Source organism: Salinimicrobium soli, from assembly GCF_048323655.1.
Taxonomy (GTDB): domain Bacteria; phylum Bacteroidota; class Bacteroidia; order Flavobacteriales; family Flavobacteriaceae; genus Salinimicrobium; species Salinimicrobium soli.
The window spans coordinates 171285-227718 of the sequence record NZ_JBLUWW010000001.1 but is presented as its reverse complement, the minus strand read 5'-3'; the positions used below and the strand labels follow the sequence as shown (position 1 = coordinate 227718).

Sequence of the window (56434 nt, the reverse complement as noted above, 5' to 3'; positions counted from 1 at the left end):
ATGAGGAACTGGAAAAGGACGTGGAAGGTTTTTCTGATGAGGTGGTAGCAGCTTTCAAAAAATACAATTGGCCGGGAAATCTTCGGGAATTGAAAAATGTGGTTAAGAGAGCCGTATTACTTTCCGAAGGAGACACTATAACCACTTCAGTATTGCCCCGCGAAATTACAGAGGCCGGCAAAAAAGAAGAACCGGAACAAAATTACAGCCTTTTTAAGAACAAGAATGAGCAGGAATTGATCCTCGAGGCGCTGGAAAAAACCCACGGGAATAAAAGCAAGGCAGCTCGTCTACTATCTATTGACCGCAAAACGCTCTACAATAAACTCAAACAGTATGGGATCAATCTTTGATCTCAAGCCGCAGTTCCGTTACCAGCCTGTTTGCTTTTTTATTAAAATCCTTCAGATCAATAGATCGTATTTCTTCGGTCGTGCCTCTTTCCAGGGTTTCCAAGGGGGGAACGAGATAATTGGCTTTTAACTGCCTTATCATTGGCAGCATTTTATGAGCTATGTTGGAAACCTTCTCGTAATTCCCACGCAGGTATTCAAGGTCCAGCGCCTGTAGATTTTCGGTGGTACTGCTAATAAAAGCCGTAAGAATAGAATTCATAGCTTGCTGGTCTTCTCCTGCAAAGGTCTTTACTTCGGAAAGTGAATAGATCCCATTGCGCTCATCTTCCTTTATGGTACTGTTTTGTTTCTTCTGAATTTCAATTTTCAGTACGTCCTCTATAATTTGTAGCAGCCTTTGAGAAGAATAGGGTTTCAAAAGACTGCCTTTAAATCCCATTTTTAGATAGTCTACAGAACTGACGTTTGCCTGCCCTGAAAGAGCAATTACAGGAGTATCCTGAATTTCAGGATCTTTTTGAATGGCTTTAAGGAGGCCGACGCCGTCCATTTCGGGCATTTGAATATCTGTCAGGACCAAATCGAAATGTCCCTTTTTGAGTTTTTCAAGCGCTTCCTGTCCATTTCGCGCTGTGGAACAAGTCATTCCGGAAGCTTTTACCAGCTCCCGAAGCAATCCCAGTTGTGCAGGTTCATCGTCTACCAATAATACAGAAAGTTCTTTTTGTTCAGCGGAAAGCTGTACCTCAGGAATAGCTTTTTCGAAGGTGCGCGAGGTTAGTTTTACCGGGATCTGCACCAAAAATGTACTGCCTTTACCCGTTTCACTTTCCAGGCTTATCTCACCCTTAAGCAAATGCGTGAGTTTTTTACTGATAGCCAGCCCCAGGCCTGAGCCGCCGTACTTCTTTTCAATGCTACTGTCTTCCTGAGAAAACTCTTCAAACACTTTCTCTTTTTGTTCGGGCGAGATCCCAATTCCCGTGTCCTTTACCTGAATGTTCAACCAATGTCTCCTGTCGTGATATTCCAGCCAGCCCTTCACCTCAACGCTGCCTTTTTCGGTAAATTTGCAGGCATTGCTAACCAGGTTTGTCAATATTTGTTTTATCCTGAAGGGATCGGTGAGCACCCGTTGATCCAGCCTTGGAGAGACATCTGTGGATACCGTTACTTCTTTTGGTTTTTCAGGCGGAACGGCATTTTCTACGGTTTCTTCGATCAGGTTCTTCGGATTAAAAGCTAACTCCTCAATAGACATTTTTCCGGCTTCCAGGCGTGAAAGATCTAAAAGGTCGTTTACGAGATGTAACAGGTAATCTGAAGACTTTTTGAGCTGTTTCAGATATCGGTTTTGGGACCGGTCCAGATCTGTTTTTTCCATAAGTCCGGTGTAGCCAATAACCGCGTTCAGGGGCGATCGAAGGTCGTGTGTTACGGTATTCATGAACTGCTCCCTACTGCGCAGGAGAGATTCGGCGTAGGCTTTTGCCTTTTCCAGTTCCTTTCGGTATTGCTGACTTCGGGAAACATCTTTTAACACAAGGAAAACAAAGAACAGGATTACCAAGAGGCTGACAGCTCCTAAAAAGGCTATTATCTTGGAAGTATTTTCAACCGTGTCTTGCCAGTCTGCAACCTGTTGAAGGGAACTGTTACGTTCTTCAGCTTCAATGGCAGAAAGCAGTAGTCGTAATCTATTGTTAAGTTTGATCTCATTGTTCAGCAACTCGTTTTCTTGATTCCGAAGCTGGGTTTGATACTGCTGCTCCTGTCGCTCCAGGGAACTCAGCACTGATTTTACGGAACGCACTAAAGAATCTGCAGTGATCTCTGAAGGCTCGGGATTTTCCACCTGCGCGTATTCCAGCAGGCGAATCAGCAGACGGCGTTGGTGAGGTTCAAGATCTTTAAACCTCTGCTCATAGTTAGGATCCTGAAAAGATTCATCAACTTTCTGAAGTTCGGTAAGCACTCTGGAATAATAGCTGTCTGTTCCACCTTTAGCTCTCAGGTCCAACAGTGTTTCCAGGTTTTTAGTCTTTTCATTGAGCAAGGTTCCAATACTGTCGATCTCACGATCCAGGGAGCTATCAGCCTGAAAGGACTGCAGCCTTGAAAGCGTGTTTTTAATAGAATCTATTTTGGAGGTGTATTGTGGCAGGCTTTTAAGATCGCCGGTCTGGATCAACTGCCGGCTCAGACTTTCAGCCTCATACAGTTTTGTAGCAGCCTCGCCTACCAGGAGAAGTTTTCTATTCCCTATACTGTTCCTTTCTGACATTTGGCCATATCTAACCACCTGGTCATAGGTAAACCAGATCGCAAGACCGGCCAGAGCAGCCAACAGGAAATATCCCGCCAGAACCTTAAAGGGTATTGAAGATCTTTTTCGCGCCATAGGAGCCTGAAAAGTGTAAAATTAACGGCTTTTTGAATGAAACCCTTAAAAAATTGGTTAAATCCAAAAAAACCTTTTTACATTTGCCGCGTCTCAAAGGGGTGCCTAATCCCGGAATTGTTCCGGGAGAAAGCTGAGATCATACCCAACGAACCTGGGCAGGTAATGCTGCCAAGGGATCGGCGTTAAAAACGCTAAAGTATAGCACTCCTGAAAACCTTCAGTATGAATGGTTCTCAGGATTTTTTTTAACCATTATTGAACAGGAATAATTGCCCCTTTTATTCGTAGTAAATCTTTACGAATGAAAAATCTATTCTTACTGGTCAGTTTTTTTCTGATCTCCCTCAACAGTTTTGCTCAGGAATTCACCGTTTCCGGAAAAGTGACTGAAGGTGATATTCCTCTTTCTGCGGCCATAGTGCGGGTTGAAGGTGCTTCAAAAGGCACAGAAACCAACAGCGAGGGTAATTATTCTCTCACGCTCAATGCAGGTAAATATACACTTGTCTTTTCCCACGGAAATAAAAAAAGCATCGATATCAGCCTGACTGCTGATATGGTTTTGAATGTGGATTTGAGTGATGCCAAGGAGGAACTGGAAGAAGTATTTCTTTCTGCTGTCAGGGTTTCAGCCGAATCACCAATTACACACAGTAATTTAACTAACGAGGAGATCGCAGACCGCAATCTGGGGCAGGATATTCCAACGCTTATGCAGTATATGCCTGCTGTGGTGACTACCAGTGATGCCGGAGCCGGTATCGGGTACTCGGGCATCCGCGTTCGCGGAAGTGACGCTACCCGCGTTAACGTAACCATTAACGGAGTGCCGTACAATGACTCCGAGAGCCACGGTACTTTCTGGGTGAACCTGGGAGATTTTGCTTCTTCAGTGGAGAATTTGCAGCTTCAGCGGGGAGTAGGTACCTCTACGAACGGGGCCGGAGCTTTTGGTGCCAGTCTTAATATTCTGACCGATCGTTTTAATGTGAAACCTTCCGCAGAGATCTCCAACAGCTTCGGTTCTTACAATACCAGAAAACATACGGCAAAATTCAGTACCGGTCTTTTTGATGACCACTGGGAATTTGCAGGTAGGGCTTCGATCATAAAAAGTGACGGGTATATTGACCGTGCCTTTAGTGATCTTAAATCTTATTTTCTCCAGGGGACTTATGTCAACGGAGGTACCACCATTAAAGGGCTCACCTTTGGTGGGAGTGAGGTGACTTACCAGGCCTGGGACGGAATTGATGCTGAAACTCTTAAGACCGATCGTAAGTTCAACTATGCAGGGGCTTATGAGGACGAGCAGGGAAATCTGACGTTTTATGACAATCATGTGGATGACTATAAGCAGGATCATTACCAGTTACTCTGGAACCAGCGCTACGGCAATGGTTGGTCGTCAAATATGGCTCTCCACTACACCTACGGAAGAGGTTTTTACGAATCTTACCGTGCGGGAGAAGATCTTTCAGAATATGGGCTTGAGCCATTTACGGCTAATGGAGAACTTATCACCGAGTCAGACCTTGTGACCCGAAAGTGGCTGGATAATGATTTCTATGGCACTACTTTCAATGTTCAGTACGAAGAGGATCACCTCAATTTGATCGTTGGTGGCGCCTGGAACAATTATTTAGGAGATCATTTTGGAGAGATCGTATATACGAAATTTGCCCCAAGCAATGCTCCAATGGAGAGATATTATTACAATAACTCTCAAAAAAGTGATTTCAGCGTCTTTAGTAAGGCAACAGTTGCAGTTAGCGATGCTATTTCACTCTATGGAGATCTGCAATTAAGAAGGATCCATTATGAAGTAGACGGAGTGGAAGAGGAGGAAGTTCCTTTTATTGTAGATGACACCCACACCTTTTTTAATCCGAAAGTCGGGGTGACCTATGAATTGTCAAAAACCAACCAATTGTATTTTAGCTACGCCCGAGCGAATCGGGAACCCAATCGTACTGATTATGAAAACGGAAATCCAGAACCGGAGACACTAAATGATTATGAGCTTGGATGGCGCCATAGGACAAAAAATGTTGAGGTAAATACGAACCTCTACTACATGGGCTATGAAAATCAGCTGGTATTGACAGGAGAGTTGAATGATGTTGGTTCCCCTATCAGAAAGAACAGTGGTAACAGTTATAGGTTAGGACTGGAAGTGGATGCTATGCTGGCCCTTACCGACAAATTGAGATGGAGACCAAATATAGCCATCAGCAGGAACAAGAATGATGAGTGGTTTGCACCTTGGAATGGAGAACTTACAAGCTTTGGGAAGACCGACATTTCCTATTCCCCTGAAATTGTTGCCGGTAATATCATTGAGTACAGACCGGTTGAGAACCTGGAGTTAAAATTACTCACCAAATACGTGAGTGAGCAGTACATGAGTAATCTGGAATTGGAAAGTTCACTTTTGGAGAGCTACTTTGTGAATGACTTTAATGTGCAGTATACCTGGAATAACGCACCGCTTTTTAAACAAGTGGTATTCACCGGGCTGATAAATAACATTTTTGATGAGGAATATGTGTCTAACGGGTATTTCTACACCTATGAATATGAAGGGGTCACTTATGACGGAGCCGGTTATTATCCGCAGGCTACCCGTAACTTCCTGGTAGGAATGACACTACGATTCTAAGTTGAATAAGCTGTTTGTTTTTAAAGGCCTTCCTGTAAAGGAGGGTTTTTAGTTGGATACTTCCAGAACATTTCCGTTTCGCACCACCCGGTAAGGCTTCAGGGAATAGCTTCCCTGTCCTGCAATTGGTTGTCCCGTAATGATTGTGTAGACATTCCCGTCATCGCAGTTACAGGAGGCCTGAGTGCCATTTATGCTGAGGTAGGAACAGGTCTCCGGAATGTGATTGGGATCGGTCAGTTCAAAAGCCATATACTGGTCGTTGTTGAGGTTGTAGATCACAATGCCGTTGAGGCCGTAATTACGGGTCACGTATTGATTTCCCGGGAAATTTAGCTTATTATATTCGGGCAGGTTAAGATCGAGCCTAACGCTAAAGTTGAGGTCTGGCAGGTAAGGATTCCTTCTTATCTCCTCATCTCCCGAACAGGCTGTTAACAAAAAAAACAGGGAAACCAGATACAATAATCTTCTCATAAAACGTTTTTCCAAAGCTACAGGTTAAAATTGTACTGGATGTTTTAATTTAGTATATTTGTTTGAAATCCCGTCACCGAATGGGATTTTTTCTATTTATATAAACGACGAAGTTATGAGCAAAGTATCATACTATACCGCAGAAGGACTGAAGAAATTAAAGGATGAACTTAACCAGTTGAAGGATGTTGAGCGTCCCCGTGCTTCACAGGCTATTGCTGAAGCAAGGGACAAGGGAGACCTTAGTGAGAACGCTGAATATGATGCGGCCAAAGAAGCCCAGGGTTTACTTGAGATGAAGATCGCCAAATTGGAGGAGATCTATGCTAATGCCCGCCTAATTGATGAATCACAGTTGGATACTTCCAAGGCTTTGGTGCATTCTACAGTGAAAATAAAGAACCTTGGCAACGGTGCCGAAATGAAATACAAACTGGTGGCGCAGAGCGAAGCTGATCTTAAATCGGGAAAGATCTCTGTAGACAGCCCTATCGGAAAAGGCCTTTTAGGAAAGAAGGTGGGAGATAAAGCCGAAGTGCAGGTGCCTAACGGAAAGATCGAATTTGAGATCCTGGAGATCAGCAGGGACTAATCCTGTTTCTTCTGAAAAAAGCAAAATCCTTTCTTGATTGGTTTGAGAAAGGATTTTTTATTTCCCTTAGATTTGAGCTTTGGTCTGAAAATCCTAAATTGTACAGATAGACCAACCACAAAAAAATAAAGCTATGCCAACAATATTCACAAAGATCATCAATGGAGAGATTCCGGCCTATAAAGTAGCCGAAAATGACAAATTTCTGGCCTTTCTTGATATCAGGCCCAATGCAAAAGGCCACACTCTTTGCATCCCTAAAGAAGAGGTGAACAAACTATTTGACCTGGATGAGGATACTTATATGGAACTTATGGCTTTTTCCAGAAAGGTGGCTAAAGGCCTAGAAAAAGCGGTGGATTGCAAGCGAGTTGGAGTAGCCGTAGTAGGTCTCGAGGTGCCACACGTTCATGTTCACCTTATCCCACTGAACTCAATGGGAGATATGGATTTCTCACGAAATCTTTCATTTTCTGAAGAAGAATTTCAACAGATCGCTGACGATATCAAAAGCAAGATCTAATGGACCTGAATAATTTCAAACTATCGCTGGAGCTGCGCATTGACTTCAGTGACCTCGACATGTACAAACATGTCAATAATTTAACTTTTATCAGGTTCTTGCAATCGGGACGGGTGAATTTCTGGGAGGCCACCGGTTTGGCGACCCTTTTTTCAGAAACCAATAAAGGTGCAATCCTGGTTTCCACCCACTGCGATTTCAGAAAATCTCTTTTCTATCCTGGGAAGGCCATAGTAAAGACCAAACTGGCGTATATCAAGAACAGCAGTTTTGGTTTAGATCAGGTAATTCTAAACGAAAAAGGGGAGATTTGTGCTGAAGGGCGCGACATTGCTGTGTTTTTTGATTTCAGCAAGGATGAAGCCTTGCCTATTCCAAAAGACCTTAGGGAGACTATGCAGCAGTATTAACTTTGTGCAGTACTATCTCAAAGGTGGTGCCTTTGTTGATCTCGCTGCGCAAGACCCGGATCCTGCCCTGGTGATATTTTTCGATAATCCGTTTTGCCAGGGATAATCCTAGTCCCCAGCCTCTTTTTTTGGTAGTATAACCCGGCTCGAAAATTTGTTTGAATTTACTTTTTGAGATCCCTTTTCCGGTGTCCCTGATCAGGATATGAACATTTTTGGAGTCCTGCTTCAAACTTATTTCCAGTTCTCCCTTTCCTTTCATGGCATCTATGGAATTGCGCACCAGGTTCTCAATTGTCCAGCTGTAGAGCTGTGGATTAAGGTTTACCAGGATCTTTTCCTTCGGAAGCTCCAGTTTAAAATCAATGAGTTTAGAACTCCGGGCCTTTAGATAATCGAATGAATCTTTTGTCTTATCCACAATATCCACCGGCTGAAGGGTAGGTGCAGAACCTATTTTTGAAAAGCGTTCAGTAATGGTTTGTAACCTGTCCACATCTTTTTCGATCTCCTTAATGTAAACCGGATTAGTATTTTCCTCTTTCAGAATTTCTGTCCATCCAATAAGGGAAGAAAGCGGCGTTCCAATCTGGTGGGCGGTCTCCTTAGCCATTCCTGCCCAAAGTTTATTCTGTTCGCTGGTCTTTGTCGTGGTATAAAAGAAATAGATCACTCCCACAAAAAGGACAATGATAAGCAGCAGGGCTAACGGATAATATTTCAGCTTATTCAACAAGGGGGAATTCCCATAGTAAACCTGGTTGATGCGCCCCTCTCCCAGATCCATGGCAATAGGCTCGTTCTCTCCTTTGAGTTCCCGCAGGTAATCTTGCAGCTCTTCCTCGTTCGAAGTGATCTCTTCAGGAACATTTATCGCATCCACAATTTTACCATTCTCGTCGACCAGAATTGTAGGAATGCTGGAGTTGCTATTAATAATAGCGAGGTAAAGGTCAAGCCCGGTATCTGTATCCACCTGGTCTAAATACACCTGTGCCGAGGCCCAGATGTTCATCTTTGTCCTTTCCTCATCTTTGATGCGCTGGAAAAAAGCAATGGCATTCCAGACAATAAGGGTGACAATAATTAACGAGGTGAGGATTGTAAACCAGCGGCGAAAGTTTCGTTTGTCTGAAAACCTCATGAAGGCAAAGAGTTTGTGGCGTTTAAATATAATCGTTTTAAGGAAAATAATATTGTGGAAAGGCATTTTTCATTCCTAAGGCGGTTTCGTTACCTTTGTCAAAATTTCAAAGAATGCTCACTTTAGACCCAAAAGAATTACCTGTCGGAAAAATGCACCAGTACCTGCTGGGAGCTGTGGGGCCACGTCCCATCGCTTTTGCCAGTACCGTTGATGAGCAGGGAAGGCCCAACCTTTCTCCCTTTAGCTTTTTCAACGTTTTTAGTGCAAATCCGCCGGTACTCATATTTTCTCCTGCCAGAAGGGGTCGTGATAATACGGTGAAGCATACCTACACGAATGCCAAAACTACCATGGAAGTGGTGATCAATGTGGTGAACTACGACATTGTGCAGCAGGTTTCCCTTTCCAGTACCGAATACGCCGAAGGTGTCAATGAATTTGAAAAAGCAGGTTTTACCATGCTTCCTTCCGAAGTTGTAAAACCCTTTAGAGTGGCGGAATCACCGGTGCAATTTGAATGCAGGATCAATGAGATAGTAGAATTAGGTAATGAGGGAGGCGCCGGAAATCTTGTTATTTGTGAGGTGCTAAAAATGCATATTAAGGAGGAAATTTTGGATGAAAAGGGCTATATTGACCAGCACAAAATTGACCTGGTGGCCCGTATGGGAGGGAACTGGTATACCCGTGCTCTCTCCGGAATGTTTGAAGTGCCAAAACCATTGCAGACTTTAGGAATAGGAGTGGATTCTATTTCAGAAGAGATCAGAAATAGTAAGGTTTTGACCGGAAATGATCTTGGGAAACTAGGAAATGTTGAGAAATTACCCACTTCCGAAGAAGTAAAGGAATTTTTGAATCAAGACGGAAACCTGGCCGGGCTGCTGAAATCGAACGATGAAGAGGAGATCCATAAAAAGGCCAAAGAATATTTAGAGAACAATGAGCCGGCAGTAGCCTGGAAAATATTATTAGCAAAAAAAATGTGATATGGAAGTACAAGGAAAGATTAAAATGTTAGGGGAAACCAAAACCTTTGGAAATAACGGGTTTAGAAAAAGAGAAGTGGTGATCACTACAGAGGAGCAATATCCTCAGCACATCCTTATTGAATTTGTACAGGACAAATGTGACCTGTTGAACAACTATGCCGTTGGACAACCGGTGAAGGTAGGTGTGAATCTTCGCGGACGTGAGTGGGTAAACCCTCAGGGCGAAACAAAATATTTCAACTCTGTTCAGGGTTGGAGAATTGAGAACCTGGCTGCTCAAAGTCAGGGGGGCGCTCCTGTGCCTCCGGCAGATCAGTTTGAGCCTGCAAATGATCTGAATGATGAGGATTATGATGATCTTCCATTTTAAGGAATTGATAAATTAGGAAAGCCCGCGAACGAAAGTTCAGCGGGCTTTTTTTATTTCTGCCAATTAAGTATTTTTCAAAAAAAGAAGCTGCTTGAAATATTTAGCCCCAGATGAAGATTTTCCACCGGTAGAATCGGCCAATTCGCTGGGACTTCTGGCATTTGGGGGTGACCTGTCCCCACAGCGACTTATTACCGCTTATAAAAGAGGGATCTTTCCCTGGTATGACAGCTCTCAGCCTATCTTGTGGTGGAGCCCCAACCCGCGCATGGTCCTTTTTCCCGAGCACCTTAAGATCTCAAAGAGTATGAAACAGCTGCTCAAAAAAGACATTTTTGAGGTCACTTATAATCAGGATTTTGAAAGCGTGATCAATGCATGTGCGACAGTGGAACGTGGGGAGCAGGAAGGAACCTGGATCACTCCTAAAATGAAGAAAGCGTACCTGGAGCTGCATGAAATGGGTCTGGCGAGTTCCGTCGAGGTTTGGGAAGAGGGGAAGTTGGTGGGCGGACTTTATGGCATTTACATGAAAGACAAAAAGATCTTTTGCGGTGAAAGCATGTTCACCAAAGTGAGCAATGCCTCGAAATACGGATTCATAAAATTCGTGCAGAAACTTCAACAAGAAGGAATAAAATTGATCGACTGCCAGGTCTATACTGAACATCTGGCGAGTTTGGGTGCTGAAGAAATTCCGAGGGAAGAGTTCCTGAAATATCTTAAGTAAGCTTTTTCACCTCAGGGTGCCGGAAACAATCGACCTCATGGTCATTGACCATTCCGGTGGCCTGCATATGGGCATAGACCACTGTTGGTCCCACAAATTTAAAACCTCTCTTTTTAAGGTCCTTACTAATGGCAATACTGAGATCAGTTTTAGCAGGTGCTTCTTTATAACTTTGTAGATCGTTTTGCAGCGGTTGCCCGTTTACAAAGGACCAGATGTATTCTGAAAAAGAACCAAATTCCTGCTGTACTTCCATGAAAGCAGCGGCATTGGCCACACTCGCCCGTATCTTTTGTTCATTCCTGATAATTCCGCTGTTTTGTAGCAGCTCCTGGATCTTTTCTTCGGAATAATCTGCAATTTTTTTGTAGTCGAATCCGTCAAAGGCTTCCCTGAAATTTTCCCTTTTCCGAAGAATGGTGATCCAGCTCAATCCCGCCTGAAAGGTTTCAAGTATTAAAAATTCAAAAAGAGGCTGGTCTTCAAAAAGGGGAACTCCCCATTCAGTATCGTGGTAGGCTTCATAGAGGGCATCGCCTTCACACCAGCCGCAACGGTTCTTTTTTTCCATTAATCCTGAAAATAAAAAGTTATGGTTCCCGGTTGTCTTTTTCTACCGGAAGCCCTGTTAAATCTTGCACCCAGGGCATATTCTATTGCCTGGTCCACCAGGCATTCATTGCTGGAATTGGAACTCGATTTATTTATTTTTGCCTCCAGCACTTCCCCAAATTCGTTTACTTCAATATTGACAACAATTTTTCCGGAACTGTCACAGGTATAGACCGGATTGGGAATTTCTACAGCCTTTCGGCCCACAAGGGAAAATGAAATAGAACTGTTCCTGATGGTACTGTTCTGGGAGGAAAGCTCTTCAGAAGCATTATTGCCCTGTGAACTCTTCTTGCGTTCCTCCTCTTTGTTTTGAGAAATATTGTATTCTCCACGTGAAGATTCAGAAGCTTCATTTTCAGCTTCCTCCTGCTGTGCCGCATTTTTTTTGAAGATTTCCTCAAGGCGGGATTCGAATTCCTCCTGGGTTTCTTCCTCGTTTTGATTGAAAGCCTGGTGGGTTTCCAGTTTGGGGCGTTCTTCTTCGGGCGGAGTTTCTTTTTCCTCCGGCTGTTGCTGTTCTTTTGGTTCTTCTCTTCTTAGATTGCTCAGTTCGATCAATGTCTCCCTTGCCTTTTTGTTGGAATTGGCAATATTGATATTATACATGGAGAGCAGTAAGATCGAGAAAAGCAGAACCGTAATTATGAGTGCTTTATGTTCCTCGAAAAATCCCATTTTTGACTAATCTTCCGCAGAAAGATACTCATTTACAAAAGAATCTATTGTAAGAGCATCTTCTACAAGGTAATCTCCGATCCGGGTGCGGCGCAGAGCTGAGAGATGAGCGCCGGTTTGCAATTCTTTCCCAAAATCATGGGCAAGGCTGCGAATATAAGTGCCTTTGCTGCATACCACTCTAAAAGCCACTTTCGGAAGGGAAATATCTGTTATTTCAAATTCTGAAATCTGCACTTTTCGTGCCGAAATGCTTACTTCCTCTCCATTTCTGGCGTACTCATAAAGGCGTTTTCCATCCTTTTTTAAGGCTGAAAATACAGGAGGTAACTGCTGAATGTCACCCAGAAAGGCCTCTGTGGCTTTGTATATGTTTTCTTCTGTAAGATGATCAATAGGGAAATTTTGATCAACTTCAGTTTCGAGATCGTAGGAAGGAGTTGTGGCACCGAGAGTAAAGGTTCCGGTGTATTCTTTTTCCTGCCCCTGAAGATCCTCTATTTTTTTAGTGGCTTTGCCCGTACAAATGATTAACAATCCGCTGGCGAGCGGATCAAGCGTTCCCGCGTGGCCCACCTTGATCTTTTTGATCTTAAAATTCTTCCTGATCAGCCAACGAACCTTATTTACCAATTGAAAGGAAGTCCATTCGAGTGGTTTGTCAAATAAAAGTATCTGTCCGGCTTTAAATTCTTCTTCCGTCATAATCTAAGCATAAGCATATTCGTAGGTAATCGCAATAATTCCGACGATAAAACAATAGACGGCGAAATAGGAAAGTTTACTTTTTCGTACCAGGTCTATCATCCAGGTACAGGCGGCGAAACCGGCAATAAATGCAGCAACGAATCCGGCAAAAAGAGGAACGGTAGAGACCGTGGTTTCCATGAGATCCCCGCTCATGACATCTTTGGCGATCTTTCCGAAGATAAGTGGCACAACCATAAGGAAGGAGAAACGAGCTGCCCTGGTCTTATCATTTCCGAGGAGTACAGAGGTGGAAATTGTGGCTCCACTGCGGGAGATTCCCGGTAAAATGGCAATTGCTTGCGAAACTCCGATTACAAAACCGTCGACATAACTAACGGGTTTTCCTGTGCTCTTAGCCTTATCTGCCAGCCATAAGAGTACGGCAGTAATGAGAAGCATAAAACCGACGAAGGTGAGATTACCTCCAAAAAGGGATTCCAGTTCTTCTTCAAAAAAGAGGCCTACCAGAGCGGCAGGCACCATGGATATTATGATCTTAAGTGAAAACTTCGTCTCTTCGTTCCATTTAAAGGCAAAAAGTCCGCGGAAGATTTCAGCAACATCCTTTCTGAAGACAACAATGGTGCTCAGTGCAGTTGCGAAATGCAGGACTACCGTGACCATCAATGATTCTTCAGGAATACTATTGTCACCCAGTATAGCTTTGGCTATTTCCAAATGACCGCTGGAGGAAACCGGTAAAAATTCAGTTAAACCCTGGACGATACCAAGGAATACAGCATCAAAAATGTCCATTACTTACGGGGGTTGAGCAGAATGGCGTAGACTTCAATGGCAAAGCCCAGAAGAACAAGGGCTGGTGCAACGCGAATCCGCCGAATATTATAGATCTCTTCATTGAAGACATTCGGGTCATCACTGCCGCCTCCGGCCATAAGTATGAAGCCGAGGGCAATAACTGCAAGGCCAATTCCCATCACTATATAGTTCTTCTTTTCAAAAACAAAATTTAGATCCTGTTTGTGAAGAGGTTTTTTGTTCTTATTCATTTCTTTAGTTTTCTTAGCCACGGGTTATTTCTTTTAATCACTGTTCTTAGCCACGGATTCACGAATATCTTTTTATTCGTCACAAATTTAATGACTATATATTAATTCCTTTCCGCCTTTCGAATTCTCTCTTCGATTTTAAAGAATTATCCTGTGATGTATTAATTTGTCAGCTTCAAAATTTGCCAGAATAGCCAATTTAAGTTTGGAAATTTTAAGATAATTCAGGCACTGTGCAAAATAAGTCTCATGTAAATGAGAAGCAGATTTCAGTTCCAGAATAATTTTATCGTCAATTACGAAATCAGCAAAGAAATGATGAGGTAAAACAGTGTCCTTGTAATTTACCAGAAACTTCTTTTCTCTTTGATAAGGTATATTCCTCTTCTTAAATTCGTATTCAACAGCATCGGCATAAACTACTTCCAGAAAGCCACCTCCCAATTCATTGTGAACGTCGAAAAGAACACCAATGAGTTCATAAGAAAGTTCTTTATACAGGAGATCTCCCATAAACTATTAGTGCATCTGTGGCTTAAAAATTAATAATACAACTCATCGGTCTTTAGATTCAGGAACCGCTGAGTTGCAAAAAAAGTACTCAACCAGGTTATAATGATCCCCATTAGAAAAACTCCCACAAAAAGAGCGATCAAAAGGCTCGCATCTGTAAACAGCTCCAACTCTGGGAAGCTTTTGTCCATGTAATACAGCACAGCTCCCATTCCTATTAATGCCAATACTGCCCCAATCATTCCCAGTTTTACACTTTTCCAGATAAAAGGTCTCCGGATAAATGTTTTAGTCGCACCTACCATCTGCATGGTCTTTATTATAAATCTCTTGGAATAAACTGAAAGTCGTATCGAGCTGTTGATCAAAAGAACGGCTATAAAAGTAAAGATCCCACTTATTACCAGCACCCAAAAGCTAATACGGGTGACATTTTCATTGAGCAAAGAGATAAGCGGTTTATCATAGACCACCTCATCTACAAAACTTTTTGCTGTCATTTCTTCAGCGATCTGATCCACCTCTCCCGAACTAATATAATCAGCTTTAAAGTAAACATCAATAGAATTCTGAAGCGGGTTGTAACCCAGGAAATCCATGAAATCTTCGCCTATGTCCTTGCTGTGAGCTTCTGCCGCTTCTTCTTTGGAAACAAAGGTGACAGATTTGGTGTATTCGGCCAGGGCAAGGCTTTTATTGAGTTGATCTATTTCTACTTCTTTGGCTGTATCTTTCAAATAAATGGTAAGAGCGATCTGCTCTTTGAAGTGATCAGCTATCTTTTTAGTGTTCAGCACCAAAAGTCCGAGTAACCCAAGTAAAAAAAGAACCAGTGCAATACTGATGACAACAGAAAAATAGGAAGAAATCAAGCGTCTTTTTTGATACTTTTCGAAGGATGAACTCATACGTGCAGGTTGGTAAATTTGTGTAAAAATAAGAAAGTAATCATTCCTATTCTTTAAAACGCCCAAACTTTTCACTTTCGTACATTAAACGTATTTTTGCCCTTTCCGAAGACCTTTTTGGGAATTTTAATCTAGAGATGCTGAATTGACATGCGATACAACTTCAATCAAATAGAAAAGAAGTGGCAGGAGTATTGGGCCAAAAATCAGACTTTTAAAGCTGATAACCATTCTGACAAACCAAAATATTACGTGCTTGACATGTTTCCTTACCCTTCGGGAGCGGGATTACACGTGGGGCACCCGCTGGGATATATTGCCAGCGACATCTATGCCCGTTTCAAAAGGCATAAAGGTTTCAATGTGCTGCACCCTCAGGGTTATGATAGTTTTGGCCTTCCCGCAGAGCAATACGCTATTCAAACCGGGCAGCATCCCGCTCTCACCACTGAGCAGAACATCAAACGCTATCGTGAGCAGCTCGACCAGATAGGGTTTTCCTTCGACTGGAGCCGTGAGGTGCGCACCAGCGATCCTCATTATTACCAGTGGACACAGTGGATCTTTATTCAACTTTTTGACTCTTGGTACGATGTTGATGCCGATAAGGCCAGACCTGTTTCTGAACTGGAGGAGATCTTTGCTGCGGAAGGAAATTCCGGAGTAAATGCGGCCTATGATGAAGATGTAGAGGAATTTACTTCGACAGCATGGAATAAATTTTCTGCGGAAGAAAAACAGGAACAACTACTTAAATACCGACTTACTTACCTTGCTGAAACGGAAGTGAACTGGTGCCCTCAACTGGGAACGGTGCTGGCCAATGATGAAATAGTCAATGGGGTTTCCGAAAGAGGGGGCTACCCGGTGATCAGGAAAAAGATGACCCAGTGGAGTATGAGGATTTCGGCTTATGCTGAAAGGCTGCTGCAGGGACTGGAGAAGATCGACTGGACAGAAAGTTTGAAGGAGAGTCAGCGCAACTGGATTGGAAAATCGGTGGGAGCGACTGTAAAGTTCAAAGTTCAGAATTCAGAGTTAAGTGAAAAGGACAGTTGGATAGATGTGTTCACCACGCGGCCTGACACCATTTTCGGGGTAACTTTTATGACCCTTGCTCCAGAACACGAATTGGTGCAAAAGATCACTACTGCCGAACACAAAGCTGAGGTAGACGCTTATATTGAAGCTACCGCAAAGCGCAGCGAACGGGAACGTATGGCCGATGTGAAGACTATCTCCGGAGTTTTTACCGGGGCATATGCTGAACATCCATTCACTAAAGAACCGGTACCGATCTGGATCGGGGATTATGTGTTGGCAGGCTACGGAACGGGAGCTGTAATGGCTGTACCCTGTGGAGACCAACGCGACTATGATTTCGCAAAGCATTTTGATCTACCCATACGGAACATTTTCTCCAACGTAGATATTTCTGAAGAAGCTTTTTCCGGGAAAGAAGGAACAGTGATCGCGAATTCCGATTTTCTTGACGGGTTGGAATATAAAGAAGCACTTAACCGTGTGATTCTTGAACTGGAAAAGATCGGACAGGGAAAAGGTAAGACCAATTACAGACTGCGTGATGCTGTTTTCAGCAGACAGAGGTATTGGGGAGAGCCGTTCCCGGTTTATTATGTAAACGGAATGCCGCAAATTATCGAAAAAGAGCATTTGCCGTTAAGGCTTCCGGAAGTTGAAAAATACCTGCCTACCGAAACCGGTGAGCCTCCATTAGGAAATGCTACCGAATGGGCGTGGGATACTGAGAAGAATAAAGTAGTGGAAAATTCAGCTATTGATCACAAGACTGTTTTTCCACTGGAACTAAATACTATGCCGGGCTGGGCCGGAAGTTCCTGGTACCTGTTCAGGTATATGGATGCGGGTAATGAAGAAAAATTCGTGTCAGAAGAAGCCCAGCAATATTGGCAGAATGTGGACCTGTATATTGGAGGAAGCGAGCACGCGACCGGACACCTGCTGTATTCCCGCTTCTGGACCAAATTCCTTTATGACCGTGGATTCCTTACTGTCGATGAGCCGTTCAAAAAGCTGATCAACCAGGGGATGATCCTTGGAACCAGTGCCTTTGTTTATCGCCTGGAAGGGGAGAACAAATTTGTCTCCAAGAATTTGATCGGGGATAGATCTGTGCAGCCTATCCACGCAGATGTGGCTTTGGTGAATGCTTCAGATGAACTGGATATTGAAGGCTTTAAAAAATGGCGTCCTGAGTTTGCCGATGCTGAATTCCTTACTGAAGAAGATGGCAGTTACAAAGTAGGCCGGGAAGTTGAGAAGATGTCCAAGTCGAAGTATAACGTGGTGAATCCTGATGACATCTGTGAGAATTTTGGAGCAGACACCCTAAGAATGTATGAAATGTTCCTGGGACCACTGGAGCAGGCGAAACCCTGGAATACAGCCGGAATCACCGGAGTTCACAGCTTCTTGAAAAAACTTTGGAAGTTGTATCAAAACGGAGAAGACTTTGAAGTTTCTGACGAAAAGCCTTCCGCAGATTCTTTGAAGACTCTGCACAAGACCATTAAAAAGGTTACCGAAGATATTGAGAACTTCAGTTTTAATACTTCAGTAAGTACCTTCATGATCTGTGTCAATGAACTGACAGCTCAAAAATGCAATTCCAGAGATATTCTTGAGCCGCTGGCAGTCCTAATCGCGCCGTATGCGCCTCATATTGCAGAAGAGCTTTGGCAGAAACTAGGCCATGACAGCTCGGTGGCTATGGCAGAATATCCGGTATATGAGGAGAAATACCTGGTAGAAAGTACCAAGCAGTACCCTATTTCTTTTAACGGAAAGATGCGGTTCATGCTAGAACTTCCGCTGGATATGAGCAAAGAAGAGATCGAGAAGGCTGTTTTGGAGAATGAAAAGACTCAGCAGCAACTTGATGGCAGGCAGCCAAAGAAAGTCATAGTTGTGCCCGGTAAGATCGTTAATATTGTAGGATAAGAAACAGGGTTCTTTCTTAAGCCGCAGCAGCAGAAGGATGACAGAATTTCCGAAAGTTATACTTCATTAAAATTGGCTGGATTTTTGTTTATAGATTAGCACCTTAAAATCTAAGAAACTATGATGGGATATTATTTAATTGCCATTCTCATTTTTATTGTGAGCCTGTATGTGAGCAATAAACTAAAAAGCAAATTCAAGCACTATTCAAAAGTGCACCTTCAAAATGGGATGAGTGGTCGTGAGATCGCTGAAAAGATGTTACAGGATAACGGGATCTATGACGTGAAGGTCATTTCTACTCCCGGAATGCTGACAGACCATTATAACCCTGCAAAGAAGACTATAAATCTGAGTGAGGCTGTTTATACACAGCGTAACGCGGCAGCAGCTGCTGTTGCAGCACACGAATGCGGACACGCCGTACAGCATGCAAAGGCTTATAGCTGGTTAAAGATGAGAAGTCAACTGGTTCCGGTGGTAAGTGTCGCTTCAAGATTTTCCCAATGGGTGATCTTTGGTGGGCTAATGTTAATGGCTACTACGGCTATGGGAAGCACCGTGCTTTTAATCGGAATTATCATGTTTGCCCTGGGAACTCTGTTCAGTTTTATCACCTTACCGGTAGAATATGACGCCAGTAAAAGAGCATTGGTCTGGCTCGAGTCTTCAAATATGCTGAACTCGCAGGAACATAAGGCTGCAGAAGATTCTCTTAAATGGGCTGCACGTACCTATGTGGTAGCTGCAGTGGGATCTTTGGCAACACTCCTTTATTTCCTCAGCATTTATATGGGAAGGGACTAAGAGAAAATAAGATATTAAAAAAGGCGCTTTTTAGCGCCTTTTTTTGTTTCTATTCTCCGTGTTTAACACGTTCATCGATGAGCTTGAGAGCAATGCCATCGGTACCCATAAGATCGAACATTTCAAGGATCCGGCGAATCTGGTTCTCTTCTTCCATTTGTTCATTAACGAACCATTGAAGGAAGTGTTCAGAAGCGAAATCCTGCACTTTTCGGCACTTAGCTACAATATTGTTGATAGATTTTGTAATGGCTATTTCCTGGTCAAGAGCAGATTCAAAGATCTCCTGCAGGGAATTGAAGTCGTGCAAAACGTTATTTACTTCGGGGGAATAAGCTGTTCCTCCATTTTCATTTATAAAGCGGAAGATCTTCAGCATATGTTCTCTTTCCTCGGTTGATTGCTTATAAAAGAATTCTGCGCTGCCGGTGAGTCCGTTGTGGTCACACCAGGAAGCCATAGCCAGGTAGGCCGCAGAAGAATGTGCTTCTTTGGATATCTGCTCGTTGAGCATATCCATAATGTCTACGTTAATTCCTAATTTTTGACGAACTATATCTTTCATGTCTTTTCGGTTTTCCTCTAAAATTACGGAAAAGAAAGTGTTTTTCACTTGTTTCGGTGAAATTTAGAGGCAATCTAAAGATAGGAAAATCTTAAGGCTGGGTAACCAGGGTATTCAGCTCCAGTACTCCAAAAGTAGCTTTAAGCAGTTGCTTTAGATCAATAATCTGAAGGGTATCAAGGATAAACAAGTGTTCCCGGTTGCAAAGGGTAAGAATTTCGATGCCGTTGTAATTAAGATCCTTGTCGAAATGAGAGCTGAGATCAATAGCTTTTACCTTCTGCCGTATAGATAGCAACTGGCATAAGGTGAGCTTTACCTGCTTGTGACCAAAGTCGATGTAGAAGCATCGGTCCAGGTCACACTGGTAGGAGGCGAAATAATATGATTTGTACAACAGGTTCATTCCAGGGCAAATGTAAACCTTAATTAGAATTGTTCCAAATAAAGAACAGGAGAAGATGTGAAAAAATGACATTTCTCATATCCCCTCCTGATAAAGATCTAATCCTCTTCTTAACTTCCTACTTCCCCGTAAGGGTTGTAACCCATATATTCCTTCTCTTCTTCCCGGAAAACAATTCCATTTTCGGCAAGTTCCTTTAAAATTGGATCATATACTTCCTTAGTAATTGGCAGCTGTACTCCCGGAGTTGTAATTGTACCGTTCAGGATCTTGAGCGCGGCAATAGCCACGGGAAGACCCACTGTTCTTGCCATGGCCGTTTCCTGTTGGTCTTTTCCAATATTCACCATAGTGGCATCTATTTGTTTTTTCTCCCCGTTGATCTCGTAACCAAACTTGTGGTACATCACGATCATATCTTTGTCTTCGGGAGCCAGGTGCCATTTGTCCAATAATATCTTCTGAAGGATCTCTGCCGGCGTCGCATTTTTGAGTCCAACTTTTTTGTCCGGATTAAAAATGTCAAGCTCAAGCAATTTATCCCACATAATATCATCCTGATCGATCTTCAGGTTATGTCTTACCTTAAGTTCTACGGAATCTGTTGTGGAATACGGAAGAAATGAATTCACAAAATCGCGGTAGCTCATCTCTTCGGAATTCTCCATGGTATAACTGTCATCTGTCATCCCTAATTGAACGAACATGTTCCAGGCCCTGCTGAAGCCTACTCTCCTGATGGTTCCCCTGTAAAGGGTTAAAACATCATCCAGTCCATAGATGCTTTTATACTTCAGTGAGTTTCTGTTGGCGTACACCTCAAATTTCCCATAGTCTTTGACCTCAATGAATTCTGTCCTTCTAAAAAGGCGGTTGTATGGGATGTATTTGAATTTTCCTTCCTGAAGGAATTTTGCAACTCCGCCCTGTCCTGCTACTACCACATTTCGAGGATTCCAGGTGAATTTGTAGTTCCAGAGGTTGGTGTCGCTTTCGGGAGCCACAAGTCCACCGGTAAAGGATTCAAAAAGGAGCATTTTCCCGCCTTCTTCCCTGATGCGGTCAATCACCTGCATCGCGCTCATGTGATCTATTCCTGGATCTACCCCAATTTCATTCATGAATACCAGGCCTTTTTCTTTCACTTCATCATCGAGCTGCTCCATTTCTTCGCTGATATAGGAAGCTGTCACCATGTTCTTTCCGAACTGCACGCAGTCTTTTGCCACTTCTACGTGGAACCTTGCAGGGAGCATAGAGATCACAATGTCAGCATCTTTAACCGCTGCCTGTCTTTGCTCTTTATTGAAGATATCAAGAGCTACCGGTTTTGCATTGGGATGACCATTGGCTATTTTAGTGGCATTTTCAAGGACCAGGTCGGCAATTACCAGCTGGAGATTTTCTGAAGTTGATTTTTTGAGTAGATAATCTATTAGAACTGCTGTAGACTTTCCTGCGCCTACAATTAGAATTTTTCGCATAAAGGATAAGTTGTAAGTTTGTTGTTTGTTTGGATAACGAATGTACTTAATTGCAGGCGTCTTAAAAAATTTAGTATGGACAGGAAAGTATTAATTTCAGGGGCTTTGTTTGGTTTGATCGCTATTATTTTGGGGGCATTTGCCACCCATGGATTAAAAAGCCTGCTAACTGCTGATGCAATTCTGACTTTTGAAACCGGGGTTAAATACCAGATGTACAGCGCTTTATTTCTGCTGTTTTTGGGCGGAATTCCTGTGACATCGGAAAAAGTTAAAAAAATCTGTTTCTATTTAACAGTGGTGGGAGTGATCCTTTTTTCCGGATCGATTTATTTTCTGGCGACGAATTCTCTTACATCATTTGATTTCAGGACTATCGGATTTATTACTCCAATAGGCGGAAGTTTGATAATAATCGCATGGATTGTCCTGTTAATCAGCTTTATTAAGTTAAAAAATAAATAAAAGAAATCCTCTCCCGCTGTTTCTTTCTAAGTTTTTCTACTTTTGTTCCCCTAAAGATAAACACACAACTAATTATTTTATGTTGGCTAAAAAACAAATTACGAAAACGATTGCGCTGGAAAAATATGGCATTAGAAACGCTGAGGTTCAATACCAGTTGTCTCCAGAAGAGCTACATGACATCACTATTGAAAAAGGGCAGGGGGTTGAAGCTTCTTCAGGAGCTCTTGCTGTTAACACGGGTGAATTTACCGGACGCTCTCCTAAAGACCGTTTCATTGTAAAGGATAATATCACAAAAGATAAAGTGTGGTGGGGAGATATTAATATTCCTTTTGATCCTGAAAAATTTGATGCTCTTTATGAAAAAGTCGTGGATTACCTATCGGGAAAAGAGGTTTTTGCCAGGGATTCTTATGCCTGTGCCGATGAAAAATACAGATTGAACATCAGGGTCATCAATGAATATCCATGGTCCAATCTTTTCGCATACAATATGTTCCTTCGTCCAAACCAAGAAGAACTAAAAAATTTCAAGGAAGACTGGCTCGTGGTGAACGCCCCGGGATTCAAGGCAGATCCGGAAGTAGACGGAACCCGTCAGGATAATTTCGCAATACTTAACTTCACTAAAAAGATAGCACTTATTGGAGGAACCGGTTATACCGGAGAGATCAAAAAAGGGATCTTCTCTGCGCTTAACTTTATACTACCGGTAGATAAAAATACTTTGCCGATGCACTGTTCGGCAAACGTGGGAGATGACAATGATACTGCCATCTTTTTTGGACTTTCCGGAACAGGAAAAACCACTCTTTCTGCAGATCCTGAAAGAAAATTAATTGGTGATGATGAACATGGCTGGACAAAAGAGAATCGCGTTTTCAATTTTGAAGGTGGATGCTACGCTAAAGTTATTAACCTTACAGAAGAGAACGAACCGGATATTTTTAGAGCTATTAAACCCGGAGCAATTCTTGAGAATGTGATCCTTGACGAGAATGGAGATGTTGATTTCAGCAACACCGACATCACTCAAAATACAAGGGTGAGTTATCCTATTTATCATATTGACAATATTCAGAATCCATCCATAGGAGAAAATCCGAAGAATATATTCTTCCTTACCGCTGATGCTTTTGGGGTTTTGCCTCCAATCAGTAAACTTACTCCCGGCCAGGCTGCTTACCACTTTATAAGTGGGTATACTGCCAAGGTTGCGGGTACTGAAGCCGGAGTAGATGAGCCGGTTCCAAGTTTTTCAGCTTGTTTTGGTGCTCCATTCATGCCGCTTCACCCAACAAAATATGCCGAGATGTTGAGTGCCAAGATGAAAGAAAATAATGTGAATGTTTGGCTGGTCAACACTGGCTGGACCGGTGGTCCTTACGGAGTTGGTTCAAGAATGAAATTGAGGTATACTCGTGAGATGATATCTTCTGCTCTTGAAGGCAAATTGGATAACGTTGAATTCCAGAACCACCCGATCTTTGGATTGGCTATGCCGGTGGAATGTGAAAATGTACCTTCAGAAGTGCTAAATCCACGAAACACCTGGAAAGACAAAGAAGCTTACGATAAGAAGGCTCAAACACTTGCCGATTCCTTCCAGAGGAATTTCGCGAAGTTTGAAAAGCAGGCAAATGACGAGATAATGTCTGGTGCGCCTACTGCTTCATAATTTAGATTAAAGTTGATAGAATGAAAAAGCCGGCAATTGCCGGCTTTTTTACTTTAAAAGGAGAACCTAATTTAATGTGGTTTTTTGTTCTGCTCCTTAATATATTTTTCAAGTGCCATTGTCATGGAAGGAGTTTCGGGCGTTGGAGCCTGAATGTTCACAGTCAGGCCGTGTTCTTTTGCTGCCTTAACCGTGGTATTTCCAAATACAGCGATTTTTGTGTCATTTTGTTTGAAGTCAGGGAAGTTCTCAAACAGAGATTTGATTCCGCTGGGGCTAAAGAAAACCAATACGTCATAAAATACTTCTCTTAGGTGGGATAGATCACTGACCACAGTTTTATAGAAAACTGCCTTTTTCCAGTCCACTCCCAGTTTGTTCAATGTTTTAGGGACATCCGGCTTCAGCATATCTGAAGAAGGAAGTAAGAATTTTTCATTCTTATATTTCTTGATAAGTGGAGAAAGTTCTGCAAAAGTCCTTTTTCCAACATAGATCTTTCTTTTTCGGTACACTACATACTTCTGTAGGTAATAGGCTACTGCTTCACTTTGGCAAAAATACTTCAAAGTGTCAGGCACTTTATATCTCATTTCTTCAGCAATTCTGAAGAAATGGTCTACTGAATTACGACTTGTAAGGATAATAGCAGTGTATTGGGAAAGGTCAACTTTTTGTTGTCTCACATCCTTCGAAGAAACACCTTCGACATGAATAAAAGGAATGAAGTCAATCTTGACTTTTTGTTTTTCTTCAAGATCAAAATAAGGGGAATTTTCAACCTTCGGTTCGGGCTGAGAAACCAAAATTGTTTTCACTTTCATATACTTTTCTTTAATTCGCCTTACAGCTTTGTAATTAGCTTATATAAAATAAAATAAGGTCCAATTTCGAGTGCGCAAAGATACAAAATAAAATAGAACCAATGGTTCAAAATGTATTGCTGATTTTTCTGATAAACGCTTGCGAGCGTTATCATGTTCATTAGTAGAATTATACCAAGAACGACGTACAGGGCCAGTAGGGAAGGTTGCCAGACGTACACAAAAGTAATGCAAACTGGCAAAAGAATCAAAGCCATAAAGTTCCTATAGCTTAATTTATAGAAAAGATAGTAGTTGATCTTGTCATCAACAGCTATTATGTTGGCTATGATCTTCTCCAGGGAAAATTTCAGAAGTATAAAAGCAGCATAGGCTGTAACAATTCGCAGGAATAAGATCTGTGACCTGTCACCCGAAGCTGCGGAAAGTGCATTGAAAAAGATAAAAATGAAAAGTCCGGCAGAGATAACATTGACCGTGAACAGCAGGATATTGAAGGGATGAAAAATGTTCGGGTCCTTACCTTTTAGCAGCAGGTACTTATCTGTGGCAAACAGCATGACAAAATGGGAAAAGCGCTGGGAAAAAGCCATTTTTGCCACCACGATCAACACGAAAGCCAATAGTAGCAGGATGGTGATCCAATCTTGTGAAACCGCACTTCTTTCTATAGCTTCCAAACAATAAATTTTCCACAAAGGTAAAATATATACGATTAAAAGCAGTGGGAAAACTGAATTGTAAACTTTAAAAATAGTTACATTTGTCCAAAAGATTTTTATGCCAGATGGGATTGTTGTAATACCCACCTATAACGAAAAAGAGAACATCGAGAGGATCATACGAAATGTTTTTTCTCTCCAGCGCAATTTCCATATTTTGGTGGTTGATGACAACTCTCCCGATGGGACGGCAGCAATAGTTAAAGATCTGCAGGCCGACTATGAAAATCGGTTACACCTGATAGAGCGAACAGGAAAATCGGGATTGGGAACGGCATATATTGCCGGATTTAAATGGATCCTGGAAAAGGAGTATAAATACATCTTCCAGATGGACGCCGATTTCTCCCATAACCCGAATGATCTAATCAGGTTATATAATGCCTGCAAAAGGGATGGTGCAGATGTCGCAATTGGTTCCCGTTATAAAACGGGGGTTAATGTAGTGAACTGGCCCATGAGCAGAGTTTTACTATCCTGGATGGCTTCTAAATATGTGCGGCTTATAACAGCAATGCCCATTGAAGACACAACAGCGGGATTTGTTTGTTATAGAAGAGCAGTACTGGAGCGTATTCACCTGGACCGAATAAAGTTCGTGGGATATGCCTTCCAGATCGAAATGAAATTTAAAGCCTATTTGGCAAAGTTTAATATAATTGAGGTTCCGGTAATTTTTACTGACAGAACCCGCGGAACTTCTAAAATGAGCGGCTCCATTATCTGGGAAGCAGTTTTTGGAGTAGTGAAAATGAAATTTTACAGTCTGTTTAATAAGATGACAATATAATGAAGAAGGTACTTATAAAGAATGCACGAATTGTCAATGAAGGCTCCATAATTGAGGGCGACGTTTTCATAGAGGACGGAATAATCACGGAGATTGCATCCAGTATCAGTGCCAAATCTGCCAACCTCAGTATCATTGATGCTGAAGGGACTTATCTGTTGCCCGGTTTGATCGATGATCAGGTTCACTTTAGAGAGCCAGGGTTAACGCACAAGGAGACCATAGAATCCGGGTCAAAGGCCGCTGTGGCAGGAGGTATAACTTCGTTCATAGAAATGCCAAACACTCAGCCGCAGACAACCACTATTGAACTACTTGAGGAAAAATTCAAGCTAGCAGAGAAAACTTCTTACGCCAATTACTCCTTCATGTTTGGCGGGACGAATGACAACCTGGAAGAGATAAAAAAAATAGATCCCAAAAATGTAGCTGCACTTAAATTATTTCTTGGGTCCTCAACCGGAAACATGCTGGTTGATGACGAGAAGGTCCTGGAAAAGATCTTTAAAGAATCTCCTGTTTTAATAGCAGCTCATTGCGAAGACGAAAAAACGATCCAGAAGAACCTGAAGGAATGTGTGGAGCGATATGGTGATGATATTCCAATTGAACTTCACCCGAAAATCAGGAGTGAGGAAGCTTGTTACCTTTCTTCTTCAAGGGCAGTGGCACTGGCTAAAAAGACCGGGGCCCGTCTCCATGTATTTCATCTCTCCACAGCTAAGGAGCTGAAACTTTTTGACAACAAGAAGAATTTAAAAGATAAGCAGATCACTGCAGAGGTATGTATCCATCATTTATGGTTCAATGATGAGGACTATGCTAAGAAAGGAACCTTTATTAAATGGAATCCTGCCGTTAAAACGCAAAAGGATCAGGAAGCTCTTTTGAAAGCATTGATTGAGGACAAAATTGATGTTTTGGCCACAGATCATGCACCTCATACCCGGGAAGAAAAAAAGAATGTTTACACAAAAGCCCCGAGTGGAGGACCATTGGTGCAGCATGCTCTGCCTGCTATGCTGCAACTTCATCATCAGGGGAAAATCTCTCTTGAGAAGATAGTTGAGAAGATGTGCCATAACCCGGCCATTCTTTTCCAGATCGAAAAAAGAGGATTCATCAGGGAAGGTTATAAGGCCGACCTGGTGCTGGTTGATCTAAATGCTCCATGGGCTGTGCAACCCGGAAATATTCTGTATAAATGTGGTTGGTCACCTTTTGAAGGAACAACATTCAAATCTCGTGTGACGCACACTTTTGTCAATGGAAATCTTGTGTATCGTAACTTCCAGTTTACCCCGTTCACCAAAGCTGAAAGGCTCAAGTTCGACCGGTAATGAAAAGATTGACTTCCGTTTTACTATTATTGGTGCTTTTGATCTCCTGTCAGGATATCAAAAAATCTCCTAAACCTGAAAATCTTATCTCTGAAGATAAGATGGTCGAGATTTTGACAGATCTCGCACTTCTTCATGGGGCTCGGAGTTATAATAAGAACCTTCTCCAGGAAAAAGGAATTATTCCTTCAGAATACATTCGGGAGAAATACAATATTGACAGTACCCGGTTTCGTATAAGTAATAATTACTATACCGAAAATTACAAGCAGTACCAGAAAATGTATTCCCAGGTGAAAGAAAATCTGGAGCAATTGCGTGTAAAATATGACAGTATTCGGGAACAGGAGGAAGAGAAGCAGGATTCTATCAGAAGAATCATTAGGCGCGATACTATGAGTCCGGAGCTGAAAAGAAAGAAAGATTCTCTGGTGAAGAGTATATCAAAGCTGGAATTAATCCCGGAACCTCTTAAGAATCCAGATTCTTTGGATCAGTAATATCCTTTTTAAAGAATTCCCCTGTCTTTTCTATCACTTCTTTCATTGGTGTGTAGGTGAAATTCAATTCTCTGCTGAGTTTTTCTCCCGAATAGATCGTAGTTTCAAAAAGGGAAGATGCTGATTTTCCGGTAACCTGTTTTTCTTTTCCAAAGAAAAAGGAAGCGATCTCCTGATAGATCCAAAAAATGTAGATCATCCAGGGTTTTAATTTTTTAGACGGTGCCGGTTTCTGAAGACTTTTAGCTACCAGTTCAAAAAGGTGTTTAAAAGAAATGTTTTCCGAAACCACAATGAACTGTTCATTCTTTATTGGAGAGGCCATTAACTTCACGCAGGCTTTTACTACATCATCGACTCCCACAAAACCGGTGGTTTTGGTAAAGTAGTATTTGAGTCCGTTAGCCAATCTCTTAAAGATTAGACCGCTGCCACTGTCCCAAAAGCCGGGGCCGATGATAACTCCCGGATTGACTATCACTACAGGAATTCCTTCCTGGCTCGCCCGCCAGACTTCCATTTCAGCGCCGTATTTCGTGATGGCATACATATTATGATCAAGCTCTTTGTTCCAGTGGGACTCTTCGGTAATTACCTTTTCTCCTGGTTTTTGGTCCAGGGTGGCCACGGAACTTACAAAACATAATTTTTGGACCTTTTCTTTGATGCAGAAGTTTACCACATTGGCAGTGCCCTCGATGTTTGTCTTCCGTAGGGCAGTATCTTTAGCGTCATCAAATGAGATCAAAGCAGCACAGTGATATACCCGATCGACATCCAAAAATGCCTTTTTTAAGGCCGGTACATTTGTAATGTCGGCCTCTATCCATTCTATTGAATTGAATCGGGAGAGGGCTTCCTCCTGTGGAGTATAGTAAGAAAAAACCTTCTTTACGGCTTCGAGGCTCTTCTTGCTGCGGTAAATAGCACGGATATTTTCTCCCGATCCCGAAAGATCGAACAGTAAATGAGAGCCCACTAAACCAGTGCCACCGGTAACTAGAATCATAGGGTAAATATAGGCAAATCCACTTAGGAAAAATGAAGGTTTATGGTATCTTTACGGCTGTTTTTACTTCAAAAGAATAATCATGAGCAAGAATTTTGTAGAAGAATTGACCTGGAGAGGAATGGTGCACGATGTAATGCCCGGCACTGAAGAACATTTACAGGAAAAGATGCGGGCAGCCTATGTGGGGATTGATCCTACGGCCGATTCTCTTCATATTGGCCATATGGTAGGGGTGATGATGCTGAGACACCTGCAGTTGTGCGGCCATAAACCTGTAGCTCTTGTTGGAGGAGCTACGGGAATGATTGGGGATCCTTCAGGGAAATCAAATGAACGGAACCTTCTTGACGAAGCCACTCTTCTTCATAACCAAAATGCGATCAAAGCCCAGCTGGCAAAGTTCCTTGATTTTGAAAGCGATGCTGAAAATGCTGCCGTTCTGGTGAATAACTACGACTGGATGAAAAATTTCAGTTTTCTAGAGTTCATTAGGGATGTGGGAAAACATATCACTGTGAATTATATGATGTCTAAGGACAGTGTGAAAAAAAGGCTTTCTTCAGACGCTTCCGAAGGAATGTCATTCACAGAATTCACTTACCAACTGGTGCAGGGATATGATTTTCTGCATTTGTTCAGAAGCCTTGATTGCACTTTGCAAATGGGCGGAAGTGACCAGTGGGGAAACATCACCACAGGTACAGAACTCATCCGAAGGATAGGTGATGGAAAGGGCTATGCTCTTACCTGCCCATTGATCACTAAAGCTGACGGTACAAAATTCGGAAAGACAGAATCAGGAAATATTTGGCTCGATCCGGCGCGTACTTCTCCTTATAAGTTCTATCAATACTGGCTGAATACCAGCGATGAGGATGCCGAGAGATTTATCAAGATCTTTACCTTTTTGCCAAAGGAGGAAATTGAGAGCCTGGTGGCACAACATAAAGATGCGCCTCACCTGAGACAACTTCAGAAAAAGCTGGCCGAGGAGATCACAGTAATGGTTCATTCCAGAGAAGATTATGACAATGCTGTAAAAGCCTCTGAAGTCCTCTTCGGAAAAAGTACCGCTCAGGATTTGAAAAATCTCAATGAAGCTACATTTTTGGATGTCTTTGAGGGAGTACCTCAGGCAAAAGTAGACCGTGAGGATGTGGAACAGGGATTAGATATGGTCGCAGCACTTTCGGCCAAGACCGATTTTCTCAAATCTAACGGGGAAGCAAGAAGGGCTCTAAAAGAGAATTCAATCTCTGTTAATAAAGAGAAGGTTTCCGAAGATTATACAATTACGACCGATGACTTGTTGAACAACAAATATGTGATTATTAACAAAGGGAAGAGGAATACATATATAATTAGGGTAGAATAAAAAACCCCCTTGTGCCGGGCGGCGCTAAGGGGGCTTCTAACTAACCAACCAATTATGAAAACATAATCTAACCACTTGTTAAGTCGCCTAATTATCAAATCCTTACAAGTGGTTTAAAATTTTTTTGTTAAAAAACCATAAGATTACACCCGCGAATATCGCTGTTGTCGAAACGGCCCAGTATCTCTAGCTTTCCGTCGCCTAATTTTTTTCCGAGATCCTGTGTGGCGATGAAAGAACAGGAAAAAATATTTGCCAGATCAATTACATTTAAGCCTCCAGACTTTCCTTCAGGGAGTAAAGTTTGAGCATCTTCGGGATCCCGCACCAGAACCTGCATCCAGGGAGGACATTCAAAAATGCCATTTCCGAAGGAATATGCCTGCGAAAGCAATTCGGTCATCCCATATTCGCTGTGGATAACGGGGACTCCAAAACCTTTTTTAAGAACCTCATGAAGTTCGGTGCGTATCATTTCTTTGCGGCGGCCCTTCATTCCCCCGGTTTCCATCACGATCGTGTGCTTTAAGCTGAAAGTATATTTTTCTACAAGGTCCAACAGGGCGAAAGAGACGCCGATTAGTAATACTTTTTGTTGTTTGGATTCCAGATAGTCGAGTTTTTCTTTTAAGGAGTCGAGATCATGCAGGTAAAAACCACTGTGCGGATTTCCACTCCGATTGATTATATCTTCTACCATATAAATAAGAGAAGAGCCTTCGCGCTCCAGGTAAGAAGGCAACAGGGCCAGCACGGCATAATCCTCAATATTTCCGTAGAAATTTTCGAACCCTTTTCTAAAACTCTTTTTATAAACCTCAAGGTCGATAACCTCATGTTTACTGGTCTGCATCCCGGTGGTCCCACTACTTGTGAAAATTATTACAGGATCTTTTTCAGAAGATATTATTGAATGGGACTTAAAGAATTCGATTGGGAGAAAAGGGATCTCTTCCAATTCCTTTACTTCGGATGGATCTATATTCAGAAGATCACAAAATTGCCTGTAGACCTTATTGTTGGAATACTGAAATTTAAAAGTCTGAAGAGCCAGTTTCCTGAAATCTTCCGGACTTTGAATTGAAAAAATATCGGAGATCCTGTGTGTCATAGTAATTGATGGCACAAAGGTACAGAAAAGGCTATTTTAAAAGAGTGTTGTATTTAGAAGATGTTTCGAAGGAGTTACCGGACTACCAGTTTGCGGGTAGCAGAACTTTTTCCTTCCTGGATCTTCATGATGTAAACACCTGGATCCAGAGTAGAAATATTCAATTCGTTCCCTACCAGATTAGCAACCAGAACATTCTTCCCGAGAACATTATAGATCTCGATCTTCTTTGGTTTATTATCTTTAGTAGTAACAAAAACCTTCTGCCCCGAAGCAGGGTTAGGGTATATAGAAAGCCCTTCAATGGGGACTTCTTTTGCTGCTGTCTCCACTGAAGATACTTGAGCATTAGCCGGATTTGCGAACAGCAAAAGGCCAATGATAAGTAAGGGGTACAAGTAGAGTTGTTTCATTTTCAGCATTGTATTGGATCAAAATTACAATAAAAAATTCAAAAACCAGACCAGAAATTCCATAGCAAAACGTTAAATATTACCTTTAATACAATAAAATAAAAAAGGCTACCGTTGGGCAGCCTTTTTTATAATCACAATTTTATCTGGCTAATTGGCAGTCTTTTATAAAGATGCGTTGATCCAGGTCCATGCCGTAAGATCGATCTTTGTACCCAGATTGTAGGCCGCATTAACTACTGCTGAAGCACCATCTATCTTAACATTTGTTAGTGCTCCGCCATCCTTCATATCTAAATTTCCCTTAAGTCATAGAACTAACTTTTAAGCTGTAACAGACTACTCCCAAGCCGCTAAATTTTGGTGGTGTGTAACCCACGATTAAAGATTTGATAATTTTTAATTTACATAGAAGGCAAGAGAAAAGCCTTTTTTTGTAAAATTATAGAGGAGGCAGGTTCGGGGAAAAGTTTCCTCATCAGGCGTCTGGAAAGGCGGTTTTGGTTTAATTTCTTTATCCGATATTTGTAATAATATAGAGTGAAATGAAAAAAAAGGACATTTGTATACTGCTGGTAGATGATGAACCGGATATTCTGGAAATAATCAGTTATAATCTCTCTGCGGAAGGTTATAATGTCATAACGGCCGAGAATGGCAGGGAAGGTTTAAAACTTGCCAAAAAAGAAAGGCCCCAGCTAATTATTCTGGACGTAATGATGCCCGGAATGGATGGGATCGAGGCCTGTGAACAAATGCGCAAACAACCGGAATTGAATAACACTGTAATTACTTTTCTCACTGCCAGGGGTGAAGATTATTCTCAAATGGCAGGTTTTGATGCCGGTGCAGATGATTATATTACCAAACCTATAAAACCGAAGATCCTCACCAGCAAAGTAAAAGCCCTGTTGCGAAGATTCCGGGATACCGATTCAGGAAAATCTGATGTTCTCACCGTTGGTGATCTGGTGATCAATCGGGAAGAATACAAGGTCATTAAGAATGACGAGGAGATAATGCTTCCACGGAAGGAATTTGAACTACTTTATTTACTGGCTTCCCAACCCGGCCGTGTTTTTAAGCGGGAAGAGATCATGGAAAAAGTGTGGGGTGATGACGTGGTGGTAGGCGGTCGTACCATAGATGTGCATATCCGAAAGCTTCGAGAGAAGATTGGAGATGAAAGTTTCCAGACCATTAAAGGTGTGGGATACAAATTTGTAAGTTAATGGCAACAAGTTTTCGCAGATCCTACAGGTTTGCCCTCAAGACTTCACTGTACTTGACCCTCTTTCTTACACTTTTTTCTGCAGGGTTTCTGGTGGTTGCCAAAAGCTTTTCACTCGAACTCATTGTGATCTATGCTTTATCCTGTTTTATTTTCTCTTTTTTGATCATTCAGTATCGGGTGGAGTTCTTCATTTACAAGAAGATCAAGAAGATCTATGAAGACGTGAGTCTGCTGAATTCTTCCGGAATTGATCCTGAAGAAATGACTACTACAGACATGGCAACGCTCTCCCGGGAAGTGGCAAAATTTGCCGAAGGTAAAAAACTGGAGATCGAAGCTCTGCAACTTAGGGATACCTACCGGAAGGAATTTATGGGAAACATTTCCCATGAATTAAAAACTCCGCTTTTTACCGTACAGGGATATATTGAAACGCTGCTCGATGGCGCCATGAAAGATAAAAAGGTGCGGAAAAAATATTTGGCGCGCGCCGGAAAAGGAGTGGACCGCCTTATCTATATCGTCAAGGACCTTGATATGATAACCAAACTGGAGACCGGGGAGCTCAGTTTGAACAAAGAGGAATTTGATATTGTAGAATTGATCCAGAATGTGTTCGACCTGCTCGAGATGAAAGCGGCAAAAAAGAACATCACCCTTTCTTTAGATAAACATTATCCGCCTACAATGGTCTTTGCTGACAGAGACCGAATTCAGCAGGTGCTGACAAATCTTATCGTGAACTCCATCAAATATGGTAAGAATGATGGCGCTACAGAGATAAGTATTGAAGACCTTTCAAAGAATAAGATCATTGTCCGTGTGAATGACAATGGCGAAGGGATAGAGAAAAAGCATATTGGCCGACTTTTCGAGCGTTTCTACAGAGTTGACAAAAGTGGTTCCCGAAAAGAAGGAGGCTCAGGTCTAGGGCTGTCTATTGTAAAGCATCTTTTGGAAGCTCATAATGAAAGGATCTATGTAGAAAGTACTTTTGGAGTGGGAAGTGAATTCTCATTTACCCTCAAAAAGGCCAAAAAGACTGCTCCGGTCAAATCCAAAACCGGTGTCCTGCAAAGCTGGGTATTCTTTTAATTTTTCCAGTTTTTGAATAGCGAACTCTTCTTGCTGACAGAAAGGAGCCATTTCCTGCTTTTGTAGACGCTTGGCCAGATATTGCTGTTCAGGTTGTCCCGGAGTGGGAATGAAAAATGCCTTTTTTTGAAGCTTAGCCAGATCCATTAGAGTGGTATAACCCGGACGGGAAATGATCACCTCACTGCTATTGAGTGCTTCTTCCAAATCTGCCCCCAAAAGCAAATTTTTGATGCTGATATTCGGGTTATTGTTTTCAAGTTCCTCTTCGGAAAAAATACCCCTTACAAAAAGCACTTTTTGAGTGGTATTTCTGAAGCTCTTCAGCAAGATATCTTCCAGCAGGCTGCGCTGAGGTTCAGGCCCGGAAAGCAATACCATATAATCAAATACCTTCAGAAAAGGCCTTTTTTGGAACCTGCTCAAAATGCCGATATATTTCAGGTTTCCTCTCCTCTTTTTGAGGTGTCCGAGAGTTCCGCTGAGGTTGATCTTCCCCGGACTGTCGGGGATCCAACATTGATCAAATTTCTGAATGGTCCTTTGATGAATTCTACTGGTTAAAAAAGTGGTCGCTCCCGAAAGTACATGCAGCTGGTGAGTTATGTAGACGCTGGGAACTGCTTCGGAATACACTCCAAAACGATTATCAGAAATTATTCCGCAGAAATCCTGATCCTTTAAAATGGCAGCTGTTGCTTTTTTTTCCCGTTCTATCGTTTTCAGAATGTGTGGCAGCTGTAGAAGGAGTTGCCATTTCAGATTTTTGCCCTTTTTGGAATACCTGATGTTGTAGGCGGGTAATTCTATAGTTTGAAACTGCGGAAATTCCTTTTTTAGAAGCTGCAGAGCCGCTCCATCTGAAGCCAGTACGGGTTCATAACCATTTCTCTCCAGATCCCGAATTATGGGAATGCATCGGGTCGCGTGACCCAGGCCCCAGTTAAGGGGAGCGACGAGAATTCTCTTAGTTCGCATAAACCAAAACTATCATGACCGGCCTGTGGAGGATTTTAGTTATTTTTGGCAAAATATTAAATTTTCAGGTGGGAAGTAAGAATAAACTTAAGCGGTTCAGGGAAAATGAGACTTTTTCTAATGTTATCCAACCAACACGGGAGGAAATAATGGAAGGAAAGTTTCAGTACAGAGGCAGGTGGAATAAAGATTTTTTCAAAAAAGATCAGCCCCTGGTCCTGGAACTTGGTTGCGGAAAGGGAGAATACAGTGTTGGACTGGCAGAAGCCTATCCTGAAAAGAACTTTTTGGGTATTGATATCAAAGGTGCCCGTTTCTGGAGAGGTGCAAAGACTGCCCTGGAAGAAAACCTCGATAATGTTGGATTTTTGAGAAGCCAGATCGAATTGATCGACCTGCTCTTTGGTGAAAATGAGGTCGACGAGATCTGGATCACTTTCCCCGATCCACAGATCAAATACAAACGCACCAAACACAGAATGACCAATTCTGAATTCCTTCAGAAGTACAAAAAGGTCCTTAAGCCTGAAGGAGTCATCAACCTGAAAACCGATAGTGAGTTCATGCATGGTTATACCCTTGGCCTCCTTCACGGTGAAGGCCACGAGGTGCTCCATGCCAATCACAATGTCTACAGGAACGAAGGTGCGCCCAAAGAGGTGACCGGTATTCAGACTTTCTACGAAAAACAGTACCTTGAACAAGGAAAACCTATAACCTACATTAGGTTTAAAGTCAAATAAAGATCTTGGAGGAAACCAAACTTTTCCTGATTACTTTTTTTGTTGCCCTCCTGGCAGTGGTTCCCCCGGGTCCGGTCAATATGAGCGTGGCCAGAAACAGTGTGCTCCGCGGGAAGAAGAACGGTATCTACGTAGCTATTGGTGGAGCGATCATCGTAGCCGTACAGGCAATGATTGCGATCTTCCTTGCGCAATACATTTTTGACAATCCTTTCGTGAAAAACATTCTTCTTAGGGCAGGACTTGTCATTTTTTTGATCATGGCCGTCTATTTCCTGGTCATGGCAAAACGGAAGAAGAAAGATATAGAAGTGAGCCCCACGTCTGGAGTGCAAAGTGTTTTCAAAGGGATCATTATTGGAGCTCTTAATGTTTTCCCTATCCCGTTTTATGTAGCTCTTGGGGCTGCTTTGAATATTGGCGGGCAGGTAGAATACCACCTGCTAAACAATACTATGTTTGTGCTGGGTGCTGCTCTGGGAACTTTCACGACCTTTTATCTGTACGCCCTATTTTTTGCCCGTATCGAATCCAAAAGCGGATATTTCTCTAAATACTCGAACTATTTCATGGCTGCCCTTATGCTGGTTCTGGTCGTGATCACCATTATCAGGATCTTTTATCACGCTAGTTAATGGAAGAGTCTTTTTTTGACAGGGTATATGAAGTGGTAAAGTTGATTCCGCAGGGCAGGGTCACCAGTTATGGAGCTATAGCGGTGTATCTGGGGGCAACCCGTAGTGCCCGAATGGTAGGCTGGGCTATGAATAATGCCTCAAAAATGGAAGATATTCCCGCTCACCGGGTGGTCAATCGCAACGGCCTGCTAACCGGTAAACACCACTTCCCCGGCACCTATGTGATGCAACAACTTTTGGAGGAAGAAGGCATAGTGGTAAAAGAAGACAGGATCGTCGACTTTAAACGGCATTTTTGGGACCCTTCCATAGAACTTTAGCCTCTATATACACATCACTTAAATCAATAGTCAAAAATGGCTAATACTTTCGTTATCTTAGCTTTTCGGCTTATATTTGCGTTTAGAATGAATCTATATAAGCTATTCTAAATCAGTACTACACAGCATGAAACTTGATAAAAAAGAAATAAAAAAAGCTCTGGAAACCATTTCTGTTTCCGGGGAAGGAAAAAATATGGTGGAAAGTGGTGCGCTTCAGAACATTATGACCTTTGGAGATGAGGTGGTAGTGGATCTGCTGCTTACTACACCTGCCCTGCATATTAAAAAAAGAGCCGAAGTCGATGTGATGAAGGCTATTCACGAGCACGTATACGAGAAGGCTAAGGTGAAAGTGAACATAAAAATACAGGCGCCGGAAAAACCCGAAATAAAAGGGAAAGCTATTCCGGGGATCAAAAATATTATTGCAGTAGCTTCCGGAAAGGGAGGAGTAGGGAAATCTACCGTGACTGCGAACCTGGCGGTAAGCCTTTCAAAAATGGGCTTTAATGTCGGGCTTTTGGATGCTGATATCTATGGACCTTCCATGCCTATGATGTTTGACGTGCAGACGGAAAAACCTCTTTCAGTAAATGTTGACGGGAAATCAAAGATGAAACCTGTAGAGAACTATGGAGTAAAAATTCTTTCTATTGGTTTCTTTACCCAGCCAAACCAGGCAGTGATCTGGAGGGGTCCTATGGCTGCCAAGGCATTGAATCAGATGATCTTTGATGCGGCCTGGGGAGAACTCGATTTTCTGTTGATCGACCTGCCTCCGGGAACCGGAGATATCCATCTTTCAATCATGCAATCAATGCCTATCACTGGCGCCGTGGTTGTTAGCACCCCGCAAAATGTGGCTTTGGCTGATGCTAAAAAAGGAGTGGCAATGTTCCAGCAGGAGACCATTAATGTTCCTGTCCTGGGAATTGTAGAAAATATGGCATACTTCACTCCCGAAGAACTTCCGGAGAACAAGTATTATATCTTCGGAAAAGAGGGAGCTAAGATGCTGGCTGAGGACCTGGATGTGCCATTTTTAGGACAACTTCCATTGGTGCAGAGCATCAGGGAAGCAGGAGATATTGGTCATCCGGCAGCTTTGCAGAAAGGCACTCCGCTAGCTGATGCCTTTGAGAAGCTTACCCAAAATGTTGTGCAGGAAACGGTGAGACGAAACCAGAGCCTGCCTCCAACAGAAGCAATAAAAATAACCACTATGGCTGGCTGTAGTGCAGTGAAACAATAGTCATGACAAGCGAAGAAGTAAGGTTAAACGTAGAAAAGGCGCTCGATGAGATTCGCCCGTTTCTCAAAAATGATGGTGGTGACATCTCCCTGTTGGAGATTGAAGATGACCGTCTGGTTAAAGTACAGCTTAAGGGAGCATGTGTAGGCTGTTCTGTAAATCAAATGACCCTTAAATCGGGAGTGGAAATGACCATTAAAAAATATGCTCCCCAAATTGAAAAGGTGCTGAACATCGAAAAATAAGAGTTTCGGCAGCTGTTTAAAATGAACGCAATGATTAAGACAGATATGTTGATTATCGGCGCGGGTCCTACGGGCCTTTTTGCCGTGTTTGAAGCAGGATTACTAAAACTGAAGTGTCACCTCATTGACGCGCTTCCTCAACCCGGAGGTCAGTGTTCAGAGATCTATCCCAAGAAACCCATTTATGACATCCCGGCCTTTCCGGAAATTCTTGCGGGTGACCTGGTGGATAATCTCATGGAACAGATTCGTCCTTTTGAACCCGGATTTACCCTGGGAGAAAGAGCTGAGACCATTGAAAAGCTCGAGGACGGAAGCTTTGTGGTGATCACCAATGAAGGCACAAAACACAATGCCCCGGTGGTAGTTATTGCCGGCGGACTGGGGAGTTTTGAGCCGCGTAAACCGCCAATTTCCAATATTAGCAAATACGAGAACAAGGGAGTGGCCTATATGGTGCGCGAACCTGAGGTGTATCGTGACAAAAGACTGATCATTGCCGGAGGTGGTGATTCTGCCCTGGATTGGGCTATTTATCTTTCGGAAATTGCTTCTGAAGTATCCCTGGTACACCGTCGGAATGAGTTCCGGGGAGCCTTGGATTCTGTTGAGAAAGTTTCCGAATTGGCCAAACTGGGTAAGATCAATCTTATAACCGAAGCCGAGGTGGTAGGACTGAAGGGCGAGGACAAACTGGAATCAGTTGTAATTCGTCATAAGGGTGAAGCTTCCGAAGAAGAGATCAAAGAAACCGATTACTTTATTCCCCTTTTTGGATTGTCTCCGAAACTCGGGCCTATTGCCAACTGGGGACTTGAGATCGAGAAGAATGCCATAAAAGTTGACAACAGCTACGATTATCAAACCAATATTCCCGGAATTTACGCCATTGGTGACGTAAATACCTATCCGGGGAAACTGAAGCTTATTCTTTGTGGTTTCCACGAGGCTGCAATTATGTGCCAGAGTGCCTATCAACGCATCTTCCCGGACAAGAAGTATGTTATGAAGTATACTACCGTCAGCGGAGTGAGTGGTTTCGACGGAAGCCGTAAGGAAGCGAAACGAGAAGTTGTAAAAAGTATCAATTAGTAAGAGATAAGATTTTAAACCTCACAGGTTTTCAAAACCTGTGAGGTTTTTTATGAAGAATATGTCAGATATCAAGATCACCATTATAGACCGTGCAGGCCACGCCCACAAGGTAGAGGCGCCTACAGATATGAATATGAACCTGATGGAGGTGATTCGGTCTCATGAACTGGCTCCTGAAGGCACCATCGGAATCTGTGGCGGAATGGCCATGTGTGCTTCCTGCCAGTGCTATATTCAGAATAAGGAGCACCTTTTGCCCGAGAAGAGCTATGAAGAAGAAGATATGCTGGACCAGGCCTTTTTTGTGGAGGACAACAGCAGACTTAGCTGTCAGATCCATATAGTAAAGGAACTGGATGGGCTCGAAGCGAAGATCGCTCCATATAATGAAGATTAAATTTATTCCGTCTTCAAAACCGTGAAAGAGGAGCGGTTTTTGTAATTATTCCTTTGATCAATGCCGATGAATGTATGCTGTGTACTGTAATTGTTTTTTACTCCAAGAAATCTGAAGAATATCTTCAGTATGACGGAGTGGTTTCAAAGAAAATTGTGCCGCTCAAGACTGAGTGTTGCGAAAAATATAAAAAGGGCAAACGCTGTAAGCGTTGCCCTTGTTTTGATTTAAACCTATAGACCTCACAGATTTTTAAAACCTGTTGTGTTTTGCCATTTTACTGAAAAGCCGGGATCCCTGTAATATCGTTTCCTGTTATTAACAAGTGAATATCGTGCGTACCTTCATAGGTGATCACACTTTCCAGGTTCATCATGTGGCGCATGATGCTATATTCTCCTGTAATACCCATTCCTCCAAGTATCTGTCTCGCTTCGCGTGCAATATTGATCGCCATATTCACATTGTTCCTTTTTGCCATGGAGATCTGTGCTGAGGTAGCACGTCCTTCATTGCGAAGGACTCCGAGCCTCCATGCCAATAGCTGAGCTTTAGTGATCTCGGTGATCATCTCAGCCAGTTTCTTTTGCTGAAGTTGAAAACTCGCAATAGGTTTCCCGAACTGCTCACGCTCCTTGGCATATCGCAGCGCAGTGTCATAGCAGTCCATGGCTGCTCCAATAGCACCCCAGGCGATTCCATATCGAGCGGAGTCAAGGCATCCAAGAGGAGCTCCCAATCCGCTTTTTCCGGGCATCAGGTTTTCCTTCGGAACTTTCACATTATTGAATACCAGTTCTCCTGTCGCACTTGCGCGGAGAGACCATTTATTGTGGGTTTCGGGAGTTGTAAAGCCTTCCATTCCGCGCTCTACTATGAGTCCGTGGATTCGTCCTTCTTCATTTTTGGCCCATACCACGGCAATATCTGCAAAAGGAGCGTTTGAGATCCACATTTTTGCACCATTAAGCAGGTAGTGTTCTCCCTCGTTCTTAAAGTGAGTGGTCATTCCGCCGGGATTAGATCCATGATCCGGTTCGGTAAGTCCGAAACAACCTATCATTTCTCCTGAAGCCAGCTTCGGAAGATATTTTTGCTTTTGCTCTTCGGTACCATATTTAAAAATAGGATACATCACCAAAGATGATTGTACAGAGGCAGTGGAACGCACTCCGCTGTCACCTCTCTCTATCTCTTGCATGATAAGGCCATAGGAGATTTGGTCCAGTCCGGCGCCGCCATACTCTTCCGGAATGTAAGGGCCAAAGGCACCTATTTCGGCAAGACCGTTTATAAGTTGTTTTGGAAATTCTGCTTTTTGCGCCGCATCTTCTATAATGGGGGATACCTCCCTTTTTACCCATTCCCTGGAAGCGTCACGAACCATTTTATGTTCGTCGCTCAACAAGTCATCCAGGTTATAGTAATCGGGAGCTTGAAATTGATCTGCTTTCATTACGTGTTAGTTTCTGTTTGTCTGGATAGTAAAATTAAGCAATCAGAAATTAGGGACAAGCAGGAAATACAGAAGTGTTCGTAAAACAGGGAATTTTTTAAGGAATAAACACTTTAAGGGTTCGGTTATAGATCTAAGAGACCGTATCACTTCCACCGGTGGTGAAGAATTATTTGAGGAATTTAGAATGAAGGTGCGACCCCTTCGGGGTCGTGATATCATAACGAGTTGTGGAATTATAATTATTTGAACCCTTCGGGTTCAGCCTAACCTGAATTTTTTCAGCCCGGGAATATCATTTTTGGAATCCAGAACTTATCAAGAATGGTTTTAGCTATTAGATCATACCAAATAGATGAAATTTTAGTAAAAACATAAGGGTGTAGGTTCGACCCCTTCGGGGTCGTTGTCACATAAGGGAGCGTGGTGTTATAATTATATGAACCCTTCGGGTTCACCATACAAACTATTTTCACCCTTGAACCATTCTTCGAATGCATCATTAGAAACAAAGATTAAGCTGAAAAATCATCCCGAAGTGTTGACACACATAAGAACTCAGAATACACGTAGGTGCGAACCCTTCCGGGTCGGTAGATTCTACAGTGTTTTGGAATTATAATTATATGAACCCTTTGGGTTCAGTCTAAAAAGTGTTTTTACAACCCTTGAAGAACCATTCTTCAAATGCAGAATTAGAAACAAAGATTAAGCTGAAAAATCATTCCGAAGTGTTGACACACATAAGAACTCAGAATACACGTAGGTGCGAACCCCTTCGGGGTCGTTGGATTCTATAGTGTCTTGGAATTATAATTATATGAACCCTTCGGGTTCAGTCTAAAAAGTGTTTTTACAACCCTTTAAGAACCATTCTTCAAATGCAGAATTAGAAACAAAGATTAAGCTGAAAGATCATCCCGAAGGGATGAAATATTTGTAAATCAAGGAGCCCGATTGACTACGACCCTGAAGGTGTCGCATTCTTTGGGACCTCACATTTTCAAATAAAAATCTTTCACCAAATTGACGTATTCCGGGGTGTAATTGTGACGAGTGTCTTCAATGATCAATTCTTTTGGGGTGTAATCCTTTTCAGAAAACCCCAGTTCCAGTAAGCTTCGTTTTACTTCGGAATTTTTATCGCCCTTTACCCTTGTGATTCGGTGAGGGTAAAGCTTGAACTGCTTTGCGATCGCAAGGAAATGGTCTTCTTCGGATGACGGAATAATGACACTAAATTTCCCACTTTTTGAGAGGAGAAGGGAAACCCCTTCTAACAGTTCGTCAAAAGGAAGTGCCTCAGCAAACCGTGCCTGGTCTCGCTGGGTATCTCCTGAGGAATAATTCGCTGAATAGAACGGCGGATTGGAAATGATCAGGTCATATTTTTCTTCATCCTGCATCTCCTCCACGAATTCGTCGAAAGCGGCATGATAGCAAAAAAGCCTATCTCCCCAGTCACTGTTCTCAAAGTTCTCTACTGCCTGTTCATAAGCATTCTCGTCTATTTCCAAAGCATCGATTAATTCCGCAGAAGAACGTTGTGCCAGCATCAAAGCGATCACTCCGGTACCTGCGCCAATATCAAGTATTGAAAAAGGTTCGTGTTCCAGTGATACCCATGCCCCCAGCAAAACTCCGTCAGTGCCAATTTTCATGGCAGTTTTGTCCTGGTGAATGGTGAAGTGCTTGAAATGGAAAGGTTTGCTCATGTTTGGACATTAAAGTTTTCAAAAGTAACAATCCCAAAACTCTGAGCTACAAAAAAAATGATTTATCGGTTAATCCTCGTAAACACTTTTTTCGAGCAGCACTTTAAATTCTCCCTCCACGTATACAAATGATTCGATTTCGTAGCTATAAGCATTAAATTGGAATGTTCCTGAAATAAAATTTTCAGTTTGTTCTTCTACTACGACCTGTCCTGGATCTTCAAGAAGGGGGTCATTGAACCAGGTATCCCAATTTTTATAGTAATCGGCCCAACTTACTGAAGTTGTAACCCCAGTGTAATAAATGCCTGGACCATCATAAAAACAAATTTTAAAATTTAACTCTTCATAATCATCTCCTTCTTCCCTCCATCCAATAAGATCAAATGTCATTATTTCCGATCGCGGATCGGGATAAACAAAGCCTCTCATGTTTTCAGGATCCGTAACTTCAAAATCTTTGCCGTTTATTTTGGCTCGAAAATATTCCTGGGATGCTAGTAGATCTTCCGATTCCAGTAATTCCTCTGTGTTTTCTTTCTCACAAGATGTTAATCCTACACATGTAAAAAAGATGATGTAGACCCATTTTCTCATAATTATGGAGTTTTAATTATTATCTGGAAAAAACAAGTGTAGGGGTAATCGTGTAGGGATGGTATTAAAGGTAAAAAATTTTAGATAACCTAACAATCTGGTAATCAAAAAATTGAGCAATATTTTGCTTCCCTTTCAACTGTACTGGAGGCGAAGGTATATTCTAATAAGGACAAATTGGAATATGGAACCCTGAAATTTAAAACTTAAAGATAGAGATCAATGAGCCCTTCAGGAGTTTCCACGATGATCTTTTTGTTCTTTTTATCTACTTTTTTCAGGAACTGCTCATTCATGGGAATGAGGATCTGTTTTCCATCTTTTTCGATCTCGAAAAGAGCTTGGGTAGTAGTGTCATTGACACCGGAAAGTACCCCAACTGTTCCATAGTTGACATCTTCAACGGTGAATCCGATGATCTCGTGGTAGTAAAATTGGTCATCGCCCAGTTCCGGAAGTAGGGTAAGGGGCAAATAAAGATCGCATTTTATAAGGTCTTCTGCGTCTTCCTCAGAATCTACCTCTTCAAATTTCACCCTTAGCAGGTTGCTTTTTTGAAGAGAGCTTCTTTCAATAAAAAATGGAACCAGATTATTGTCGTATTCGACAAAAACTGATTCCATTTCTAAATAACTTTCGGGTTCATCGGTGTCGAGTTTTATCAACACCTCTCCCTTAAAACTGAATTTACTAACGATCCTGCCAAGATAGAAGCATTCTTCTTTTGTCATTTTTCGTCAGTAAAGAAATTAAGATCCTGCCTGATCTTGTTTTTCGTCAGCCTTAGCTTCTTCAGCAGTCGCTTCGTCTGTTTCGCTTGCAGCAGTAGCTTCCTGATCTTCAGTAGTTTCTTCTACTTCAGGTTGTGCAGCAGCGGCAGCTTCAGCTTCACGCTTTGCGTTCACTTCTTTTTCAGCTTCAAGAGCTTTAGCTTTTTCAGCCTCTTTCTCTTTGCTTAAATTTTCTTTTTTAGACTCTACTTTTCCTTCTTTTTCTGAAACCCAGGCCTGGAATTTCTCTTCAGCCTGCTCTTCAGTCAAAGCACCTTTTCTAACTCCAGCAGCAAGGTGGTTCTTAAGCAAAGCACCTTTGTAAGAAAGAATAGCCCTAGCAGTATCTGTTGGTTGTGCACCATTCTGTAACCATTTTACAGAACTGTCAACATCCAATTCGATAGTAGCAGGATTGGTAGTTGGATTGTAAATACCCAATTTCTCAAGGAATTTACCATCTCTTTTTGCACGCGCATCAGCGGCAACAATCCAGAAAAAAGGCTTCCCTTTTTTACCGTGTCTTTGTAATCTTATTTTTACTGGCATAAAAATTAATTTGTGGGGTTCCCGACCCCGATTATTAATAAGGCTGCAAAGATACTATTTATTTTTTATTGTTAATAAGGAGGTTAGCAAAAAAATTAGAGGGTAAATATTGTGAGTAAATTGACAAAAAATCCTCCATATACCTCTTCATTCTAAAGTGGCGTTAAGGAGTGCTAAACCTTGTTAAACATGGGGATTCGACGGAATTTAGGCTTATATTGGGAAAGGTTGAAAAAGACCAAATGAAAGAATGTTTAACCAAAATGAAAGAGATTATGAGTCACACAAAAGAAATGGCAGACAGATTGAACGATTTGCTGGAGAAGAATTATGATGCCGAAAAAGGCTATAAGAATGCAGCAAATGACATAAAGAACCAACGTTTAAAGGAATTCTTTAAACAAAAAGCTCAACAACGTTACGATTTCGGACACGAATTGAAATCTGAGATCCGAAATTTCGGGGAAACTCCTGATAAAGGATCCAGCTTTACAGCCGATGCACATCGCGCCTGGATGGATCTTAAAGCGGCCCTTACCAGTGATAAAGAAGAAAGCGTGCTGGAAGAGGCTATTCGTGGAGAAAGAGCTGCGGTTGAAGATTACAATGAAGCGATCGATAAAACGAATTTCCCTCCTTCTACCGAGAACCTGTTGATCAAACAGCGTAACGCGATAGAAAGATCTTTGAAAGAAGTTAAAGATCTGGAAGAGAGAAGGGACTAAAAATCGTTTTTCATATATAGAATATTTTGCAAAACCTCCGGGAACAGATCCCGGAGGTTTTGTCATTTTTGAACGTTAATAATTCCTGAAAAGTTTCGCTGCAGGGCCATAAAATTATCCTTATTTTTACCTCCTTATTTGTTGCAGATAAATTGTCGGTTGATTCTCATAATCAGCTGAAAAGCCTCTAAAAATACCATTTTATGTACCTGATTTTTGACACTGAAACTACCGGCCTTCCAAAGCGCTGGGATGCTCCTTTAACCGATTCTGACAACTGGCCTCGCTGTATACAGATCGCCTGGCAGTTGCATGATGAACTGGGGCGGGTGATCGAACATCAGGATTACCTGGTGAAGCCTGAAGGGTTTAATATTCCCTTTGATGCCGAACAGGTTCACGGGATCTCGACAGAGCTGGCACAGGAACAGGGGATCTCCCTTAAAGAGGTGCTGGAAAAATTCAACATTGCCCTCTCCCGTTCAAAATTTGTGGTAGGTCAGAATGTTGGGTTTGATGTCAATATTATGGGGGCGGAATTCCATCGGGCACAAATGGGTACTTCCCTGCAGGAGCTTCCGGTGTTGGATACGTGTACTGAAGTGACAGCACAATTGTGTTGTATTCCGGGAGGTAGAGGTGGAAAATTCAAACTACCAACCCTGACCGAACTTCACGAATACCTTTTTGAGGAAACTTTTTCCGAAGCCCACAATGCCACGGCCGATGTGGAGGCAACCACCCGTTGTTTCCTGGAGCTGGTAAGGCGACAGGTATTCACTGCGGAAGAGCTGGATGCAAAACCCGATTATTTTCAGAATTTTTCCGAAGCTAATCCCCAGCCTATAAAGCTCATAGGGCTTAAGCATATTAACCTTAAGAAAGCTTCCGAAGAGATCAGGAAAAGGCTTCAGAAAAGTACCACCGGCATTTCTTCCGAAGAGATCGAAGAGAACCTGGAAAAGCTGGATGAAGTAGCTTTTTCACACCTGCATAACCATAGCCAGTTTTCAATTTTGCAGTCTACGATCAGTATAAAAGACCTTGTTGACGCGGCTGCAAAAAATGGAATGCCTGCCGTTGCATTGACAGATCATGCAAATATGATGGGCGCTTTCCATTTTGTAAAAGAAGTGGGAGCATATAATAAAGGAGTAAAGGCACAAAATGCCGAAGCGAAGAAAAACAACGAACCTCCAAAAGCCAGGGAATTAAAAGCCATTATTGGGTGCGAGTTCTTTGTGTGTGAGAATCATAAAGATAAAAGCCGGAAGGATAATGGTTACCAGGTAGTGCTGCTGGCCAAGAATAAAAAGGGCTATCACAACCTGGCAAAAATGTCATCTTTAGCCTATACCCAGGGCTTTTATTACGTGCCCCGTATTGACAGGGAGATCATAAAACAGTATAAAGAAGATATCATCGTCCTTACCGGAAACCTCTATGGAGAAGTTCCCGGGAAGGTGCTGAATGTGGGAGAAAATCAGGCTGAAGAAGCTTTGCTCTGGTGGAAAGAACAGTTTGGGCTAGACCTGTACGTGGAGCTGATGAGGCATAATCAGGAGGACGAGGACCGGGTGAATCCGGTGCTGGTAAAACTGGCTAAAAAGCACGATGTTAAATTGGTGGCTACCAATAACACTTACTATTGTGAGCAGGAAGATGCCAATGCACACGATATTTTATTATGCGTTAAAGATGGCGAGAAACAGGCGACTCCAATAGGTCGCGGCCGCGGTTATCGTTACGGCTTGCCGAACAATGAATACTATTTCAAGAGCGGCGAAGAAATGAAGTCGCTTTTTAAAGATCTTCCTGAAGCCATATCCAATGTGCAGGAGGTGGTGGATAAGATCGAACCTTATGAGCTGGCACGAGATGTACTGTTGCCAGCCTTTTCCATTCCTGAAGAATTTGTGGTGCCTGAGGATGCCGAGGACGGTGGTAAGCGGGGAGAAAATGCCTATTTAAAGCACATTACGTATGTTGGCGCAAAAGAGCGCTATGGTGAGATCACCCCTGAGATCAAGGAACGCCTGGATTTCGAGCTGTCTGTAATTGAAAATACAGGCTATCCGGGTTACTTCCTCATTGTTGAAGATTTCATCAGGGAGGCGAGAAACATGGACGTTTCCGTAGGACCGGGAAGGGGATCTGCGGCTGGTAGTGCCGTGGCTTACTGTCTGGGAATTACAAATATTGATCCTATTAAGTACGATCTGCTTTTTGAGAGATTCCTGAATCCTGACAGGGTGAGTATGCCCGATATTGATATTGATTTTGATGACGAAGGCCGAAGCCGGGTAATGGATTATGTGATCAAGAAATATGGTGCCAACCAGGTAGCACAGATCATCACCTACGGAACGATGGCGGCCAAGTCATCTATCAGGGATACTGCCCGGGTGCTGGATCTTCCGTTGAACGAAGCTGACCGAATTGCGAAACTGATCCCGAATACGAAGCTCAGCAAGATCTTCGGAATGGATGAAAAGGAGATCAGAAGTAAATTCCGAAGTGAAGAAGTAGAAAAAATAAACGAACTTCTGAATATTTCCGAAGGAGATGACCTGGAGGCACAAACAGTGAATCAGGCACGTATTCTGGAAGGTTCTGTTCGAAATACAGGGATTCACGCCTGTGGGGTGATCATTACCCCGAGTGATATCACCAATTTTGTTCCGGTTGCTGTTGCCAAGGATTCCGATCTGTACGTGACCCAGTTCGATAACTCGGTCGTTGAAAGCGCCGGCCTCCTAAAAATGGACTTTTTGGGTCTGAAGACCCTTACCCTTATTAAGGATACCGTGAAGATCGTGAAAGGACGGCACGGGATCAATCTGGATCCAGATAATTTTCCGTTAGATGATAAGGAAACCTATGAGCTCTTCCAAAGGGGAGAGACGGTAGGGATTTTCCAGTATGAATCTCCCGGAATGCAGAAACACATGAAGGATCTTAAGCCGACGGTTTTTGATGACCTTATTGCGATGAACGCATTGTACCGTCCGGGACCAATGGAATACATTCCGAGCTTTATTGCGAGGAAGCACGGTGAGGAAGAGATCGTATATGATCTTCCGGCCATGGAGGAGTATTTGAAAGAAACCTACGGAATTACTGTTTACCAGGAGCAGGTGATGTTGCTTTCCCAGAAACTTGCGGGCTTTACTAAAGGTGAAGCCGATGTTTTGAGGAAGGCGATGGGGAAAAAGATATTTTCCCTTCTGGAAGAATTAAAACCAAAATTCCTCGATGGAGGTGAGGCCAAAGGTCATCCGCGGGAGGTGCTTGAGAAGATATGGAAAGACTGGGAAGCATTCGCTTCTTATGCCTTCAATAAATCTCACTCCACCTGCTACGCCTGGATCGCTTACCAGACTGCTTATTTAAAAGCGCATTATCCTGCGGAATATATGGCAGCGGTGCTTTCGAATAATATGAATGATATCAAGCAGGTGACCTTCTTCATGGAAGAATGTAAACGCATGAAGCTGAAGGTGCTTGGTCCTGATGTGAATGAATCCTATTATAAGTTTTCGGTAAATAAGGAAAACGCGGTGCGGTTTGGAATGGGAGCAATAAAAGGAGTGGGCGCCGGTGCAGTGAACACTATTGTTGAAAACAGAAAAGAAAAAGGTCCCTACAAATCCATTTTCGATATGGCAAAGAGGATCGATCTTAGGGCTGCTAATAAAAAGGCTTTTGAGAACCTTGCCTTGGCAGGAGGATTTGACAGTTTTGGTAATACCCACCGTGCTCAGTATTTCCACAATGAAGGTGACGGTATTACCTTTTTGGAAAAGGCTATAAAATATGCTGCGAAGTTCCAGGAAAATGAAAATTCTGCGCAGGTAAGTTTGTTCGGAGATGCCAGTGAAGTACAGATACCGGAACCTGTTGTTCCTCCTTGTGAAGAATGGGGAACTATGGAAAAACTCCGCCGGGAACGTGAGGTGGTAGGGATCTATATTTCAGGACATCCGCTCGATGACTTTAAAACAGAACTAAAGTGTTTTTGTAATGCCGTCCTGGCCGACTTTAGCGACCTGGAACGTGCTGTGAACAAAGAACTTTCCTTTGGGGGAGTAATTAGTGATGTGCAGCACAGGGTTTCAAAAACAGGTCAGGGCTGGGCTTCTTTCGTGGTAGAGGATTACTCAGATTCTTTTGAGTTCCGTCTTTTCAAGGAAGAATACCTGAAATACAGGCATTTTCTGGTACCGAACTCTTTCATCCATGCCAAAATCTTTGTTAAGGAAGGCTGGGCAAATAAAGACACGGGAAAGAAAGGAGAGCCCAGAATGCAGTTCAATCACATGCAGTTGTTACATGATGTGATGGAAACCTATGCTAAAAAGCTTACAATCCAGCTCAATATCGAAGAACTGCAGGAAGAAGAAATAGATGCTTTAAAAGACCTTTTTCAGGAACATAGCGGTGATAATCGTCTTAATTTTGTGGTTTACGAAATGAAGGAGCGGATAAAGTTGCATATGCCCAGCAGGAAACAGAAAGTGAAGATCTCTCAGGAGTTATTGAATGCTCTGGAAGAACGGCAGGTATTGTATAAGCTGAACTAAGAGTAATTAAAAAAAGTAAGGGGAGAAGAAGTATTCTCCCCTTACTTTTGCAATCTTTTGTAGGGGGTAGGGAATTTAGACCCGGCCTCATTTCTTATGAAGCCAGGTTTTATTTTAAAACCTGAGATCTGTTATTTGGTGAACTCGAGGTACAATAGAAATATTGCCAGTAAGGCTGTTGAAAAAATAAAGGAAAGTATAACTCCCAGTACTGCCTTTTGTACAGGCGAAAAATCATACGTTTTTTCTTCCCAGATCTTAGTTAACACTGCCATAATTAAAAATTTTTAGGGGTAAATTTTTTCCGTTAAAAGCTTATTTTTAATGTTTACGGTGTTAATTTAAGACTAAAAAATCTTATTTTTTGGCTTTTTTTTAACAAAACGATGAAGAGCTGAAAGAACCGATTAAACTACTTTCAAAATGAGATAATTGTAAGTTTTTTCTTACAAATTAATTTTTCGGCAGTCTTGCACTTTCGAGTTCCGGAGCAGCAAATAAGACGGCACAATGAAGGGATAACTAAATCTGATGTATTGAGCGTAAGGTTTGGTAAAATATTTGACTATTTTTACGTATTAATTTGATAAAGAATAAAAAAAAAGATTATGGCTTTAGAGATAACTGACGCGACTTTTGAAGAAAAAGTATTGAAAAGTGACAAACCTGTAATGGTTGATTTTTGGGCAGCATGGTGCGGCCCATGTCGAATGGTAGGACCTATCATCGATGACATCAGTAAAGAATATGAAGGTAAAGCAGTGGTTGGAAAACTTGACGTTGATGCTAACCAGGAATTTGCTGCCAAGTACGGAGTGCGTAACATTCCTACTGTATTGATCTTTCAAAACGGAGAAGTAGTTGGAAGACAGGTTGGAGTTGCTCCAAAGAACACTTATGCTGAAGCATTAGATCAATTGTTATAGGACGCAAATAAGAATATTAAAAAGCCCGGCTACTTTAGCCGGGCTTTTTTGTTGGTGAAAATTCTGTAACTTATCGCTAAAATTGTTGCTGTGAAGCTGGAAAAGGAGATACATAAAGCAGGCGGATTTTCAAATCTTGACCTGTTGGCAAGTCAGGTGGTCGAAGGATTTATTTCAGGCCTGCACAAAAGTCCGTTTCACGGCTTCTCTGCAGAATTTGCTGAGCATAAAGTCTACAATAATGGCGAAAGTACCAGGCATATTGACTGGAAGCTGTATGCCAAAACCGATAAGCTGTATACCAAACGATATGAAGAAGAAACTAATTTAAGGTGTCATCTTATCATAGACAATAGTGCCTCCATGCATTATCCGTCCTTAAAAACACAGGATCTCGAACATCTTAATAAGATAGGATTTTCAGTGCTGGCTTCGGCCTGTTTGATGCAGATCCTCAAAAAGCAGCGGGATGCAGTAGGATTAAGTATTTACAGTGACAAATACGAGTATTATGCTCCTGAAAAAGGCAGTGAGCGGCACCGGCATATGTTGCTGAATGTGCTGGAAGATACGGTACGGCAGGAGAGAAAAACAGCTGCTACCGAAACTTACCGGTACCTGCACCAGATCGCAGAAAAGTTGAAACGTCGCTCTCTTATTTTTCTCTTTTCTGATATGTTCCAGCCCGATGTGGAAGAAGCAAAACTTTTCGAAGCCTTACGTCACCTCAAATACAATAAACACGAGCTGATCCTTTTTCATGTTATGGATCGGGAAAAAGAGTATGAGTTTGATTTTGGAGACCAACCCCGTCGTTTTACCGACGTGGAGACAGGTGAAAAGATCGATCTTTTTTCCTCAAATGTGAAAGAAAGTTACCGACAAATGGTGGACCAGTACTTCTCAGACCTAAAACTGAAATGCGGCCAGTATGGGATCAAATATGTAGAAGCCGATATAAATGCCAGTTTCAAAAAAATTATCACCACCTATTTAATTGAACGACAGAAGTTTGTGTAGGGGGCGAAAAAGAGTTCAAATTATTTTAAAAAAAGGTTTGTGAAAGTGAAATTCTGCTGTATATTTGCCCTCGCAATAAAGCAACGGTCTGGTAGTTCAGTTGGTTAGAATACCTGCCTGTCACGCAGGGGGTCGCGAGTTCGAGTCTCGTCCAGACCGCAAATTGCAAAGAAGCTCCTCTAATCGGGGAGCTTTTTTTCGCAGTAAACGTTAGTTGTGTTGTTTGTGGTAAATCGTTGATTTACCTGGGTTTAGAAGTAAACCAATGAGAAGCTTTTCCCTTTTGGGAAGGGCTTTTTTGTTTTGTACACATTTCTGAACATTCTCTTCTGCTTCTCAAATTGTCCTGTCTTTCTTTTTGATTCCCTTTTGCATGCTTCAGCATAATAATATTACTGTTGGTCTAATAGAAATGTTAAAAATAAGTATTGATTTATGATTTTATCTATTTTTAATATTCCCTCCTTAATTAATTAACATTATAATTTATTAATTATGAACGCTATTAGGGTGATTAAAACTGGCATACTTCTAACTGTATTCCTTTCATTTGCTGCTTCAGCTCAAAAAAGAGAATTAAAAAATCAGACGATAGAGATCGAAGGGAAGCCGGTAAATGTTGTGACTTCAATACCACAAGACACGAGAGAAAACCTTCCTGTAGTAATTTTTCAAAGCGGCGCTGGAACGCCCTTAAACAACTGGAATACCGTAGCCCGTGAAGTTGCAGATTTTGCTCCTGTTCTCTTATATGATCGTCCCGGTATTGGCAGATCTGAAATGTTGGATGAACCCCCTACTCCTGAAAGAATTACAGAGCATTTGAACAAATTACTTTCAGAATTGAAAATAGAGCCTCCGTATGTACTTGTGGGACATTCATGGGGAGGTCCGTTAATAAATTCCTTTGCCGTAAAATATCCAGATCAGGTAGTTGGGATGGTTTTCGTTGATGAGACTGATATCATTAATTATAAAGCTACTCAAATAAAAGCTTTACAGAGGTTAGGGGTGGGCGAGGACAAATATGATGTCATAGAAAAAACCTTAATGAAATATTATGAAAATTCACCTCCGGGAATTAAGGCGGAACACGAAGTAATTACCCAACTTACCGAGGATGACATAGACCTCGAACGCTTTTCACCAGGAATCAATGTACCTACTGCGTATATTCTCGCTGCAAAAATGCAGGAGCTACCTCCTGACTTTCCTGAGGTTGAGATCGATATTGAAAAATGGTTAGAGCATTCAGTAGATATCCGGTTGAATAATTTTATGGCCAAGATCAAGAATAATACTGAGGCCACTCTTGTCGTTGCATCGCATGCTGCACATTATGTACATGAAGATGATCCTAATCTCGTAATTGAAGCTATAAAGCGTGTCACCTTCCCTCAAATTGGCAACCAACTTATAGTTGCTTTTGAAAATAGTGGAGAAAAAGGAATGTATGAGAAATACAATCATTTGAAAAGCTACTATCCGGAAAAGATTTTTAATGAAGAATTATTGAATTCCCTGGGGTATACTCTTCTAAGAGCGGGGAAAATGGAAGAAGCCATCGCGGTTTTTAAACTTAATACATTGCAATATCCTAATGAAGCCAATCCTTACGATAGCCTGGGGGATGCTCATGTAGCAGTTGGAGATTTGAAAAAGGCTGAAGACCTATATAAAAAGGCCACAGATATTGCAGATCAACAAGATCATCCTGATAAGGATTTATATAAATCCAAATATCAGAAGATTAAGAATCAGCAAAAGAATTGATAAAAAAAAGAGGCTCAAAATCTCCATATACTGGTAAAAAAAACGATGAGAAGCTTTTCCCTTTTGGGAAGGGCTTTTTTGTTTTACATAGCTCCGCATTTCACATATCACTCTATTCTTACGATCCCAACTCCTAATCATTTATGATGTAGGATAGAAAAAATACCACTAAAGAGGTATTTTACGGGAAGCTGGAGTAAGATATATTTGATTCAGGTATGTCAATAAAACAATTAGCTAAAGAAGACGAAGACTTCAAACAGGAATACTTAGCCACTAAGGAAAGTATTTTTACCATAAGTATGGTCATCATAGCTGTCTCAGCTCTCCTTATTCTTGCTATCTCCTTTTTTGGGTAACTACAACCTTAAAGTCTTTTAAGTTTCAAAAAAGGTTTCTGCTACTTCTCTTATTTCTTTCTAATTGGGTTAAAAGGATTTTTAAGTATCTTGAATTCTCAATCCGCACATATATGACTGTAATGAATGCTACCCCCAAGACACTTCTAATCCTCCTTGCTTATTTTTTTATTCTCCCTGTAGAGGCTCAAATCGTTTCTGAAAGGGAGCGGGCTCAAATAGTTGATAAAGTTTTAGAAGACAGGTTTAGCAATCTGCTACCGGCATTAATGGATCGGACCGGGATCGATATGTGGGTGCTTATTTCCCGGGAATACAATGAAGATCCTGTGATGCGAACCATGTTGCCTGCTACCTGGCTCAATGCCCGTCGCAGAACTATTCTTGTTTTTTACAGGAACAGGGAAAATGACACTATTGAAAGATTGGCTGTTGCCAGATATAATGTGGGAGAAAATATTACTTCAGCCTGGGACCCCGAGGCTCAGCCAGATCAATGGCAGGCGCTGCTGGAGATAATTAAAGAAAGGAATCCTGAGCAAATTGGCCTTAACTTTTCGGAGGACTTCAATATAGCAGACGGAATCGTCAAAACCGATTATCAAGCCTTTATGGCAATGCTTCCGGAAGAGTATTCAAAAAAGGTAGTTTCCGCAGAAAATCTGGCTATTGGTTGGATCGAGACCCGTACAGAAATGGAGATGGAACTCTACAGAGAGCTGGTTTCCATCACCAAAGAGATAATAGGCGAAGCATTTAGTAATAAGGTCATCACCCCCGGAAAAACCACTTCTGACGATGTGGTGTGGTGGATGCGTCAGAAAGTTACCGACCTGGGTCTGGAAACCTGGTTCCATCCTACCATTGACATTCAGAGAAAGGAAGAGGGCCTTAAGGATCATATTGATGCCTTTTCTTCAGGTTATGGGGATAAAGTGATCCTTCCGGGAGATCTCCTCCACTGTGATTTCGGGATAACATATCTCCGACTCAACACAGATTGCCAGCAGCACGCCTATGTTCTCAAACCGGGAGAAAGCAGTGCCCCGGTATTTCTTCAGCAGGCATTGAAAAAGGGGAACAGGTTACAGGACATTTTAACCTCTAATTTCAAAACCGGCAGCAGTGGGAATGAAATTCTCGCCGCCTCATTAAAAGAGGCAAAAGACGAAGGCCTTCAACCGGCGATCTATTCACATCCACTTGGAACCTACGGACATTCCTCTGGTCCTACTATTGGAATGTGGGATTCTCAGGGCGGAGTTACGGGAACGGGAGATTATCCTTTATTTCCCCGGACGGTGTACGCTATCGAACTCAATACTACGGTGAATATTCCTGAATGGGAAAAAGATATTCGTATCATGCTCGAAGAATCCGGTTATTGGGGTGAAGAAGGCTTTCGTTATGTGAATGGCAGGCAAACAGAGTTCCTGCTGATCTCTTCGGAACCCTAGGGTTTAATATGATGCTTTTCGTTAAAAACAAAAATCCTGGAAGGTTTTAATAATCCTGCTGTAAAGACCTCTTCATTTTCAAAAATCACTTAGTTTTTAAAACATTTTTCTAAAGAGAGAAAATACCCACAAATGGGTATTTCAAATCTGCTTTAATTAGGATATGTTTGTCCCTTAAAATCAAAATCATATGAAAATAAAACTACGCCATCTTCTTCCGGCATTTATCTTTTTCTTCACCTCTATTGTCTCCGCACAGAATTTTGTGGGGTTAACAATGGATAACTACAGTGGAGTCAACGGGGTAATCATCAATCCATCAGCCGTGGTGGATTCTAATTTCAGGACCGATATTAACTTGTTTTCCATGAGCTCCTTTCTTGGGAGTGATTATTATTCTATCGACCTGAATGCCGCGCTGGAAAGTGAAGACGGTTTCAGTTTTGGCAACAGTATTAAGACTTCGGCAACTAATCAGAACCAGTTCTTTTTAAATGTTGATGTTTTGGGACCTTCCTTTATGTTCAACCTGAATCCCAAAAGCAGTTTAGCCGTGACTACCAGGGTGCGAACCTTCCTCAACTTTAACAATGTCAATGGGATGATCTATGAAGATATGGAAGACGGATTTAATTCTGAAGAAGACTACAGCTTTGAATTGAAGGATTTCAGCAGCACTGTTCACGCCTGGGGAGAACTGGGTCTTACTTATGGACGAATCCTGATGGATACCGATTCTAATTTCCTGAAAGCGGGTCTTACCGTTAAATATCTGCAGGGAGCTGGTGCAACATTTATTCACAGTCCGCAGGCGACGGGGCAGTATGAAGCGCAAACTGAGCTGCTTACTACTTCCGGAACCCTTAGCTATGGAGGTGCAGTTGGTTTTGATA

General features: G+C 42.1%; 59 protein-coding genes and 1 tRNA gene (2 of these 60 only partly in view). 34 read left to right on the top strand and 26 right to left on the bottom strand.

Annotation, left to right across the window (positions count from 1 at the left end; translation table 11 throughout):
- Positions 1–353: the 3' portion of a sigma-54-dependent transcriptional regulator gene (locus tag ACNORC_RS01055; protein ID WP_418333724.1), read on the top strand. 1003 nt of this gene lie to the left of the window's left edge; only the last 353 of its 1356 coding nucleotides appear in the window; its start codon lies off the left edge, out of view; the stop codon is at positions 351–353.
- On the opposite strand, the gene ACNORC_RS01050 is transcribed toward ACNORC_RS01055, so the two are convergent.
- A complete protein-coding gene (locus tag ACNORC_RS01050; protein WP_418333723.1) occupies positions 343–2757 on the bottom strand; it encodes a hybrid sensor histidine kinase/response regulator in 2415 nt (804 codons plus the stop codon). The genes ACNORC_RS01055 and ACNORC_RS01050 overlap by 11 nt on opposite strands.
- A gap of 304 nt (positions 2758–3061) precedes the next feature.
- Between ACNORC_RS01050 and ACNORC_RS01045 the strand changes: the two genes are divergently transcribed.
- Positions 3062–5422 carry a TonB-dependent receptor gene (locus tag ACNORC_RS01045; protein WP_418333722.1) on the top strand — a complete coding sequence of 787 codons (2361 nt, stop codon included), beginning with the start codon at positions 3062–3064 and terminating at the stop codon, positions 5420–5422.
- A 48-nt stretch (positions 5423–5470) separates the two neighbouring features.
- Here the strand turns inward: ACNORC_RS01045 and ACNORC_RS01040 are convergent, their stop codons facing one another.
- Positions 5471–5899 (bottom strand): Rieske (2Fe-2S) protein, encoded by a 429-nt coding sequence (locus tag ACNORC_RS01040; protein WP_418333721.1) that lies wholly within the window; start codon positions 5897–5899, stop codon positions 5471–5473.
- Between the two features lie 115 nt (positions 5900–6014).
- On the opposite strand from ACNORC_RS01040, the gene greA reads away from it, so the two are divergent.
- From greA to ACNORC_RS01025, 3 genes are all read left to right on the top strand, one after another.
- Positions 6015–6491: a transcription elongation factor GreA gene (greA, locus tag ACNORC_RS01035; protein WP_418333720.1), complete on the top strand. Its 477-nt coding sequence runs from the start codon at positions 6015–6017 to the stop codon at positions 6489–6491.
- Positions 6492–6624: 133 nt separating this feature from the next.
- The gene (locus ACNORC_RS01030; RefSeq protein WP_418333719.1) at positions 6625–7014 is read left to right on the top strand and encodes an HIT family protein; all 390 of its coding nucleotides are present in this window, start codon (positions 6625–6627) and stop codon (positions 7012–7014) included.
- The gene (locus ACNORC_RS01025) at positions 7014–7424 is read left to right on the top strand and encodes an acyl-CoA thioesterase (RefSeq protein WP_418333718.1); all 411 of its coding nucleotides are present in this window, start codon (positions 7014–7016) and stop codon (positions 7422–7424) included. Before ACNORC_RS01030 ends, ACNORC_RS01025 begins: the two co-directional genes overlap by 1 nt.
- Here ACNORC_RS01025 and ACNORC_RS01020 read toward each other — a convergent pair.
- A complete protein-coding gene (locus ACNORC_RS01020) occupies positions 7408–8568 on the bottom strand; it encodes a sensor histidine kinase (protein WP_418333717.1) in 1161 nt (386 codons plus the stop codon). The genes ACNORC_RS01025 and ACNORC_RS01020 overlap by 17 nt on opposite strands.
- 113 nt (positions 8569–8681) lie before the next feature.
- Between ACNORC_RS01020 and ACNORC_RS01015 the strand changes: the two genes are divergently transcribed.
- The 3 genes from ACNORC_RS01015 (at position 8682) to aat (ending at position 10663) form a co-directional block, all read left to right on the top strand.
- Positions 8682–9560 carry a flavin reductase family protein gene (locus tag ACNORC_RS01015; RefSeq protein WP_418333716.1) on the top strand — a complete coding sequence of 293 codons (879 nt, stop codon included), beginning with the start codon at positions 8682–8684 and terminating at the stop codon, positions 9558–9560.
- A gap of 1 nt (position 9561) precedes the next feature.
- Complete coding sequence (locus ACNORC_RS01010; RefSeq protein WP_418333715.1) at positions 9562–9933, top strand: DUF3127 domain-containing protein; 372 nt, start codon at positions 9562–9564, stop codon at positions 9931–9933.
- Positions 9934–10024: 91 nt separating this feature from the next.
- Positions 10025–10663 (top strand): leucyl/phenylalanyl-tRNA--protein transferase, encoded by a 639-nt coding sequence (aat, locus tag ACNORC_RS01005; protein WP_418333714.1) that lies wholly within the window; start codon positions 10025–10027, stop codon positions 10661–10663.
- Here the strand turns inward: aat and ACNORC_RS01000 are convergent.
- From ACNORC_RS01000 to ACNORC_RS00970, 7 genes are all read right to left on the bottom strand, one after another.
- Entirely contained in the window at positions 10656–11234 is a 579-nt protein-coding gene (locus ACNORC_RS01000) for a DNA-3-methyladenine glycosylase I (protein ID WP_418333713.1), read from the bottom strand. The two genes, aat and ACNORC_RS01000, sit on opposite strands and share 8 nt — an antisense overlap.
- Positions 11234–11953, bottom strand: a complete 720-nt coding sequence (locus tag ACNORC_RS00995; RefSeq protein WP_418333712.1) for a hypothetical protein — start codon at positions 11951–11953, stop codon at positions 11234–11236. Before ACNORC_RS00995 ends, ACNORC_RS01000 begins: the two co-directional genes overlap by 1 nt.
- 6 nt (positions 11954–11959) lie before the next feature.
- Positions 11960–12658 carry a tRNA pseudouridine(55) synthase TruB gene (gene truB, locus ACNORC_RS00990; protein ID WP_418333711.1) on the bottom strand — a complete coding sequence of 233 codons (699 nt, stop codon included), beginning with the start codon at positions 12656–12658 and terminating at the stop codon, positions 11960–11962.
- A 3-nt stretch (positions 12659–12661) separates the two neighbouring features.
- A complete protein-coding gene (locus tag ACNORC_RS00985) occupies positions 12662–13459 on the bottom strand; it encodes an undecaprenyl-diphosphate phosphatase (RefSeq protein ID WP_418333710.1) in 798 nt (265 codons plus the stop codon).
- Complete coding sequence (locus tag ACNORC_RS00980; RefSeq protein ID WP_418333709.1) at positions 13459–13713, bottom strand: DUF3098 domain-containing protein; 255 nt, start codon at positions 13711–13713, stop codon at positions 13459–13461. Before ACNORC_RS00980 ends, ACNORC_RS00985 begins: the two co-directional genes overlap by 1 nt.
- 138 nt (positions 13714–13851) lie before the next feature.
- On the bottom strand, positions 13852–14226 hold the full coding sequence (locus ACNORC_RS00975; RefSeq protein ID WP_418333708.1) for a GxxExxY protein: 375 nt from the start codon (positions 14224–14226) through the stop codon (positions 13852–13854).
- 29 nt (positions 14227–14255) lie between these two features.
- Positions 14256–15134, bottom strand: coding sequence for a cell division protein FtsX (locus ACNORC_RS00970; protein ID WP_418333707.1), 879 nt, complete (start codon positions 15132–15134; stop codon positions 14256–14258).
- A gap of 150 nt (positions 15135–15284) precedes the next feature.
- On the opposite strand from ACNORC_RS00970, the gene leuS reads away from it, so the two are divergent.
- Together leuS and ACNORC_RS00960 are read left to right on the top strand one after the other, a co-directional pair.
- Entirely contained in the window at positions 15285–18116 is a 2832-nt protein-coding gene (leuS, locus tag ACNORC_RS00965) for a leucine--tRNA ligase (protein WP_418333706.1), read from the top strand.
- A gap of 120 nt (positions 18117–18236) precedes the next feature.
- Positions 18237–18923: a zinc metallopeptidase gene (locus tag ACNORC_RS00960; protein WP_418333704.1), complete on the top strand. Its 687-nt coding sequence runs from the start codon at positions 18237–18239 to the stop codon at positions 18921–18923.
- Positions 18924–18972: 49 nt separating this feature from the next.
- On the opposite strand, the gene ACNORC_RS00955 is transcribed toward ACNORC_RS00960, so the two are convergent.
- The 3 genes from ACNORC_RS00955 to ACNORC_RS00945 form a co-directional block, all read right to left on the bottom strand.
- Complete coding sequence (locus ACNORC_RS00955) at positions 18973–19488, bottom strand: ferritin (protein WP_418333703.1); 516 nt, start codon at positions 19486–19488, stop codon at positions 18973–18975.
- Between the two features lie 91 nt (positions 19489–19579).
- Entirely contained in the window at positions 19580–19894 is a 315-nt protein-coding gene (locus tag ACNORC_RS00950; RefSeq protein WP_418333702.1) for a hypothetical protein, read from the bottom strand.
- A 110-nt stretch (positions 19895–20004) separates the two neighbouring features.
- Entirely contained in the window at positions 20005–21378 is a 1374-nt protein-coding gene (locus ACNORC_RS00945; protein ID WP_418333701.1) for a saccharopine dehydrogenase family protein, read from the bottom strand.
- Positions 21379–21399: 21 nt separating this feature from the next.
- On the opposite strand from ACNORC_RS00945, the gene ACNORC_RS00940 reads away from it, so the two are divergent.
- Positions 21400–21843 (top strand): DUF423 domain-containing protein, encoded by a 444-nt coding sequence (locus tag ACNORC_RS00940; protein ID WP_418333700.1) that lies wholly within the window; start codon positions 21400–21402, stop codon positions 21841–21843.
- A 79-nt stretch (positions 21844–21922) separates the two neighbouring features.
- Positions 21923–23524 carry a phosphoenolpyruvate carboxykinase (ATP) gene (pckA, locus tag ACNORC_RS00935; RefSeq protein ID WP_418333699.1) on the top strand — a complete coding sequence of 534 codons (1602 nt, stop codon included), beginning with the start codon at positions 21923–21925 and terminating at the stop codon, positions 23522–23524.
- Positions 23525–23595: 71 nt separating this feature from the next.
- Here the strand turns inward: pckA and ACNORC_RS00930 are convergent, their stop codons facing one another.
- Positions 23596–24348: a uroporphyrinogen-III synthase gene (locus ACNORC_RS00930; RefSeq protein ID WP_418333698.1), complete on the bottom strand. Its 753-nt coding sequence runs from the start codon at positions 24346–24348 to the stop codon at positions 23596–23598.
- 20 nt (positions 24349–24368) lie between these two features.
- Positions 24369–25028, bottom strand: coding sequence for a DUF4271 domain-containing protein (locus ACNORC_RS00925; RefSeq protein ID WP_418333697.1), 660 nt, complete (start codon positions 25026–25028; stop codon positions 24369–24371).
- Between the two features lie 100 nt (positions 25029–25128).
- On the opposite strand from ACNORC_RS00925, the gene ACNORC_RS00920 reads away from it, so the two are divergent.
- Genes ACNORC_RS00920 through ACNORC_RS00910 form a run of 3 tightly spaced genes read left to right on the top strand, consistent with a single transcriptional unit; the run spans position 25129 to position 27700 of the window.
- The gene (locus ACNORC_RS00920; protein ID WP_418333696.1) at positions 25129–25860 is read left to right on the top strand and encodes a polyprenol monophosphomannose synthase; all 732 of its coding nucleotides are present in this window, start codon (positions 25129–25131) and stop codon (positions 25858–25860) included.
- Positions 25860–27200, top strand: coding sequence for a dihydroorotase (locus ACNORC_RS00915; protein ID WP_418333695.1), 1341 nt, complete (start codon positions 25860–25862; stop codon positions 27198–27200). Before ACNORC_RS00920 ends, ACNORC_RS00915 begins: the two co-directional genes overlap by 1 nt.
- Complete coding sequence (locus tag ACNORC_RS00910) at positions 27200–27700, top strand: DUF4296 domain-containing protein (protein ID WP_418333694.1); 501 nt, start codon at positions 27200–27202, stop codon at positions 27698–27700. Before ACNORC_RS00915 ends, ACNORC_RS00910 begins: the two co-directional genes overlap by 1 nt.
- Here the strand turns inward: ACNORC_RS00910 and ACNORC_RS00905 are convergent.
- Complete coding sequence (locus ACNORC_RS00905) at positions 27672–28709, bottom strand: NAD-dependent epimerase/dehydratase family protein (protein WP_418333693.1); 1038 nt, start codon at positions 28707–28709, stop codon at positions 27672–27674. The genes ACNORC_RS00910 and ACNORC_RS00905 overlap by 29 nt on opposite strands.
- Positions 28710–28791: 82 nt before the next feature.
- Here ACNORC_RS00905 and tyrS point away from each other — a divergent pair, with 82 nt between their 5' ends.
- Positions 28792–30087, top strand: a complete 1296-nt coding sequence (gene tyrS, locus ACNORC_RS00900) for a tyrosine--tRNA ligase (RefSeq protein WP_418333692.1) — start codon at positions 28792–28794, stop codon at positions 30085–30087.
- Between the two features lie 127 nt (positions 30088–30214).
- Here the strand turns inward: tyrS and ACNORC_RS00895 are convergent, their stop codons facing one another.
- The 3 genes from ACNORC_RS00895 to ACNORC_RS00885 all read right to left on the bottom strand — a co-directional run bounded on the left by ACNORC_RS00895 (position 30215) and on the right by ACNORC_RS00885 (position 31902).
- A complete protein-coding gene (locus ACNORC_RS00895) occupies positions 30215–31198 on the bottom strand; it encodes a LuxE/PaaK family acyltransferase (protein ID WP_418333691.1) in 984 nt (327 codons plus the stop codon).
- 74 nt (positions 31199–31272) lie between these two features.
- Positions 31273–31611: a T9SS type A sorting domain-containing protein gene (locus ACNORC_RS00890; protein WP_418333690.1), complete on the bottom strand. Its 339-nt coding sequence runs from the start codon at positions 31609–31611 to the stop codon at positions 31273–31275.
- Positions 31612–31776: 165 nt separating this feature from the next.
- On the bottom strand, positions 31777–31902 hold the full coding sequence (locus tag ACNORC_RS00885) for a hypothetical protein (RefSeq protein ID WP_418333689.1): 126 nt from the start codon (positions 31900–31902) through the stop codon (positions 31777–31779).
- Positions 31903–32156: 254 nt separating this feature from the next.
- Here ACNORC_RS00885 and ACNORC_RS00880 point away from each other — a divergent pair, with 254 nt between their 5' ends.
- Both ACNORC_RS00880 and ACNORC_RS00875 read left to right on the top strand, forming a co-directional pair.
- On the top strand, positions 32157–32843 hold the full coding sequence (locus ACNORC_RS00880) for a response regulator transcription factor (RefSeq protein WP_418333688.1): 687 nt from the start codon (positions 32157–32159) through the stop codon (positions 32841–32843).
- Positions 32843–33940, top strand: a complete 1098-nt coding sequence (locus ACNORC_RS00875) for a sensor histidine kinase (protein ID WP_418333687.1) — start codon at positions 32843–32845, stop codon at positions 33938–33940. Before ACNORC_RS00880 ends, ACNORC_RS00875 begins: the two co-directional genes overlap by 1 nt.
- On the opposite strand, the gene ACNORC_RS00870 is transcribed toward ACNORC_RS00875, so the two are convergent.
- Positions 33860–34918: a glycosyltransferase gene (locus ACNORC_RS00870; RefSeq protein ID WP_418333686.1), complete on the bottom strand. Its 1059-nt coding sequence runs from the start codon at positions 34916–34918 to the stop codon at positions 33860–33862. The two genes, ACNORC_RS00875 and ACNORC_RS00870, sit on opposite strands and share 81 nt — an antisense overlap.
- Before the next feature lie 68 nt (positions 34919–34986).
- Here ACNORC_RS00870 and trmB point away from each other — a divergent pair, with 68 nt between their 5' ends.
- The 7 genes from trmB (at position 34987) to ACNORC_RS00835 (ending at position 39611) form a co-directional block, all read left to right on the top strand.
- The gene (trmB, locus tag ACNORC_RS00865) at positions 34987–35661 is read left to right on the top strand and encodes a tRNA (guanosine(46)-N7)-methyltransferase TrmB (protein WP_418333685.1); all 675 of its coding nucleotides are present in this window, start codon (positions 34987–34989) and stop codon (positions 35659–35661) included.
- Positions 35662–35666: 5 nt separating this feature from the next.
- Positions 35667–36296 (top strand): LysE family translocator, encoded by a 630-nt coding sequence (locus ACNORC_RS00860; protein ID WP_418333684.1) that lies wholly within the window; start codon positions 35667–35669, stop codon positions 36294–36296.
- Positions 36296–36619, top strand: coding sequence for an MGMT family protein (locus tag ACNORC_RS00855; protein WP_418333683.1), 324 nt, complete (start codon positions 36296–36298; stop codon positions 36617–36619). Before ACNORC_RS00860 ends, ACNORC_RS00855 begins: the two co-directional genes overlap by 1 nt.
- Positions 36620–36746: 127 nt before the next feature.
- Positions 36747–37874 (top strand): Mrp/NBP35 family ATP-binding protein, encoded by a 1128-nt coding sequence (locus ACNORC_RS00850; RefSeq protein ID WP_418333682.1) that lies wholly within the window; start codon positions 36747–36749, stop codon positions 37872–37874.
- A gap of 2 nt (positions 37875–37876) precedes the next feature.
- Positions 37877–38119, top strand: a complete 243-nt coding sequence (locus ACNORC_RS00845) for a NifU family protein (RefSeq protein ID WP_418333681.1) — start codon at positions 37877–37879, stop codon at positions 38117–38119.
- A 30-nt stretch (positions 38120–38149) separates the two neighbouring features.
- Complete coding sequence (locus tag ACNORC_RS00840; RefSeq protein ID WP_418333680.1) at positions 38150–39211, top strand: NAD(P)/FAD-dependent oxidoreductase; 1062 nt, start codon at positions 38150–38152, stop codon at positions 39209–39211.
- Positions 39212–39272: 61 nt separating this feature from the next.
- Complete coding sequence (locus ACNORC_RS00835; protein WP_418334621.1) at positions 39273–39611, top strand: 2Fe-2S iron-sulfur cluster-binding protein; 339 nt, start codon at positions 39273–39275, stop codon at positions 39609–39611.
- Between the two features lie 277 nt (positions 39612–39888).
- Here ACNORC_RS00835 and ACNORC_RS00830 read toward each other — a convergent pair whose 3' ends face one another.
- The 5 genes from ACNORC_RS00830 to ACNORC_RS00810 form a co-directional block, all read right to left on the bottom strand.
- A complete protein-coding gene (locus tag ACNORC_RS00830) occupies positions 39889–41067 on the bottom strand; it encodes an acyl-CoA dehydrogenase family protein (protein ID WP_418333679.1) in 1179 nt (392 codons plus the stop codon).
- Positions 41068–42062: 995 nt separating this feature from the next.
- The gene (locus ACNORC_RS00825) at positions 42063–42782 is read right to left on the bottom strand and encodes a tRNA1(Val) (adenine(37)-N6)-methyltransferase (RefSeq protein ID WP_418333678.1); all 720 of its coding nucleotides are present in this window, start codon (positions 42780–42782) and stop codon (positions 42063–42065) included.
- A 69-nt stretch (positions 42783–42851) separates the two neighbouring features.
- Complete coding sequence (locus ACNORC_RS00820; RefSeq protein WP_418333677.1) at positions 42852–43379, bottom strand: DUF6252 domain-containing protein; 528 nt, start codon at positions 43377–43379, stop codon at positions 42852–42854.
- A gap of 206 nt (positions 43380–43585) precedes the next feature.
- Complete coding sequence (rimM, locus tag ACNORC_RS00815) at positions 43586–44110, bottom strand: ribosome maturation factor RimM (protein ID WP_418333676.1); 525 nt, start codon at positions 44108–44110, stop codon at positions 43586–43588.
- Positions 44111–44128: 18 nt separating this feature from the next.
- Positions 44129–44698, bottom strand: a complete 570-nt coding sequence (locus ACNORC_RS00810; protein ID WP_418333675.1) for a 30S ribosomal protein S16 — start codon at positions 44696–44698, stop codon at positions 44129–44131.
- A gap of 275 nt (positions 44699–44973) precedes the next feature.
- On the opposite strand from ACNORC_RS00810, the gene ACNORC_RS00805 reads away from it, so the two are divergent.
- Entirely contained in the window at positions 44974–45423 is a 450-nt protein-coding gene (locus tag ACNORC_RS00805; protein WP_418333674.1) for a ferritin-like domain-containing protein, read from the top strand.
- A gap of 203 nt (positions 45424–45626) precedes the next feature.
- Positions 45627–50006 carry a DNA polymerase III subunit alpha gene (gene dnaE / locus ACNORC_RS00800; protein WP_418333673.1) on the top strand — a complete coding sequence of 1460 codons (4380 nt, stop codon included), beginning with the start codon at positions 45627–45629 and terminating at the stop codon, positions 50004–50006.
- A gap of 131 nt (positions 50007–50137) precedes the next feature.
- Here the strand turns inward: dnaE and ACNORC_RS00795 are convergent, their stop codons facing one another.
- Positions 50138–50281, bottom strand: coding sequence for a hypothetical protein (locus ACNORC_RS00795; RefSeq protein WP_418333672.1), 144 nt, complete (start codon positions 50279–50281; stop codon positions 50138–50140).
- A gap of 333 nt (positions 50282–50614) precedes the next feature.
- Between ACNORC_RS00795 and trxA the strand changes: the two genes are divergently transcribed.
- From trxA to ACNORC_RS00760, 7 genes are all read left to right on the top strand, one after another.
- Positions 50615–50932, top strand: coding sequence for a thioredoxin (gene trxA, locus ACNORC_RS00790; protein WP_418333671.1), 318 nt, complete (start codon positions 50615–50617; stop codon positions 50930–50932).
- A 90-nt stretch (positions 50933–51022) separates the two neighbouring features.
- Complete coding sequence (locus ACNORC_RS00785; protein ID WP_418333670.1) at positions 51023–51952, top strand: DUF58 domain-containing protein; 930 nt, start codon at positions 51023–51025, stop codon at positions 51950–51952.
- An 85-nt stretch (positions 51953–52037) separates the two neighbouring features.
- Positions 52038–52111: transfer RNA gene (locus ACNORC_RS00780), tRNA-Asp, on the top strand.
- Between the two features lie 336 nt (positions 52112–52447).
- Complete coding sequence (locus tag ACNORC_RS00775; RefSeq protein WP_418333669.1) at positions 52448–53725, top strand: alpha/beta fold hydrolase; 1278 nt, start codon at positions 52448–52450, stop codon at positions 53723–53725.
- 218 nt (positions 53726–53943) lie between these two features.
- Positions 53944–54084: a hypothetical protein gene (locus tag ACNORC_RS00770; RefSeq protein WP_418333668.1), complete on the top strand. Its 141-nt coding sequence runs from the start codon at positions 53944–53946 to the stop codon at positions 54082–54084.
- 122 nt (positions 54085–54206) lie between these two features.
- Entirely contained in the window at positions 54207–55541 is a 1335-nt protein-coding gene (locus tag ACNORC_RS00765; protein WP_418334620.1) for a M24 family metallopeptidase, read from the top strand.
- A 190-nt stretch (positions 55542–55731) separates the two neighbouring features.
- Positions 55732–56434, top strand: partial view of a DUF5723 family protein gene (locus ACNORC_RS00760; protein ID WP_418333667.1) — the 5' portion only. It continues 620 nt past the right edge of the window; only the first 703 of its 1323 coding nucleotides appear in the window; it begins with the start codon at positions 55732–55734; its stop codon lies off the right edge, out of view.

Bases quoted from the DNA above. Each gene is read 5' to 3' on its own strand.
- ACNORC_RS00920 (WP_418333696.1), top strand. From the start codon at position 25,129: ATGCCAGATGGGATTGTTGTAATACCCACCTATAACGAAAAAGAGAAC.
- ACNORC_RS01000 (WP_418333713.1), bottom strand. From the start codon at position 11,234: ATGGAAAAAAAGAACCGTTGCGGCTGGTGTGAAGGCGATGCCCTCTAT.
- ACNORC_RS00770 (WP_418333668.1), top strand. From the start codon at position 53,944: ATGTCAATAAAACAATTAGCTAAAGAAGACGAAGACTTCAAACAGGAA.
- ACNORC_RS01050 (WP_418333723.1), bottom strand. From the start codon at position 2,757: ATGGCGCGAAAAAGATCTTCAATACCCTTTAAGGTTCTGGCGGGATAT.
- ACNORC_RS00970 (WP_418333707.1), bottom strand. From the start codon at position 15,134: ATGAGTTCATCCTTCGAAAAGTATCAAAAAAGACGCTTGATTTCTTCC.
- ACNORC_RS00810 (WP_418333675.1), bottom strand. From the start codon at position 44,698: ATGCCAGTAAAAATAAGATTACAAAGACACGGTAAAAAAGGGAAGCCT.
- rimM (WP_418333676.1), bottom strand. From the start codon at position 44,110: ATGACAAAAGAAGAATGCTTCTATCTTGGCAGGATCGTTAGTAAATTC.
- leuS (WP_418333706.1), top strand. From the start codon at position 15,285: ATGCGATACAACTTCAATCAAATAGAAAAGAAGTGGCAGGAGTATTGG.
- ACNORC_RS01045 (WP_418333722.1), top strand. From the start codon at position 3,062: ATGAAAAATCTATTCTTACTGGTCAGTTTTTTTCTGATCTCCCTCAAC.
- ACNORC_RS00805 (WP_418333674.1), top strand. From the start codon at position 44,974: ATGAGTCACACAAAAGAAATGGCAGACAGATTGAACGATTTGCTGGAG.
- ACNORC_RS00840 (WP_418333680.1), top strand. From the start codon at position 38,150: ATGATTAAGACAGATATGTTGATTATCGGCGCGGGTCCTACGGGCCTT.
- ACNORC_RS00950 (WP_418333702.1), bottom strand. From the start codon at position 19,894: ATGAACCTGTTGTACAAATCATATTATTTCGCCTCCTACCAGTGTGAC.
- pckA (WP_418333699.1), top strand. From the start codon at position 21,923: ATGTTGGCTAAAAAACAAATTACGAAAACGATTGCGCTGGAAAAATAT.
- ACNORC_RS00880 (WP_418333688.1), top strand. From the start codon at position 32,157: ATGAAAAAAAAGGACATTTGTATACTGCTGGTAGATGATGAACCGGAT.
- ACNORC_RS01010 (WP_418333715.1), top strand. From the start codon at position 9,562: ATGGAAGTACAAGGAAAGATTAAAATGTTAGGGGAAACCAAAACCTTT.
- ACNORC_RS01030 (WP_418333719.1), top strand. From the start codon at position 6,625: ATGCCAACAATATTCACAAAGATCATCAATGGAGAGATTCCGGCCTAT.
- ACNORC_RS00930 (WP_418333698.1), bottom strand. From the start codon at position 24,348: ATGAAAGTGAAAACAATTTTGGTTTCTCAGCCCGAACCGAAGGTTGAA.
- greA (WP_418333720.1), top strand. From the start codon at position 6,015: ATGAGCAAAGTATCATACTATACCGCAGAAGGACTGAAGAAATTAAAG.
- ACNORC_RS00890 (WP_418333690.1), bottom strand. From the start codon at position 31,611: ATGAAACAACTCTACTTGTACCCCTTACTTATCATTGGCCTTTTGCTG.
- ACNORC_RS00875 (WP_418333687.1), top strand. From the start codon at position 32,843: ATGGCAACAAGTTTTCGCAGATCCTACAGGTTTGCCCTCAAGACTTCA.
- ACNORC_RS00850 (WP_418333682.1), top strand. From the start codon at position 36,747: ATGAAACTTGATAAAAAAGAAATAAAAAAAGCTCTGGAAACCATTTCT.
- ACNORC_RS00955 (WP_418333703.1), bottom strand. From the start codon at position 19,488: ATGAAAGATATAGTTCGTCAAAAATTAGGAATTAACGTAGACATTATG.
- ACNORC_RS01040 (WP_418333721.1), bottom strand. From the start codon at position 5,899: ATGAGAAGATTATTGTATCTGGTTTCCCTGTTTTTTTTGTTAACAGCC.
- ACNORC_RS00885 (WP_418333689.1), bottom strand. From the start codon at position 31,902: ATGAAGGATGGCGGAGCACTAACAAATGTTAAGATAGATGGTGCTTCA.
- ACNORC_RS00980 (WP_418333709.1), bottom strand. From the start codon at position 13,713: ATGAATAAGAACAAAAAACCTCTTCACAAACAGGATCTAAATTTTGTT.
- ACNORC_RS00855 (WP_418333683.1), top strand. From the start codon at position 36,296: ATGGAAGAGTCTTTTTTTGACAGGGTATATGAAGTGGTAAAGTTGATT.
- trxA (WP_418333671.1), top strand. From the start codon at position 50,615: ATGGCTTTAGAGATAACTGACGCGACTTTTGAAGAAAAAGTATTGAAA.
- ACNORC_RS01025 (WP_418333718.1), top strand. From the start codon at position 7,014: ATGGACCTGAATAATTTCAAACTATCGCTGGAGCTGCGCATTGACTTC.
- ACNORC_RS00845 (WP_418333681.1), top strand. From the start codon at position 37,877: ATGACAAGCGAAGAAGTAAGGTTAAACGTAGAAAAGGCGCTCGATGAG.
- ACNORC_RS00975 (WP_418333708.1), bottom strand. From the start codon at position 14,226: ATGGGAGATCTCCTGTATAAAGAACTTTCTTATGAACTCATTGGTGTT.
- ACNORC_RS00775 (WP_418333669.1), top strand. From the start codon at position 52,448: ATGAACGCTATTAGGGTGATTAAAACTGGCATACTTCTAACTGTATTC.
- ACNORC_RS00995 (WP_418333712.1), bottom strand. From the start codon at position 11,953: ATGGGATTTTTCGAGGAACATAAAGCACTCATAATTACGGTTCTGCTT.
- ACNORC_RS00825 (WP_418333678.1), bottom strand. From the start codon at position 42,782: ATGAGCAAACCTTTCCATTTCAAGCACTTCACCATTCACCAGGACAAA.
- ACNORC_RS00910 (WP_418333694.1), top strand. From the start codon at position 27,200: ATGAAAAGATTGACTTCCGTTTTACTATTATTGGTGCTTTTGATCTCC.
- ACNORC_RS00820 (WP_418333677.1), bottom strand. From the start codon at position 43,379: ATGAGAAAATGGGTCTACATCATCTTTTTTACATGTGTAGGATTAACA.
- ACNORC_RS00830 (WP_418333679.1), bottom strand. From the start codon at position 41,067: ATGAAAGCAGATCAATTTCAAGCTCCCGATTACTATAACCTGGATGAC.
- ACNORC_RS00835 (WP_418334621.1), top strand. From the start codon at position 39,273: ATGTCAGATATCAAGATCACCATTATAGACCGTGCAGGCCACGCCCAC.
- ACNORC_RS00945 (WP_418333701.1), bottom strand. From the start codon at position 21,378: ATGCGAAAAATTCTAATTGTAGGCGCAGGAAAGTCTACAGCAGTTCTA.
- ACNORC_RS00795 (WP_418333672.1), bottom strand. From the start codon at position 50,281: ATGGCAGTGTTAACTAAGATCTGGGAAGAAAAAACGTATGATTTTTCG.
- ACNORC_RS00915 (WP_418333695.1), top strand. From the start codon at position 25,860: ATGAAGAAGGTACTTATAAAGAATGCACGAATTGTCAATGAAGGCTCC.
- ACNORC_RS01020 (WP_418333717.1), bottom strand. From the start codon at position 8,568: ATGAGGTTTTCAGACAAACGAAACTTTCGCCGCTGGTTTACAATCCTC.
- ACNORC_RS00870 (WP_418333686.1), bottom strand. From the start codon at position 34,918: ATGCGAACTAAGAGAATTCTCGTCGCTCCCCTTAACTGGGGCCTGGGT.
- truB (WP_418333711.1), bottom strand. From the start codon at position 12,658: ATGACGGAAGAAGAATTTAAAGCCGGACAGATACTTTTATTTGACAAA.
- ACNORC_RS00960 (WP_418333704.1), top strand. From the start codon at position 18,237: ATGATGGGATATTATTTAATTGCCATTCTCATTTTTATTGTGAGCCTG.
- ACNORC_RS01015 (WP_418333716.1), top strand. From the start codon at position 8,682: ATGCTCACTTTAGACCCAAAAGAATTACCTGTCGGAAAAATGCACCAG.
- ACNORC_RS00905 (WP_418333693.1), bottom strand. From the start codon at position 28,709: ATGATTCTAGTTACCGGTGGCACTGGTTTAGTGGGCTCTCATTTACTG.
- ACNORC_RS00895 (WP_418333691.1), bottom strand. From the start codon at position 31,198: ATGACACACAGGATCTCCGATATTTTTTCAATTCAAAGTCCGGAAGAT.
- dnaE (WP_418333673.1), top strand. From the start codon at position 45,627: ATGTACCTGATTTTTGACACTGAAACTACCGGCCTTCCAAAGCGCTGG.
- tyrS (WP_418333692.1), top strand. From the start codon at position 28,792: ATGAGCAAGAATTTTGTAGAAGAATTGACCTGGAGAGGAATGGTGCAC.
- ACNORC_RS00985 (WP_418333710.1), bottom strand. From the start codon at position 13,459: ATGGACATTTTTGATGCTGTATTCCTTGGTATCGTCCAGGGTTTAACT.
- ACNORC_RS00765 (WP_418334620.1), top strand. From the start codon at position 54,207: ATGAATGCTACCCCCAAGACACTTCTAATCCTCCTTGCTTATTTTTTT.